We start from the raw sequence: 57,671 nt of genomic DNA, 5'->3' as shown, positions 1-57,671 counted from the left end.
CGTCTTCGCAGCCATTCGCTCCAGCTTTGCAATATCCGTTTCATATCGGCTACATAGTAGTAGCCAATCCATCCCCGGATGTAGACTTTCACTTTCTCCATGACTTGGCGGACATTCCTGCCCTGACTCCGGCTCGTTAGTTCTTTCAGCCTTTTCTTTGCTTTTGCGAGGGATTGCCCATGGACGCGAATGTACACGCCGCTTCTGTTCTTTCCCAAGGCAAAGCCAAGGAATTTGAAATGTTTCTGGGCTACTACGCTGACTACCTTGCTTTTCTGCGTATTCATCTGGAGTTTCAGTTTGTTCTCCAAGTACTTCCGGCACGACTCCAGAAGCCGTATCACTGCCCGTTTGCTTTTGGCCAGCACCACAATGTCATCTGCATAGCGGATGACATTGACCCCCCGGCTTTTCATCTCCTGATCGAATTCGTTCAGATAGATGTTGGCGAGCAGTGGCGACAGAGGACCTCCCTGGGGTGAACCCTCTTTCGTTTCGCGGCGTACCCCGTTTTCCATGACTCCGCTTCTCAGGTACTTTTTGATCAGGTCGGTTACGCGCTTGTCCTGGATTTGTTTGCGCAAAAGATTCATAAGCAGCTCATGGTTCAGCGTGTCGAAGTATTTCGAGAGGTCGATTTCTACCGCGTGTCCGTAGCCCTGCTGCGCATAGTCTTTCACCTTGCGGATGGCCTGCTGTGCGCTCCACCCTGGGCGGTAGCCGTAGCTTCCCTCTGAAAAGAGCCGCTCAAACAGCGGCTGTAACTGCTGGGCAATCGCCTGCTGAATCACTCGGTCCACGACCGTGGGTATACCGAGCTTCCGTACTCCACTCCATCTGGTTTGGGAATTCCCTTGCGCCGTACCGGGCTTGGCCTGTACCGGCCTTCCCGGATATTTTGCAAAAGTTCGTCTCTATGTTCCTGCAGCCATGGTAGCGCATCCTCTACGGTCATTCCGTCGATTCCCGGTGCTCCATGGTTGCTTTTGACCTGCTTGTAAGCTCTGTTCATATTGTCTCTGTCCAGAATCTGCTCCAGCAGGTCCGTTGCACCGCCTCTTTCTCTACGTTCCCGAATGCCGGCGCTCCGCACTCCCGCATGCTCTTTGCGTTCCACGCTATCCCTTTGCGGGCAGTCCTTTCGGTATTCTGCTTTCATTGCGCCGACTCCCTTCCTGTATGTATTCGAGACTTACGACTGTTCGGCCCTTCCCGAAAAAAAAACTTCCCGGTACTATGGCTTCTGCTGACTTCTCACAACAAGCTTTACTCCGTTTTTCGGATTTTTTTTAACCTACTTGACGTCTGTGAGATCTCCCCGGGTAAGAGCGATAACCTTCCCCTCATCTATCTGCCACATTTACATGATGGGATTCGGGCAGTATTGGACTTTGCTTTGTTAAGCAAGCTCGTCCGTCCCGCTATGCCTTGTATGTGATTTCTGTTCGTCAGACCGAGGGTTTGCCTCCGGCTTCCTTCAGATTCCGCCTCGCGGCGGACACCCTTGCCTTTGGCTAACAGTTCCTACTGCCAAGCCTGTAGCGGACTTTCACCGCCAAGTTATCGCCCATGCCGGGCGCACTTAAAAAAGCAGCGCATTCGAAGAGCTTCGAATGCGCTGCTTTATATACCGTCATCGCTTACGCGTTAACTTTTTCTTTTGCAACTGCTGCCAAGGAGTTGAACGCGTTGATGTCGTTCACTGCCAATTCAGCCAGCATTTTGCGGTTGATGTCTACACCAGCCAATTTCAAGCCGTGCATCATCTTGTTGTAGGACATGCCGTTCATGCGAGCTGCTGCATTGATACGAACGATCCACAATCTGCGGAAGTCGCGCTTCTTATTGCGGCGATCACGATATGCATAAAGCAAGGATTTCATCACTTGCTCATTCGCTGTTCTAAAAATACGGTGTTTAGAACCGAAGTAACCTTTTGCTAATTTCAATACTTTCTTATGACGACGACGTGTCGTAAATCCGCCTTTTACTCGTGCCATTTCTTGTTAACCTCCCAATCGAATTCATGTATCCGTAAAATTGCTTATTTCAAATTAGCTAATTGCTGCTTCATACGACGAACGTCGCCAGCTGCCATAACCGGGCTTGTTGCAAGAACGCGCTTCGTACGGTTTGATTTGTGGGAAAGCAAGTGGTTGCGGTACGCTTTGTAGCGGCGAACCTTACCTGTACCTGTAATTTTGAAGCGGCCTTTCAAGCTGCTGTGCGTTTTCATTTTAGGCATAATCATTTCCTCCTCAAGTTCGGTAATTCCATCCGCCGCCTATACCCTGCGCGGCGGGCATCGCTTAGTTGCTGGTGGTGTTCGGCGCCAGTATCATAATCATACTGCGGCCTTCCAACTTCGCTGCACGCTCTACATTACAAAGCTCTTTCGCTTCCTCCAGAACACGATCCAATACCTTCTTGCCGATGGCAGAATGCGCGATCTCACGTCCACGGAAACGAACGGAGCATTTTACTTTATCGCCTTCACGCAAAAACTTCAAGACGTTACGCAGTTTCGTCTGAAAATCATGCTCGTCGATATTCGCACGGAACCATACTTCCTTGATGTCCACCGTTTTCTGGTTCTTGCGTGCTTCTTTCTCTTTCTTCTGTGTCTCGTAACGGAACTTACCGTAGTCCATAATACGACATACAGGCGGTTTCGCCTGCGGAGCCACGTTAACCAAGTCCAAGTTCGCGTCAAACGCCATTTGCAGCGCCTCGCGGAACGGTTTAATACCAATCTGCTCGCCTTCTGCACCGACTAAACGAACTTCCTTCGCACGAATTTCCTCGTTAATCATATGATCCTTGCTAATGGTGTGCCACCTCCATATTCGAATTCCCTATCTGCTTATGTTGAGCAAAAGAGGGATGTAAGCTCCGAAAAGAGCCCACATCCCTCACATAGACATTAATCATTCATGTGAAACACTGCCATGCAGTAATAGTCTAGGAACCAGCCAACCTACGTCAGTCAGGTGAGAAGCGGGCGCTTCTTCTTTTTAAAAATCAATATGCAATTAACATACCCAAGTAATATATCACGGCATTGAAACAATGTCAAGAAAATAATTAAATGTGCCTTGATGCCTCAACATTCCTCACACCTGCTTGCCCTGCATCTCTTCGAGACGCACGACGCGCGTATGTTCCGTGTGGCTCCACACTTTGTTGTTCTGTGTAAAAAATGCATAGAACGTAATCGGCCACCAGGAGAGCAAATACAGTGGGAATGTAATTAGCGATGCGTATATGCGCCAAGACTTCACGCCTTCCAAGATGAGCGCCAGAACAAAGGCCGCGCACGACAGCACGAGTGATACAACAGGCACCCACGCCGGCAAGTACTGGAAGAAGGTTGCAACGTTCGGCCCATCAAAGAAGGCCGCGTCCGCCCACATAAACGCTGTCATCAGGAACGTCACCAATACGGTATACACGGTAATCGTGTAGAGTGCCATGTCGAACTTAGCCATATTTCGTTCCTTGATACTCCGCCACAAGAGCGGAAAGAAGTAACGGCGCGCCACCGTAAAGTGGCCTTGCATCCAACGCAGTCGCTGACGAGCGGAAGCTTTGAAGGTCAATGGCTTCTCATCGAATACGCGCGCGTTGTAATTAAGCACCGGATTGACTCCATTCATAACGCAGCGAGCGGTAAATTCCAAGTCCTCTACCAAGCTCGTCGCGCCCCAGCCCATTTCTTTCAGCAGGTTGCTTTCAAAGCACATTCCCGTGCCGCCCAAGAAATTGGCCATGTTCAAGTTTTTGCGGGACAACTGCCACAAACGGTTGCAATACCAGTAGGTAACGCCATATGCGGCTGTAATCCAGGAATCCTCTGGATTCTTCGTATCGATATATCCTTGAATAACGCGTGCCCCGGAACAGAGATCGTTGTTCATTTCCCGCAGGAAATCAGTGCTGACCAGGTTGTCCGCATCCAACATAACGATCCCATCGTATTGGCGCGGCATTTCCCACAGGTTCTTCAGCATCCATTCAATCGCATAGCCTTTCCCGCGCTGATGTGGATTATGACGTTCACAAGCGTATACGCCGTGCTCCCTTACGATGTCAGCCGTGCTGTCGGAACAGTTATCACAAATGACGAAAACGTCGTACATCTCTCTCGGGTAATCCAACGTCTTCAGATTTTCGACTAACGCTCCAATGACCGCTTCCTCGTTATGTGCAGCCACGATGACCGCAAACGATTTCTGCGGGTCATATACTTTACGTTCTTTCTTGCGGTAGATGCCGAACAGCGACAAGGTAAACTGGTACACCCCAATCGCGGCCAATAGCACCTGCAGGCCGATAAATAAATTATCCACCATGTTTGGTGTCCCCCTTTTAATAACCCTTGATTTGTTGCTTTGAACTGCGAGCATGCATTTTATATATGTGAGCATGCTCATCTATCTATATTTGTTTACCCCGCTGAAGACGGTCGATAACGATTTTCTAATGTTTGCCTTGGTTTGTCAAAACCTTTTATTGGCTTTCAATCGCCAATTGCTACATTATCGCTTGAGTTCGATAGCGAAGTCGCGGTCGCTCGTGCTTTCCCGCGGGGTTTGTTTTATTTTCATCCAAATACTAAAAAATTATGGCTTTGGACCCCCTTTTCGTCAAAAGTCGATGTTCTTGTTGAACCATGACGTATAGATAATGCAGTTTCATCCGTTAGAGTCTAGCTTACCCTATACTGTTACAACGCAGCACTTACGCAAAAGGTTGCAAATCCAATACTTAATTTTTTTTAATAAAAGACTGGTCTGTATATATCTACCATCTGTTAACCATTTATTCCATGATTGAAACGCTTGATGCGCTTTACCCGCTAATGGAGTTAAAACACCTCCATAACAGCATTTCCAAAGATGCGAATCGGTAGAACTTCTAATACAAATCAAAGTGTATGACTAGAAGCGATAAGAGGAATGCGCCTGGTCTGCGCGTAATGGACGCCTACGAGTCCGAGTAGCTCACGGACAAGAGTCGGCCGAAACCGGTCCAATTGCTTGTGGATGAAATGTGGATTGAAATGTGGATTGGAAAGGGCTAACCCACATCCGGGGTAGGAAGCAAAAGGAACGCTTCCCGTTCGCAAGACGTCCGGTTCCAAGCGAATGTGCGGCTGTGACTCCGGAGCGATAATCTTGAGAGCGGTGCGCTCCCCCGGATCAGTGAAAGATTCGAAGTAATCGGCCAATCGTTTGAGCGTTCATGCCACTCCGTCCATTTCAGGCCAGTACATGTCGGTAAATAACGCAATCCGCGTCATACAACCTCCCTGAACGATTTTGAGCCATATAATACTTAGGATAGAATAGGAATATATAATTGAAATCAGCCGTATTAAAAAATATGATGAAGATGCCGGCGACTTCCGCAGGGCTTCAGAGAAAATTCACAAATTCATCATCTTCTGTTAATGTTACGTTGTTACGATTAAATCATAATCTACCGCATAACGGAGGGAACGACTATGACCCGTGTTATCGCGTGGCTTGGGCATCGTGAGCGTCAATTGTTCTTTTGGATAAATCAACGACTGCACCATCGCACCATGAATATTTTCCTGTATACGATGACTCATCTCGGCGGGGCTACCTTCACCATTGCGTTTACCATTCTGCTCGCTCTGTTAGCGCCTGCTCCATGGGCACGGGTCGGCTGGCAGTGCTTGGTCGCATTAGCCCTGAGTCACATACCGGTCGCTTTGATTAAAAAATGGTACCCGCGCGTACGGCCCCATTTGGCGTTGCCGGATATTCGTACCTTCCGCAAGCCGCTTGTGGACCATTCATTCCCGTCTGGGCATACGACCGCCATATTTTCTGTCATCATACCGCTTATTATCGCGAACCCGACATTAGCTTGGGCACTGCTTCCGGTTGCGGCTATCGTGGCGTTATCCCGCATGTATCTGGGGCTTCATTACCCTTCCGACTGCTTGGCGGGAGCCTTGATTGGGACAGGGGCCGCCATCAGCACCGTAACGCTGTGGACCTGAGAAACAAGTTGACACCGGCAGGCAGTAATGTGAGTATTGATGGATAACGTTTCAATAGAAACTTCATAAATTTTCATAAAAAAGTAAAAGGGTGACTACCATGCAACAAGCTGTGACATTGACGCTTCCTTCGGGTCCGTTCACACCCGGTTCCGACATGGAAGGCAAAAAGCGCATATTGTTGTTGTCGGAACGATTCGGGGCAGGTCACACCCAGGCTGCCCATGCTTTGGCTGTCAGCCTGAGAAAGCTGTCGCCGCAGCATGTGCAGACGCGCGTGATGGAATTAGGCAGCTTCTTAAATCCGAAGACGGCTCCTCTTATTATAGAAGCTTACCGCAAGACGGTAATCGTTCAACCGAAGCTGGTCGGATTCATGTATAAAACACAATATCACAAATCATTAAATCGTCTGACAACAATGGCGCTGCATCGGGTATTTTACACGCATGCGATGTCAGTGATGCGTCAATTGAAGCCGGATATGATCGTATGCACGCATCCGATTCCGAGCGCAGTCATTTCGCGTCTGCGCCGACTCGGGCTGGACGTCCCGCTGTGCACGCTCATAACGGATTATGATGCGCATGCGGCTTGGGTCAGCCCAGCTGTGAACCGTTATTTCGTCTCCACCCCGGAAGTCCAATCGAAGCTGGAGACACACGGTGTGGACAGCAGCTGTATCCAAGTGACCGGAATTCCGGTTCACCCCAAGTTCTGGGAGACGCATGACCGCAATACAAAGGCAGATATCCGCGAACGGTTCGGGTTGAAGGACATGCCGACTGTTATGGTAATGGGTGGCGGCTGGGGGGTCATGGATCCGAGCCAGACGACTGAGATCTTGACCAGATGGCGCAAAGACGTGCAGTTCATCTTCTGTATCGGCAACAATGAGAAGCTGCACCGACGTCTGCTGCAAAATCCGCGCTTCCAGCACGAGAATATTCATGTAATCGGCTATACACAGGAAGTCGATCAACTGATGGACATCTCCGATCTGCTCGTTACGAAGCCGGGAGGCATGACATGCACCGAAGCGCTAGCGAAGGGCATTCCGATGCTGTTCTATCAGCCGCTTCCAGGACAAGAGGAAGAGAACTGTCATTATTTCACGGAAAAAGGGTATGGTGAGCCCATCGAATCGTCTCATTCGGTAACGAAGTGGATGAATATGCTCGTCCATCAATATGATGAAGTAGCAGCACGCCGCCGCGAACACGAACAGAATGTGGCACGCTATCATCCGAAAGCATGCGCAGAGACGATTCTCCGCATGCTGCAGCAGGAGCCGGAGCAGGCAAATCCTGCTTTCTCTTTTTTTGAAGAGTAACGGAACGACAATGGAAAATGGATATGACAAAGAACACGCGGGAGCTGTGCAACAAGTTGAAACGCAGGCCCTCGTGTTCTTTTGTTGATCCTGTATAGTATGATACCGGTCGCTTAGCTTACGACAAAGAAGTGCGATAGTCATGAAGAGTCTGGGTGCCGATGAGCACCTCGACCCGATGAATGTTCATGCCTTTGTTAACGAATTTTTGCTCATACTCTGTCATGACATGCTCTTCATTAATACCGTCGCGGTGCAGATTCAGACTGATGTTGCGCATTTGCAAGCCCATCTGTGCAAATGAATTGAGCGAGAATTCAAAGAGCGTCTCTGAGTCCGTCTTCAGATGAATTTCACCCTTCTCGTTCAGTGCACGCTTATATTTCTCAACAAAGCGCGCATGTGTCAAACGGCGGCGGGCATGGCGATTTTTCGGCCATGGATCGCTGAAATTCAAATAGACCCGCTCAATCTCATCTTCAGCGAACATCTTCTCTAAAAACTCAATATTCGCACGCACCAGCTTCAAATTCGAGCGGGGCTCCACACCTTGCTCTTCCCATAACGAGTACGCTTTCGCGCAAGCGCGCGCAATTAACTCATCATACATATCCACGCCGATAAAGTTCACTTCCGGGTTGTTCAAGCTCATCTGGCTGACGAACTGCCCTTTCCCCATGCCAAGCTCCACATAAATCGGTCGGTCATTTCCGAACAATTCGCTCCATTTGCCTTTATATGTCTCCGGCTCCAGCACGGCGAGCTGGGATTGTTGCTCCAGCAGTTCCATAACCCCTCTTTTGCCACGTAATCGCATGTGCTTTCCTCCAATGAATATGATCCAATCCCCTATTTTGAATGACAACTAGTAAAAAGTAAAGACTCTCGTTTTAAACAACCGTAAACTGAAAAAAGAATGCCAGCGTTGCCGCAGCATTCTTTCGTCATAATCGCGCATCGCTAATAGCGGATTCATGCAGCAATACGTGCATCCATCTGCTGTCGTCTATCTTCACAATCTGATCTGTCTGCGTACTATCGTTTAACACCCTTAATGTCGATTCACTCTGTACTATCGTTCCATACCATACTTGCGCAGAACGACCTCGTGCAGCTTGCGCATCGCCTCAGACTTAACCGAGGAATCCTCGTGGAATTTCTGCCCCGTCAGCGCCATTGCTTCCTTTACAGTCAACTCGATCGTAATCTTCTCTTCCCCTTGCGGAATGTGAAAGGCGGAGTTCATCATTCATCACCTCATTAATTAATGACAACGCGTGATTGGCTTGCCAATTAGCGAGAATGGTAGCTTTGACGTATGCTGAAAGCGTTTTATCACCTGCTTCAAATATAACATGAAATGCAAGGTGCTTCCAGCGGGTTTATTGGGACGTTCAACAATTAACACACCATACTAACAGCCGTATTCTTATAATGATGGTAGCGCATTCATTTGCGGCTGACATTCCATTACTTATTTGTGTTCTTACTGCTTGTCATGTTAATTGCCGTCGCGGCGCAGGATGTTCCTCATCGACTCCATCTTCTGCCAGCGAAGCGTAACCACCCACACCAGAACCTGCTGCGCAGAGCACAGAGCAATCGAGCAGTGAGCCGGTTACGATCAAAATTTTGTACCCTTGGGGAGAAGGGGCGTTTGAAGAACGTTATCGAGGCATTGAACAGTTGCTGCCCAACATCTCAAATTAGAACTGGTTGATTCCAGGCAGAGCTGGAGCCGCTGCAAGAATTGAATGCGCAGCAGGTTGTGCCGGACATTATTTTTGCCAACTGGGGACTGGATCCCTTAGTTGAACTGGATATGATTGAGCCCCTGGATGATTTAATCGCAAAGCATCAATACGATATCAATCAGCTTGATCCTTCGCTTGTCGCTTCCATCCGCGCCATGGATAAGGAAAAGGGAGAATTATGGGTGTCCCGATACAATACAGTCCGTACGGGATTTGCTATACCAAGGAAGTGTTCGACAATTCGGGATCGAATATCCTGCCGCTCAAATGACGTGGGACGAAGTAATCGAGTTGGCGAAGCAAATGACCGGGAACGAGACGGGATCCAGTATCGCGGCCTTGAAATGGGCCCTGGCCTAGCCTCGAGCGAAGTGACCGTGCCTCTGAGTCAGCTTGCTGTCAACTTGACCGATCCGGAAACAGGGAGGTGCTCATTACGCAAGAACCTGCCGTCACGAAATATTTGGAGCTGATGAAGCGCCTTTACAGCATACCGGGTATCTTCAATCCAGATCCGGCAGCCCGCAAAGATTATGAATTTCCAAAGAAAAATGTAGCGATGGTTATCTCATGGATCGAATTTCTTCGTTGGGGCGTAGGCGACCCCGAAGCCGCTGCAAATATGGAGGCGGCTCCGCTTCCGGTATGGCCGGATTTGCCAGAGGCGGCCCCTCCTGCTGGCAGCAACTTGCTTGTCATCAACAAATACAGCGGGCATAAGAACGATGCATTCAAAGTGTTAACTAAGTATTTGTCTAAAGAGCATCAAACGGAGCTGGCGAAAATTGGTGATGCGCCTCCTTTGTTCAACGACCCTGACGTCATCGGTCACTGAGTGCTGAAAGAGGAATCCGAAATAAAAATTAAAGAAGCACAGAACCAAAAGAAATGACCCGTGCATCCATGAACCGAAAGTGAGATAACGAGCCGACATTCGCGGCAGATGACAAGCAGCCCAATGCCGCTGCAGACTATAGGGCATTTAATATCCGTTGATGCAGCGCCCTGAGCACGTCCGTATCTTCGCTTTTACAGCGAGATCTGCTACAATGAAACCACAGTGTTCTTCACTCCTTCCTTGCAGTTGGAGCCAGATGAACCTGGAGCAGAACCTTAGATTGGAAGGGCTTGTGTGCCATTGAATGAACGAATGAACGAACAACCGCTTATCCCGGAACAATGGGGAGACAAGCGGTTCCATACATGGAATACCGAGATGCGGAACCACTTCGGAGAGAAAGTATTCAAGGTCATGCTGGATGCCGGCTTCACCTGCCCGAACCGGGACGGACGCATCGCCATCGGAGGCTGCACCTTCTGCAGCGCACGGGGGTCCGGCGATTTCGCAGGACGGCGCCGCGATGACTTGGTCACTCAGTTCAATACGATTCGCGACAAGCAGCACGAGAAATGGCCGAACGCCAAATATATCGGTTATTTCCAAGCGTATACGAATACGTATGCGCCGGTAGATACGCTGCGCGAATATTTCGAAGTTATATTGGAGCAGCCAGGTGTCGTCGGCTTATCCATTGCAACCCGTCCTGATTGCTTGCCAGACGATGTCGTCGAATATTTGGCCGAGCTGAATGAACGCACATATCTCTGGGTGGAGATGGGGCTGCAAACGATTCACGAATCGACGTCCCAGCTCATTAACCGGGCGCACGACACGGAATGTTACTTGCAGGCGGTGGAAAAGCTGCGCAAGCACAACATTCGCATCTGCACTCATATCATATACGGACTGCCGCAGGAATCGCATGAGATGATGCTGGAGACGGCTAAGGCGGTCGCACGCATGGACGTGCAGGGCATCAAGCTCCATCTGCTCCATCTGATGCGCAAGACGCCGATGGTCAAGCAATATGAAGCAGGATTGCTCCGCTTCCTTGACATGGACGAGTATGTGAAGCTAATCGTCGATTCACTTGAAATTCTTCCGCCGGAAATGATTGTGCACCGCGTCACAGGCGACGCGCCGCGCGACTTGATTATCGGTCCGATGTGGAGCTTGAAGAAATGGGAAGTGCTGAACGCGATTGACGCCGAGCTCAGACATCGCAATACATGGCAGGGCAAGTATTGGAGGGAGCCGTAGCATGGGCTTTCTCTCCGTACTGAGCTATGCGCAGCAGATCGTGAAGGAGCGCGTGCAGCCGGGAGACCGCGTCATTGACGCGACGATGGGCACGGGCGTAGACACCTTGTTCCTAGCCCGGCTCGTCGGGCCGCGCGGCGAAGTTGCGGCCTTTGACATTCAGGCGGAGGCGCTGGAACTGACGCGACAGCGCCTCCACTCCGCCTTGGGCGCGGACGGCAGCGCGCAGGCAAGCCTGCATCTGGCAAGCCATGCCGAGATGCGTGGCGCGCTGCCCCCTTCGTGGCACGGTGCGACGGCGGCCGTCATGTTCAACCTCGGCTATTTGCCGACGGTTGAAGCGGATAAGCGCATCATGACGGCACCGTCCACGACGCTCGCGGCGCTCGACTCCGCCTTGACGCTCCTGCGTCCGGGCGGGGTGCTCAGCGTCGTGCTGTACCCGGGCCACGAAGGGGGCGACCGTGAAGCGGACGCCGTGCGCGCCTGGGCGGAGAACCTGCCCGCTGCACTCGGGCAGGCGGTCGTGTACCGCATGCTGCAGCGCCCCGAAGCGCCTTATGTCATCGGCGTAGAGAAGCGCTCCACCTAAGTTGCTTTGCATGACGCCTGACCAACGATGAACTTCATCAAAAACCGTGAGATAACATATAGAGGAGATGAAGGATATGGCAGTGCGCAAAATCGAGCATACTGGAATTATGGTCCGTCATTTGGAGCCATCCATCCGCTTCTACGAGGACGTTATCGGCATGAAACTGAAGGATACGCTAGTACATACGAACGGCGTTATCCGTCTCGCATTTCTTTCTTTTCCGGGAGCGGATGAGAGCGAGTTGGAATTGGTTGAAGGCTACAGCGACCGTCTTCCCGAGGAAGGCAGAGTGCATCATCTGGCCTTCAGCGTCGATGACGTGGAAGCCGAGTTGACGCGTGTGAAGGCGCTCGGCCATGTCGAGCTTATTGATCAGGAACTCGTCACCTTGCCGAACGGCAGCCGCTATTTCTTCTTTAAAGGTCCGGACGGCGAGTGGCTTGAATTTTTCCAAACTACGAGAAACTAGACTACTAGACAACACGGGAGTGAGAGATCATGACAACACCATACCCACTGAAATTTCAACCTGAATTTAAAGAACGTGTCTGGGGCGGACGCGCGCTGACGCAGTTCGGCTTGGATCTGCCAGAAGGCCATATCGGCGAAGGCTGGATGATTGGCGATCATCCGAACGGCACGACGAAGGTCATGAACGGTGAGCTTGCAGAACTGGGCTTGGACCAAGTTCGCGAGCAATACGGCAAAGAGTGGTTTGGCACGAAGGGCTTCTCTGAGAAAAACGGACGCTTTCCACTGCTCATCAAGCTGTTGGACTGCAATGACGACTTGTCTGTCCAAGTGCATCCGACTGACGAATATGCAGGCCTGCCGCAAGGCGAGCTGGGCAAAACGGAAATGTGGTACGTGCTGGATGCGAAGCCAGACGCCAAAATTATTTACGGCTTGAAAGAGGACGTGGATCGCGAAGCGATGGCGAAAGCCATTGCAGAAGGCCGCATCATGGAAGCCCTGCAGGAAGTTCCCGTGCAAGCGGGCGATTCCTTCTATATTCCAGCCGGCACAGTGCATGCACTGTGTGCAGGTGTCGTCGTCGCCGAGATTCAGCAGAACTCCGACACGACGTATCGCCTGTATGATTACAATCGTCCGGGCTTGGATGGCAAACCGCGCGAGCTGCATATTGAGGACTCCCTGAACGTCATCGCTTACGAAGGCGCTGGCGCTACGCGTATGAAGACGGACTCTGCTACGCCGAATGAATGGCTGAATCTCGCGGAATCCCCTTATTTCCGTGTAGAAAAAGGGATCGTGAAGCAGCCTTGGTCCTTGTCTACGACACCGGAAAGCTTCGTTATCCTCGTCGTATGCGAAGGCACAGGCACACTCAAATGGGCGGATCAAGATTTGTCGTTCAAAGCAGGCGAATGCTTCCTGCTTCCAGCCAATCTTGGCGCATACACGCTAGAAGGCGACTGCACGGTGCTTCGTTCCGTCGCGCCTTAACGAATTGCACTACATGCATGAAATATCCGGCTCGCGATGTTCGTGAGCCGGTTTTTTATTTTTCATCCGCTTCCTCCTGTCTTCTCTCGCGTATTAACGTTCCTCCTTCTCTTTTCCATGCTCGCTTCGAGAACGAGCAACCGATATATTTCAGCATATATCTAAAAAACTGTTTCCTCGATCCATAGAAGCGTGTATTGTATGAAAAGGTACGCATAGCCAGAAGAAACTCATAAGCTGGATAAATGGAATCTCAATATAATAAGGGAGAGTATAGAAATGGACTTGGATTTTCTTTATTCCGTATCCGATGAATGGAAATACGGAGTATTATTTTTGTTTGCAGCTTTACCGTGGTTGGAAGTGTTTGTCGTCATTCCTCTAGGCATATTAATCGGCTTGTCGCCGGTTCCCGTTGCTTTGGCCGGATTTCTCGGAAATTTAATCCCGATACTGCTCATCGGACTGCTATTCAAAAAGTGGCAGGAGTGGAGACAAAAACGCGGGAAATCAACAGAACCGTCTCCGAAATGGGCGAAGGCACAGACCATTTGGGATCGCTACGGCGTCCCCGGATTGGCACTGCTCGCTCCTATCCTCATCGGTACAGATATTGCCACTATACTCGCGCTGTCATTCGGTTCTCCACGCAGATGGGTCATTGCATGGATGATCATAAGCTTAGCCGTCTGGTCGATTGTGCTGACCGCTGGCACCGTGTATGGCTTTGATTTCATTACATATTTGACCGCCTGAAGCTAGGCGGTCTTTTTCAGGGTTTGTCCCTTTTCCCCATCCCTTGGATTATGTCCCATGAAGCAGGGTCGTCGGAATCATCGACTCTTCATATTTATTATTTACAGTTCGACATTACTTCGCTTGCGATTGAGCTTAATTGATATAATCCGGTATGTGTACGTTGTCGATTAGAAGAATACCATCATACTGCGCATGCGGCACAAATCTTTCCGGCGCAACCCCCCATCTATATATAAAACGAGGTTCGAACATCCAGGAGTTGCCTCGCTCATTCTGACGGTAGCGCAGGTCCATGAACGTATACGGCTGCTTAGCAGCGGATAGAATATCCTCCACTGATCCCGATTCCGGCGTCCCGCCGCTTGCTTAATCTCGCACGAGCTTGGCCCTGCGGGCCGCATTCGCTGCGGACTGGCGGTCATGAACGCCTAGCTTCGCATACAGGCTGGACACGTAATTGCGTACGGTACCCTCCGACAAATATAACTTTGCCGCGATTTCCCGATACTTCATTCCTTCCGCCAAATAATGCAGCACCTCGCGTTCCCGTTCTGTAAGACCAAACGGATCTTCGGTGGAGGCCTCTATAGCTGCGGTTATTTCTGCTCCTTCCGTCTGACCCCGCTTTATCTGTTCGGTCATGGCCAGCGCCAACGACTGCGGCACAAATGTGCTGCCACGGGATACAAGGCGAATCATCGCAAATAACTCCTGTGGATGAATAGACTTGAGCAAGTAGCCTTCCGCTCCGGCTTCGATGGCCTGCACCGCATGCTCCATCTCATCGATCGTAGTCAGCATAATCAGCTTGATATGCGGCCAGCGCTCCTTTATTTCCCGTGCCGCAGCAATGCCGTCCATCTCAGGCATACGAATGTCCATCAGAACAACATGCGGTTCTGCTTCCGCCCCGGCTATGCGTTCAATGGCTTCACGACCGTTGGCAGCCGTCCCTGAAACAATTAGCCCCTGCTCCCTTTCTGCCAAAAAATTCAAACTTTCTCGTATTAGCTGCTCGTCATCTGCTATGAAAAATCGTATTGACGATTCAGATTCAGGCTGCTGCACAACGGGAAGACAACAACTCACCCATGTGCCTCCATCAGGATGCGACGCGATGTCCAGCGAGCCTCCGTATGCTTGCAGACGCTCTTGCATTGTCGTCAGCCCATAGCCAAATGTGAGTCCGTCATTCCCAACCCCATCATCCTCAATTGTCACACTTATTTTACTGGCGGCATACGTCATTTCCACCTTGATTTGTTCCGCTTGACCATGGCGCACAGCATTCGTAATCGCTTCTTGCACGCATCGCTCCAACGTCACACGATGAACAAATGGTATGAACTGAGGCGTTCCCCTCACATTGAGACGACTCTTGATTCCTGTCTGTTCGCTCATCCTGTTCAGCATGTTCCGCACATGCTCGGTCATATCTATCTCCGAATCCTCTACTAAGGCTATGCCATGTATATGATGACGCACCGCTGCAAAGCTGCTTCTGGCGTGCTGCAGCACACTGCGCAAGCGCTGCTTCGCTTGTTCCGGCTCAGTGTCCAGCAACGAATTTACCGTCTCCAGTCCCATAATGAGCGCTGCCTGCGAATGACCCAGAGCATCATGCAGCTCCCCCGCGACACGGGAGCGCTCCTCCTGCACCGTAAGTCTTTCCACTTGCTCCGCATATTGTTGAATCGTGAGGAATTGCCGTTCGTTCTCACGCAGCAGCTGCTGCAACCGCTGTTGGGTATGCAAGAAGACATTAAAGCCATATCCGATACCAAACAAAATGAGGTGGTTTATCATCTCATCCGGCACAGTAAACCAGGCAATCTTTCCGCTCCAAATTCCTAGTAACGGAAACAATGTAAAGATAGGAGCCGACCACCAAACCATCCTTTTGGATGAAAGAAATCCGGCTAACAGCGAAGGAACAACCATATTGTCTAGATACATCGGCATCGAGAAATGCATGATCACATTGATTCCGCCCGCACAAATTATTTCCGAGGCAATAAATAGGCGCGGACGTATGTATCCCGGTCTCCAAAACCATAAGGGAATTACACCGGACAAAATGAACAAACTGTAGGCTTGCCAAGCCGGAAGCGTTACAAAGCCGGGAGTGAATAGCATATACAAGATGCCGGAGACTATCCACAATCCATAAAGGCTCAGTAAAGCCCAGTCAATCCAATGCCATTGCCGTTCTTTCATGACCATTCCTCTTTCATTCGCAAAATGTGATATTCATATGATTGCAATTTCCGATGTTCCTCACTAGGTGTCTAATGTTCATTTTAATATGCTAATAGAGGTTGTTCAAAAAGTCACCCTTTGAACACGCGCTAATAAGGCGAAAAAAAGAAAAGCATGGAGGAATGCATCATGTTTTATAACTTATCAGATCGGTCAAAAGCTTACACCTATACGGCACTTGTGCTCGTCCTAGGACTCGGCTTCAGTTTCATTCCGAACATCAGTTCCTTTGCCTATATGTTGACGCCTACCATCGCCGCTATGCTTATGATGTTCATCGTGACGCGTGACGGCTGGAAGCGAGCAGGATGGGCAAGTCTTGGCTTGCACCGTCTCGGACTGCACATGTGGGCGGCAAGTCTAATCATACCAGTTGCCATCATTGTGCTCAGTTATGCTATTGCTTGGGCAGCTTCTTTGCTGACGTTGCATGTGCCAAATGACTTCCGAGGATATCCGTGGAGCGCATTTCCAATCGTAATTGTGATTACGTTCCTTATGAACGTATTGACCAATTCCTTAGGCGAAGAATTGGGCTGGCGGGGATATTGGCTTCCACTGCTTGCATCAGCCTGCGGAGAACGCCGGGCCCTGCTCATTAGCGGGTTCATTCACGGAGTGTGGCATGTGCCGATGATTCTCATCGCAGGCAGCTATCATGCGGAGCAGAATCCCTTGCTCGCCTGTGTATTCATTGTCGTCAGCACCTTGTGCCTCGGGCCATTTATCGGTTATGTGCGCCTGCGTACTTCAAGCGTATGGCCGGCTTCCATTCTGCATACGGCGCATAATTTGACTTGGATGATTATGGCTGTGATTACGACGCCAACATCTGATTCTGCCTATTATATTAGCGGAGACAACAGTGTAATCACCATGCTGTGTTATGTTGGATTAGCCGTATGGGTATTCCGTCGTCTTCCAATAGCTCCGCTTCGGCAAGCAGCAGCATCCTCAACGCAAAGACCGCCTCTATAGGGCGGTCAGCTTGCGATCAATCTGCTTATGCTTCGTGTGCCACGTTTCCCGCGGCACTCTCCCGAATGACCTTCAACAATCCAGGAAAGCGTGATTCCAAATCCATCGTCCGCAATGAGATAAACCGCTGAGTCCCCTCCAATCGTGTCCGAATGACCCCTGATTCCCGCAGCACTTTAAAGTGATGGGACAGGGTTGATTTTGGCAGCGCCAATTCAAATCCGCCGCAAGACAATTCCGATGCATCCATTAGCTGCAGCACTATGGTAAAGCGAATAGGCTCGCTTAATGCGTAGAAAATATGCTGCAATTCAATCTGTTCCGTTTCCGGATGGTATAAAGTTCTCATAGTAACATTGTACTTCAATCGTTGACATCATTCAATAGTTCGAATACACTCGAACTATTGAATTTAGGTGCGCGCCTTTTCAATTGCAACTCATTCAGATGCTCTTCAGGAGGACAAGCAACATGCAACTAAAATCAACGGACACACAACCACATGCTCGAATGATAATGGCATTGTTCTTCTTCACGATGTTTGTTATCGGCACGGACACGTTTATCGTCTCCCCTTTGCTGCCTACCTTAAGACAGGTATTACATATTTCGGCTGAGCAGTCGGGATGGCTCGTATCGGCCTATGCGCTCGGCTATGCGGGCTTCGCCCTAATTGCTGGTCCGTTATCCGACGGATTCAATCGCAAATCATGCCTTGTGGCCGGCATGATTGGATTCTCCCTCTTTACTGCAGGTTGCGGCCTGGCAGCTGATTTTTCCACCCTGCTTGCCTTGCGTGCACTCGCGGGAATCAGCGCAGCCATCACCTCTCCCCAAGTGTGGGCCTCTATTCCGCAGCTATTGCCTGCTCACCACGTCGTCAGAGCAATGAGCGCAGCCTCTGCAGGGCTAGCCGTCTCCCAATGCATGGGTGTACCGATCGGCAGTGTGCTGGCCGCAAGCAACTGGCGCTTCCCGTTCTTTGCGGTAGCCGGGGCAGCGCTAATCATCACAGTTCTTCTGGCTGTGAAGCTGCCAGCGATTCCGCCGCGACAGCGGAATGGGATATCCGTCACCGCGCTGGCGAAGCATTATCGATTCGTGCTGTCTGAGCGACGAACCGTTGCGGCGTTTCTCGGTTATTTCTTATATCAGCTCGGCACCTTTGCCACCTTCTCCTTCTTGGGAAATTGGCTGGCGGATGATTTCGCGCTATCCGTGCAACAGACAGGGCTGTTCATCCTCGTCTTCGGCATCGGCAATTTGGCCGGCAGCTTGATGACGGCGCCAGTCGAGCGCTGGTTGGGCACTCGCGCTACCGTAACGGCAGCTCTGCTCGGCATGATAAGCATGTATTTGCTCGTCATGTGGGGTGATCATATTGCTGTCGTCGGCTTCGCTTATATGATGATCGCTTGCATGGGAGGCATTCTGTTCCCGCTTCTGATGAACACGCTGCAGAAGCAGCAGCCTTCCGCAAGAGGAACGATTGCCGCGCTGGCGAACAGCTCTATGTATGGCGGAACGATGATCGGTTCTTCATTGGCCGGCCTGCTCTATGCCCGGGTAGCGGGTTTTCCCGCTATAGTTATCCTGACGATGCTTAGCTATACCGCTGCGTTAATCCTGTTTCACCATATATTAAAACCAATAACGATCATGTCAACTGTCACCTCTTCCGCCTCGGCGTCGAACGTTGAGCGCTAACGTCCGGATTTTGTGAAACACTTCGCCCAGTCTTTCGTATAAAGTGAATAACTATACGAAAGGGCTAGGTGCGAGCCTGCTTCCTGTGCTTGCGTCAGGCTTATCGCTTCTCTTCCTATGGAGAATGCCAGTTGCTCTAGGACTTTATTGGACCGCGAATAAACTATATTTCATCTTGAAACGTCTGTTCTTTCATACGAGATGGGGCCGCCGTCTTCTATATAAAGATTTACCGCACTCTTAAAAATTGGAATTGAAGGGATACACGCAATTACATGAGTCCAACTCAGTAACCCTACCCTTATTGAGCTGGCGTCCCATGACGTCAGCTTCTTTTTTGTGATTACACATCAATAACGCCGGAAAGGGACACGAACAAATATGAAACAACGACTTCTGTATATTGAAGACGATCAAGAGATTGGTCAGTGGACAAGCGAATATTTGCACGAGAAGGGATACGAGGTGGTCTGGCTTACTTCTGGGGATCAGGCTTTAGATGCAGCAGAGAACAGCGATCTTGTTCTATTGGATGTGATGCTGCCTGGTCTTGACGGCTTCACGATCGGTCAGCGGCTCAAAAAAGAACACCCCCATACCCCCATCCTGATGCTGTCCGCACGCACGGCCATCGGCGATAAGCTGTACGGCTTGCAGTTCGCAGATGATTATGTAACCAAGCCGTTTCACCCTGACGAGCTGGCAGCGAGAATCGAGGTGCTGCTCCGGCGCTACGAGAAGCAGGAGGCGGCAATTACGGAACTGAAGCATTTGCACGTCTATCTCGGGGAAAATCGCATCGTGGATACGCGTACCAACGAAGAGCTTGTGCTGACAGGCAAACAGTATCATATTTTTACATACATGCTGCGCCACCGCAATCAGATTTTAACGAAGGAACAAATATATGAAGGCGTCTGGGGAGAGCCCTACATCGAGGGGGACAAGACGCTCATGGTTCATATCCGGCACTTGCGGGAAAAGATTGAATCCGATCCCAGCCACCCCGGCATCATCGAGACGATTCGCGGGATTGGCTACCGGTTGAAGCTATGAAGCCGCGCGTTCTTTTTCGCAAGTCGCTGTTAGTCCGCTACATGCTCATCGTCTTCGCCGCGCTCGTCATATGGCCGATTATATTTCCGCTGGCCTCCATCTTGTATCAGTTAACGACTGACTATACCAATGAGGCGAAGCTGAAGGAAAATATTTATGCAGGCGGCGATCGTCTTGAGAAACGGTGGCACGAAGAGGCAGCCGCCTTGAAGGATGCGAAGGAAGCGGCGATTGCGCAGAGGCTGCGCGAATTGAAGCGGGAATTTCCGAAAGCCGACCTATTCTGGGTCGATCAGACGGGACGAACGCGCCTCATGCTGCCCGAGCGGCCCGGCATCCCGCGGCAGTGGATCGCTGGTGACAGCATCGCCTTCATGAAGCAAAGCTTCAATGGCGATCCGTTCACCGCCGTCGCCTTTATCGGGCAACAGCCGGAGCAGGGCTTCATCGTTATCCAGGTTCCCCGTAAGCTGATGGTGTCCAACGCTTCATTTGACAGCGCGCACGTCTTCATCATCGTCATTGCCGTATTCGTGCTGTTCATCGCGTCCTCCTGGTGGTTCTTCTATCGGCTGCGAAGCCGGCTCGTCCATCTGGAAGAAGCGATGACATCGCCTGACGGGAGCGGGATACCGGCGCCTGTGGAAGTTAGGAGCTCCGATGAAATCGGTCAACTGGAGCACGCATTCAACCGCATGATTGGCGAATTGCAGCTAAGCCGGCAGCGGCAACGAGAAGAGGAAGAGCTGCGCAAGAAGCTCATCGCGAATCTATCGCACGATCTGCGCACGCCGCTGACGACGATACGCGGCCATGCCCATTCCCTGCAGCAGGAGCCGCTGTCCGACCGTGGCATGCAGTCTTTGGCGCTTATTGATACGAAAGTGGGCGACTTGGCCCAGCTTATCGACAATTTGCTCTCCTATACCCTCTTGTCCGCCAAAAAGTACGAGTTTCATCCGGAGCGGACCGATATTTTGCGTCTCGTTCGCGCTTCCGCGGCAGGATGGTTCCCTGTATGGGAGAAAGAGGGCTTCGAAGTGAATGTCGATTTGCCGGAGCATCCCCTTATATGGGAGGTGGACCCGCAATGGTTCGCCCGCATCTTGGACAATCTATTCCAAAATGTATTGCGCCACGCCGCTTCTGGCCGCTATATCGGCATACGCACGGAGATGCGCGCAGGACGCGAAGCGCTCGTCATCGAGGACCGCGGTCCGGGCATGGAAGCCGTCTCCCAAGGAAAGGGCGCGGGCATCGGCCTGACAATCGTGGCGCTCATGGTGCAGGAGATGCGGCTGCATTGGGAGGTCGCCAGCAATTCCGGAGGCACAATCACCCTCATGTATCCGAAAAATTAAACTGGAATTAACCTGCGAGTCCCGTTCATTTAACCTTCGGCAGTTAGCATATATACCGAGGTGATTCCAGTTGAGTGAGTTCATTATTCAGACTCAAGGATTAACGAAGCAATATGGCGCGCGCAAAGCAGTGAATCAAGTTACATTGAACATACGGTCCGGAGATATTTACGGCTTTCTCGGTCCGAATGGCGCGGGCAAGACGACGACGATTCGCATGCTGCTCGGTCTGATTCGCCCGAGCCAGGGCCGCATTCACATTTTCGGCAAAGACTTGCACAAGCACCGGATGTCGATCTTGAAAAAGGTCGGCTCCTTGGTCGAATACCCGTCTTACTATGGTCATTTGACAGGATACGAAAATTTGGAGGCGATTCGTCGAATTCTGGATGTGCCGAAGTCCCGCATCGATGAAGTATTGTCCATCGTCCGCTTGACGCAGGATGCGAAGCGCCCGGTGAAGGGATACTCCCTCGGCATGAAGCAGCGGCTCGGGATCGCTTGCGCCTTGCTGGGCCAGCCTGAGCTGCTCATTCTAGACGAGCCGACGAATGGACTGGACCCGTCCGGTATTTTGGAAATTCGCGAGCTGATTAAAAGCATGCCGCAGCAGCACGGCATTACGGTGCTCGTATCGAGCCACTTGTTGAGCGAAGTGGAGCAGATGGCGAATCGCGTCGGTATCATCCAGCACGGCGAGATGGTATTTCAAGACACGATCGACTCGCTGCACAATCGGGCGCAGCATCGCATTCAAATCGCGGTGTCGAACCCGGAGCAGGCATTCCGTACGCTTGCCTCCTCTGGCTGCAGCGCAGAATTCAACGAGGAATCGTTAATTCTCGATTACATACCGGACAACAAGGTAGCCGCCATTGTCGAGCTGCTCGTTCGCAACAACCATTCCGTCTACCGGGTGGAAGAGAAACGCCAATCGCTCGAAGAGATGTTCCTGGCTCTTACCGGGGAGGGGAGCAGACAATGATAGGCAAGGTGCTGTCGTCCGATTTTATGAAAATCCGCCGCACGTGGATTTGGCTGCTCATCTTCCTTGGTCCGTTCGGCGTCGTCAGTCTGCAAGCGATCAACTTCAGCCTGCGCTATGACTATTTGACGAAGTTGTATGCCGATGATCTGTGGGGCGGCTTGCTGAATAATGTTCAATACTTGGCTGCGCCGGCGCTTCTGTTCGGCATTACGCTCATTGCGTCGATGATCGCCGGACTGGAGCATCGGCTGAATTCATGGAAGCAGCTGTTGGCGCTGCCCGTATCGCGCTTTCACGTCTTTACCGCCAAATTCGCGCTCAACCTCATCCTTCTGCTTAGCGCCTGTGTGCTGCTTGCGGCCGGCTCTATCCTTCTCGGCGCCGGACTCGGATTCGGTTGGGATATTCCTTGGCAAAGACTGTTCATCATCAGCTTCTATCCATTGTTTGCCACCATGCCGGTATTGGCCCTGCAGCTATGGCTGTCCATCGTGATGCGCAATCAAGCCATCCCGCTTACCTGCGGAATCATGGGCACGATTTTGTCCCTGTATTCCATAAAAATGCCGGATTGGATGCCGCTGAAATGGCCGCATTTAGTAAACGCGGCGGACGTGCCCGAATATTCCGTTCTGGCCGGGTTGGCGGCAGGCGCCGTCATCTACACGGCAAGCCTCGTCCATTTTGCCAGAAGGGATGTGAATTAGCATGAAATCCTTTATGAATGTGTTCCATTCGGAAGGAATGAAGCTGCGCAAGTCAAATATCTGGCTCCTAATATTCGTCAGTCCACTGCTCGCGTCCTTGCTCGGCCTGCTTGAGATGAACAGGGATGCCGAGTTGAACGCTTGGCCGCTGCTGTGGACTATTATGGCCAGCATACACGCCCTTTTGTTCCTGCCGCTGCTGACAGGCGTATTCTCCGCCTTCGTATGCCGCTATGAACATAACGGCGGGGGCTGGAAGCAGCTCCTCGCCCTGCCTGTATCGCGCAGCGGGTTATATATGGCCAAGTTCCTCCACGTTGTGCTCTTGCTGGCGCTGGCTCAACTGCTGTTCACAGCAGGTATTATTGCCGTCGGCTTCCTGAAGGGATATGAGATGAATATTGTTCCGTGGGACGAGTTCGCTAGACGCGCATGCAGCGGTTGGTTCGCCACGCTTCCGCTTGCCGCGCTGCAGTTGTTCGTCTCCACGGCCTGGGCCAGCTTCGCGGCGCCGCTCGCGATCAACGTCATGCTGACGCTGCCGAACATGCTTGTCGTCAGCTCGGAGACGTACGGGCCGTGGTATCCCTGGTCCCAACCGGCTCGATCCATGCTGCTGATTAGCGATAATAACTACGGAGCTTTCAACATGCCGATGGAGACGCTGCTGTTCATCATTGCCGGCAGCTTCATCGCATTCCTGAGTGCGGGATTAATGTATTTCAGCCGAAAAGAAATATAAAGCAAAAACAGCGTCCCTCATGCCGGACGGCCAGGAGAAAACTCCTTGCCATTCAAGCATAGGGACGCTGCGTTGCGTTATTCATGCGTCATATCGGTGTTATATTGTCTTTAAGTCATCTGTAAGATAACGGCGATCCTCTTCGTTCTCAACATGCCGGGCAAGCTCTTCCGCCCTCGAAATATAACCTTCTACATCCTCCGCTTTATTCAGCAGACTGGAAGCTCTGGCCAGAGCTTCATAGGCGTAAGCCATATCAAATGCGCCTAGGTTATATTTCCGGCATATATCCACACACCGTCTCGCATGATACATCGCGGATTCAGCCATTCCAGCCGTCGAATATACGCGGGAAATTTGCCATTCTCCCCGTGCGAATTGAAGTTCATTTCCTGCTACCCCCCAATGATACCGGGAAGCATGAGCCGCATGAATCATCTGATCCGTCTCTTCCTGCGTGCGGGTCGTTTTCTCCAGCAGCTCCCATACGAGGTTGAACAGTTCTTTTGCGCTCTGCGTATGCGTGTCTGGATCGGATTGCGAACGATATTTCATCATCGCTGTCATCTATTCATTCTCCTCATGTCCACACTTTCCAAAGATGATGCCCTGCCATATCACATACCGGCAGAATCCATCTTCCTATGTCAGCGACTGTGGAGTGTCATCATTAGAAGGCGGAACCGTAGTTTCCTCTTTTTTCTTTTTCCCCGTAATAAGGCGCCATAGCCCGGCGATCGCAGCTACTACCACGATCCAGAACTTTTTGAACAAGCCCAAAATTAGCGCCAAAAATCCGACTTTTTTGGCAACGGCCAAACCCGCACCGCCAAGTACGAGTCCGGTAAGGCCGTATTCAGCCACCTTATCGGTAGATTTATCGAAATCCTCGTACCGTTTTCCTTCCTTCACCTTAAAGCTAGACAGTACCGTCTTCTCCATTTCGACACGGTCTGCCGCCAGATGATCGGGATCAGAAACCAGAACGATGGAAATATAACCTTCACGCGTCAAAATCCGTTCGTTGTAATTTACAATCTTCTCATTACTGGAGTTGTGCGCAAGCAGTGACCACGTTAGCCGCTTCGTCGTTGCGTTATAGGAAGGCTCGATATCCCAGCTATCCACGAATAGGTGTCGGCTCGGATCCAACTCCTCATTCGCAGCTTCGGTTCCGTTCTTGTAGCTCTGAAGCAGCTCATCTGCATCAATCTTATCTTTCTCATCGTCTTTGATATGACCGGAATTGGTATATTCAATGAATACGCCCCAAGTCGCATCTTCAGCTGCAGGGAACACAGCTCCAATTTCTTCGCCGGACGGCTTGCCGCCACTCTCCGTTTGGAACGTCTGTGCATCCTTGCCATTCAAAAAGATCATATTTTCTTGCAGCGTAAAGGACGCCAAACCCTCACCCATATCGATGGATTGACCCGTTCCTTCTACCCAATTCAATACCGGTTCTGCTCCCGCTTGCGAGATGCCCCCGAACAGGATTGCAACACTAGCAACGATCACAGTGCATCTTTGTAACCAACTTTTCAAGGTCTTTTCCTCCTAGAACATTTATCTCTTTTTTAACACCGATATACTATACAGGAATAATTACCAGAGATAAATGAGCTAAAAAGACCATGACTTTTTTCCTTATATTTTCTGTAGCCTCTCAGTATCGTTGCATTGCAGCCATCTAACCCGATATGGAAGATGAGTGAACCATCTGCGCCTTCATCAATATTACGTTCAAGACCCAGAGAACAGGCATTCGCAACGGCGCTGGTTAGGAAAACTCTCTGCAGCACTCTATCACGAATAGTCTATTTGTGTCACATTCCAGAAGAGATGTTTCCCCAAAAAAATTTGTATCTTTAGATCCTTACCTTATTCAATCAGACTTGGACTATTAAAATACGGAATATTAATGCGACAAACTTCGACATTATCTAGGGCTGTTCTTGCGGCATCTACTTACTTGAATTTGGAGTGCGGCACTTGAAAAACAAAACGGCTGCTATCAGCTAACTACCTTACTTGCCGGCTATAACGCGTTCTGGTATAGCGAACAGGAGTGGTGTCTCGTCATCCGTCTGTTGGTACAGCACGAAAAGGATCGTCGGTTCTTCCAGCTTCGCCCCCTGCTGTACGGACACAGCTTCCGCAACGGATGGTTCCAGATGCAGCCACTGGGCTGTATCGAACGGCAACCGTTCCACGACCGCGTGCTTAAGCAGCTCCTTCTCACTGAGACCAAGTGCGGCAAAGTCTTCTGAGATCCGGTCGGGATGATTCGCAGCCACGCGCAGCATATGCAGGGCTTCCTCTTTCCTCACCGCGACGTCCCACCATATTTTGCGCGGCTTGTATTTGTGGTTCATGAAGTAGTCCATCTTCATCAGACCATGCGCCACGTCAGACCGCTGTAAGCCATGGTCGGTCAGGAAGGAGCTCAGCCGCACGAACAAATCTTCCAGCTGATGGCCAATCTTCTGCCAGCCATTCGCTTCCCAATAATCCCCGAACGCCTGAAAGAAATCAAACGGAGATGCAAATTCACGCTGCATGAGATGCTCCATCGTGCGGTCCATGCGATGCGAGTTCCAGTACTTCTCGAGCACGTCCTCCAATCGCTTCAAGCGGACTACATCCTCGAACGGCAGCACCTCATTGCCAAGCATCTCATAGGGCGCATGATCCATATAGACATAGCCGTACTTGTCCGCCTCCAGACGCAATCCTGTTCCACGCAGCATTTTCAAGAAGCCCAGCTGCAGCTCTTCAGGCCGAAGCTCAAACACATCGTTGAACGTTTTGCGGAACGTGTCGTAATCCTCCAACGGCAAGCCTGCGATAAGGTCCAAGTGCTGGTCGATCTTGCCGCTCTCCTTCACCTTTGTCACCGTGCGCGTCAGCTTCGTGAAGTTCTGACGCCGCTTGACGAGCTCGTTCGTCGGATCGTTCGTCGATTGCACGCCGATTTCAAATCGGAAGATACCGGGAGGCGCGTTCTCCGCCAGGAAGTCGAGCACCTCTGGACGCATAATGTCCGCCGTAATCTCGAACTGGAATACGCATCCCCGATGGTTATCAATGAGGAATTGGAACATTTCCATCGCATACTCACGTTTAATGTTGAACGTCCGATCGACGAACTTAATCAGCTTGGCGCCGTTATCGATTAAATAGATCAAGTCTGCCTTAGTCCGTTCAATATCAAAATAACGCACACCCACCTCGATGCTCGACAGACAGAACTGACAGCTGAACGGGCAGCCGCGGCTCGTCTCGAAGTAGACGACACGTTTGCCCAGAGTCGGAATATCCTCCGCAAAACGGTGCGGTGAAGGAATGTTATTCAGGTCCAGCTTCGGACGGGGAGAGTTGATCATGACCTCTTCTCCCTTGCGGTACGCCAGTCCAAATACAAAGTGATATTTCTGTTCATCGCGAATTTCACGGAGCAGGTGAAGGAATGTCTCCTCCCCTTCGCCGATGACGATGAAGTTGACGTCAGGCAGCCGCTTCATCCAATAGTCAGTGTCATAGGACACCTCTGGTCCGCCCAGTACAATGCGCACGTCAGGTCGAACTTTTCTCAACATGCTGACCACTTGAATCGTTTCTTCGATGTTCCAAATGTAGCAGGAGAATCCGATAACATCTGCCTTCCGCTGATACAGATCCGAGACGATATTCATCGACGGATCTTTAATCGTATATTCGGCTAGTTCGACATCGAATTCATGCTCGCAACTCGCCTTTAAATAGCGGATGGCGAGCGAGGTGTGAATATATTTCGCGTTCAACGTAGTAAGTACAACTTTCATGGTAGCTCCTTTCTCATCTGCACAGCCGGGACATGCCCGCCGCTTACGCAATCGGCGTTCCGTTCGGGACTTCCTCGTCCGGTCGAAGCAGGACGACATCTCCGCTGTTCGGAACTCCGCCTAGGACGAGCACCTCGGAATCAAAGCCCGCAATGCGCCGCGGCGGAAAGTTCACGATCGCCACAACCTGCCGACCGACGAGCGTGTCTGGTGTGTAACGCTCTGTAATCTGCGCGCTTGAGCGCTTCTTGCCGAGCGGTCCGAAATCAATATATAGCTTAATCGCCGGTATGCGCGCCTTCTCGAACGGCTCGGCCTCTACGATCGTGCCAACGCGCACATCCAGCTTCATGAAATCCTCAATAGATGCAAGGGTAGTTATTTCGTTATCTTCCATCATATCCATTCCTCCTGATTATCAAGCTTGGCTGCCTCTTCATCCCGTTGCTGAAAAAACGCCAAAAACGGTGAGCCGAATTGCTTCAGCTTCGCTTCACCGACCCCTTTGATGCGCAGCATGTCTGCTTCCGTGGTCGGCTGCACCTCCGCCAATTCACGCAAGGTGCTATCGTTAAATACGATATACGGCGGGACACCTGCCTTCTGGGCCAGTTCACGCCGCAGCAGCCGCAGCTGTTCAAATACCGTTTCATCCACAGCTGACGCGGTCTTCGGCTTCAACGACTTAGCTACACGCTGCGTCACTTGCCGCTGTCCCTTAAGCACCTCTGCCGCAGGCGGAAGCAGACGGACGACAGGATATTGGCCCTCGCTCAGCTGCAAATAGCCTTCGGCAATGAGCACATAGATCAGATCGGCAATGGCCTTCTCCGTCAAGTGGCGCATTTCCCCATGCGTCGACAGCTTCTCGAAGCCGTATTGAATGACTTTCTTATTGCGCGAGCCTTTCAGCACGGAAGCGACCATCGATACGCCGAACCGCTCTCGCATGCGATAGATGCAAGAGAAGATCTTCTGCGCTTCCGTCGTAATGTCGATCGACTCGCGCTCGTCCTTGCAGCTGCCGCACGTGCCGCACGGCTCTTCCCCTTCTTCTCCGAAGTAACGCAGCATGTAGTTCTGCAAGCAGCCTGTCGTGTAACAATAGTCGATCATGGACTGCAGCTTCTTATATTCGTGCGTCTTCCGTTCCGGAGACGCTTCGCTCTGTTCAATGAAAAATTTCTGCGTCAAAATATCCTGCGGATGGAACAGCAGCACGCACTCGCTCTGCTCGCCATCCCGCCCTGCACGGCCCGCCTCCTGCACATACGCTTCCATATGCTTCGGCATGTTATAGTGCAGGACATAGCGCACGTTCGACTTGTCGATGCCCATGCCGAACGCATTCGTCGCCACGATGACGCGGACGTCGTCGTACAGGAATGCCTCCTGCATGCGCACCCGCTCCTCGTCGTCCAAGCCCGCATGATAGCGGCCGGCCGCGACGCCCGCACGACGGAGCATCTCGTGCAGATCTTCCACATCCTTGCGGGTCGAAGCGTATATGATGCCCGCTTGATGCTCGCGCCTGCGCACGTAATCCAGCGCGAACGCCTTGCGCTCTTCCCCGCGCAGCACGGTAAAGGTCAGGTTGTCCCGCTTGAAACCAGTGACGACTAGCTCCGAATCTCCGAGCTCCAGAAGCCGGGTCAAATCCTCGGTCACCTCGGGCGTGGCGGTCGCCGTGAACGCCGCCATCAACGGCCGCGGTCGCCCGGCTTCCTCCAGTTCTCTCATGAACGGGGCGATGGCCCGGTAGCTTGTGCGGAAGTCGTGCCCCCATTGCGAGACGCAGTGCGCTTCATCCACGGCCACGAACGAGATAGGGAGCGTCTTGGCTCGCTCTCGGAACCATTCGCTTTCGAGCCGTTCCGGGGCCACGTAGAGCAGCTTCAAGCGCCCGTTCTGCGCCTGGCGCAAAATGCCTCCCGCTTCCCCGAGCTCTAGTGTGCTGTTGATGAAGGCCGCTTCGACACCCAAGCTATGCAGCGCATCAACCTGATCCTTCATAAGCGAAATGAGAGGGGATACGACCAGTGTCACGCCCGGCAGGAGCAGTGCGGGAAGCTGATAGCAGATCGATTTCCCGCCTCCCGTCGGCATGATGCCCACCGTATTTTTTCCTTCTATAATATATTGTATAATCCGCTTCTGTCCCGCGCGGAAGTCATCGTAGCCGTACACCCGCTTCAACGTGCTTCGCGCTTGGTCCATCGATATCATTGCAATAACTCCTTTTTTATCCCATTTTAATACAAGATTGGCTATAATTAACAAACTAACGAACGACGTCTATAATCGAAATCACATTGACCCATTATATCATGGCCTTTGTGCGCACGGTATTGAATTCCCTTGTTCACGACGGGATTCCGTGCATCCGAACGGGCTTTTTGCTATAGTAAGAACATTCGATATGCGAGGCTAGAACTGGATGGAGAAGATTTTACCGTCGTCTGCTTCTCGTGAGCTTCGTTAGCGATGTAACAGGAGGTATGACATGAAGAAGAAAGCACATCATTCACATTCCAGCCACCATTCCGCGCCTAAACGGTATACGGTCACGGAACCGATGGAATTGCTGCCCTATTTATTGACTGTAATGTCCAATATGGGACGCAACTCTGTTAAATCCATATTGGCGCGCGGACAAGTCTCCGTTAATGACCGGGTGGTGACGAAATACAATTTCCCGCTTCAGCCTGGGCACACTATCACGATTTCCAAGGATAGAATATCCGATGAGCCCCCTTTCATTGGGCTTAACATTCTACACGAAGACGAAGACATTATCGTCATTCAAAAAGAAGCCGGATTGCTCTCGATCGCTTCAGCGCAAGAGCAAGAGCTGACAGCCTATCGGCAGCTGACGACGCACGTTCGCAAAGACAATCCCAAGCATCGGATCTTTGTCGTGCACCGGCTGGATCGGGATACATCCGGAGTCATGATGTTCGCGAAGAGTGAGAAGGTGCAGCAGAAGCTGCAGCAATCGTGGAAGGATATGGTGCAGGAGCGCTCCTACATCGCGCTGGTGGAGGGATTGGTCAAGAAGCCGGAGGGTACGATTTCCTCGTGGCTGAAAGAAAGCAAAACGTTAAAAATGTATTCGAGCCCCTATCCAAATGATGGCTTGCATGCCATCACTCATTATAAGACCGTGCAATCCAATCGGAACTTCTCCTTATTGGAGGTCCATCTGGAGACAGGACGGAAAAATCAAATCCGTGTCCATATGCAGGATATCGGACATCCCATTGTAGGGGATAAAAAGTACGGAGCGAAAACAAAGCCGATTGGCCGGCTCGGACTCCATGCGCGGGTATTGGCTTTTGTGCATCCGACCACAGGAACCAACATGCGATTCGAAACTAACATCCCCAAGGCGCTGCTAAGTCCATTCCGCAACGATTCGGCCGAATGAGGGACTAACCCAGACAGCACAGGTGGTGTGCTATAAGCTCAAGCTGAAATAAGGCTTGAGTTTTTTTGTGAATTCGGTTTCGCCATCCGTGCTTCAGATTGAGCGAAGCTGAGCCTTCGATGTGCCTTTGCTTCACTCTCCCACTGGTTCAGATTGAGCGAAGCCGCAGCCTTCGATGTACCCTTTGCTTCACTCTCCCACTGGTTCAGATTGAGCGAAGCCGCAGCCTTCGATGTGCCCTTTGATTCACTCTCCCACTGATTCAGATTGAGCGAAGCTGTAGCCTTCGATGTACCCTTTGATTCACTCTCCCATTGACTCAGATTGTGCACGGAACAGTTCAGGAGCTGAAGATAATGGCTTCGTGGATGAGTTATAGGGCAATTCATGTTCTTTTTTAGTTTATCCAAGCAGTTAAGAGCGATTGAACGTTATCAATTGATTGCCTCGATAGGATTCTCCTTTTCTGAATCAAGGGGTTAGTGAGCAAAAGGATGATTTCGTCCCCTCCTCTCTTAGTAGAAAGTATGGCCTCGAATGATTGTCGGAGCAATCCGAGGGTTGAGAGATTCACAGGCAAAAAGTCAGGGCTCACTGCATACGATCATCATACATGCTCGATGGTGACAAAACCTGCATCTGCATACGGTCTGCCCTTTGTCTCATCCTCCATTGGATTTTGTCCAATGGAACAGCAGATCAAGCCTCCTTACGGCAGGCTCCATTGGAAATGATCCAATGGTTTGGCACTCATTTCGCAGCAATTGCTAAGAAACAGCCAATTCCATTGGACTAAATACAATCTGCATACCGTTTACCCGCCTAATCGACACATTCCACTGTACGTTTTCCAACGGAGCTTGCATCAACCGCGGTAACAATCTCGGAAATGACCACGGAAAACAATGCAGCCCACCTTATACAGCAGCCAACTAACCCTCCTCATGCAGCACTCCTCGTCATAGCTTGTTTCAACCATCCCCCTTGCTAATCGTTGGAACGTGTCCTATCATTTTGCCCATAGAACGAAAGCCTTCTATAAGCCTGATGTTTCTAGTACAATATAGAATCAGATGCGCAATCAGTCTATGTCGGCAACGACCTGAGTATTTACAGAAAGATATAGAATGGGGAACAAGTCTTGAAAACTTTCAAAAAGGTATATATCGAAGTTACAAGCGTATGCAATCTGGCTTGCAGCTTCTGCCCGCAAACGGCTCGCAAGGCTAATTTCATTAAGCCGGACACCTTTAACAACATATTGGATCAGATTAAACCGCATACGAATCATATTTACCTTCACGTCAAAGGCGAGCCCCTCCTTCATCCCAAAATCGATGAGTTGCTGGATGCCAGCCATGCAAAAGGGTTCAAGGTCAATATTACGACGAATGGAACACTTATTCATAAAAATAGGCATAAGCTGCTGGGGAAACCGGCGCTGCGCCAAATGAACTTCTCGCTGCACAGCTTCGACGGACATGAGGGGTCGGAAAATCGAGAGGGATACTTGGCTGATATTCTTTCTTTTGTGCGGGAAGCGGCTGAGCATAATGTCATCATATCGTTCAGGTTATGGAATTTGGACCAAGACAATGCAACAAATTCGATAAAGAGCAGAAACCGGGAAACACTGGCCATTTTAGAAAAAGAATTTAATCTGGACTACAAAATAGAAGAAAAAGTGATGCCAGGCAGCGGAGTCAAAATCGCCGACAGAATCTATTTGAATCAGGACCATGAATTTCAATGGCCGAGCCTGCAAGCTCCGGAGGATGATGGCAAAGGCTTCTGTCATGCGCTTCGGAGTCAAGCGGCCGTGCTGGTCGACGGAACGGTCGTGCCCTGCTGTCTGGATGGCGAGGGCGTCATTAATTTAGGCAATATTAACAGCACTCCTTTCTCTGAAATTGTAGAAGGTGAAAGAGCGAATAATCTGTACTTTGGATTTTCCAGAAGAGAAGCTGTAGAGGAATTATGCAGGAAGTGCGGGTATCGGCAGAGATTCGGCACATGAAGCTTATCTCGATAACATACTAGACCGCTTCAAGGGCGGCCAGAGTTTATCTGCAATAAAAAAGGCGTGCGAATTTACGAAATTTGACACGTCTTTTTTGTTTGTTGCTTATTCCATCCATTTCGTTTCCGTTTATATCATTATCAGCCTTTTCAAAACATAGGTTAACCGTTCTGCCATTCGAACGAGTGCGATGGAGCACGTTCGCATTCACTGTATATACATCACCAGGCAGCAATGTTTCCGTTCGATCTTCAAAATTTATCAATAATTCTCCCTCGACCACCAGAAAGAGCTCGTCACAATTTTCATGCTTATGCCAGTGAAAATCACCATCAATGACGGCAGCACGAACCACGTGATCATTGACTTCACCAACTACAAAATTCGCATATTGATTGATGTCCTTGGTCATTTCAAAAATGTTAACCTTTTCCGTTTTCAATCAACTCACCTCTGGTGTGTTTGTATATCCCCAACAAAAAATTATACCACGGAAAGATATCATTTCCAGTTTGAAAATAAATATTGAAAATTTTATTGACAAGCAAATCTTTCATGTGTATTATTTTCACTACAAAACTTCATATTTTACCTTATCAAGAGTGACTGAGGGAATAGGCCCTATGACGTCCGGCAACCTTACCAGTAGAGTAAACGGTGCTAAATCCTACGGAATGTATCACATTCTGAGAGATAAGTTGGTTAATTGCCAGTTCAACCTCTTTCTCTTATGAAAGAGGTTTTTTTGTATCATGAGTGTCTAGCAACAGGAATAGCGGGGTGAGAGCGATGATAGAAATTAGAAATCTAATAAAGGAGTACAGAAGCAAATCATCTACAGTAGTTGGCGTGAACAACGTTTCCTTAACGATAAACAAAGGAGAAATCTACGGTATTATCGGACGAAGCGGAGCAGGAAAAAGTTCGCTCCTGCGCTGCATCAACTTGTTGGAGGAGCCTACTTCGGGCAACATCTTCGTCGATGGAGTGGACCTGACAGCTTTAAAGGGCGAAGGCTTACGCCAAGCCCGGTTAAAGATCGGGATGATTTTTCAGCATTTCCACCTGATTCGCTCCAAGACGGTGTATGAGAACATCGCCTTTGCACTGAAGGCCAATCATAAATCAAAAGAAGAAATCGACACTCGCGTCACGGATCTGCTGGAGATGGTCGGCCTGTCCGACAAACGCAATGTGTATCCGGCCCAGCTGAGCGGCGGACAAAAACAGCGGGTAGGCATCGCCAGAGCATTGGCGAACGATCCGCATGTGCTGTTGTGTGATGAAGCGACGTCCGCTCTTGATCCCGAGACGACACAAGCGATTTTGGAGCTGTTGAAAAAAATCAATCGCGAGCTGAAGCTTACCATTGTGCTCATTACCCATGAGATGGAAGTGGTGAAAGATATATGTGATCGGATGGCCGTGATGCAAGACGGAAATGTGGTGGAGGAAGGAGCTGTCTATGATATTTTTTCCGAGCCTAAGCATCCGATGACCCAATCGTTCATTAGCAGCCTGTTCCAATTTAACCTTCCTGAACGCTTGCTCCAGCATTGCCAAGGAACGATTGTCAAAATTCACTTTGTTGCGCCGCAGGCAGAAGAAGCGATCATCACCGATGTTCTGCAGGCCTATCAGGTTAAAGGCAACATCCTGCATGGGAAAATTGAATATATCCGTGACAATCCTCTCGGTATTCTCATCTTGGAGCTCATCGGAGACGCTGTGGAAGTACAGCGGGCTATCGATTATATAAGAGAGCGTACATATCGACTGGAGGTGATCTACCATGCTGACGGATTCTCTAATCCAACTATTGCCTGACCTGAACAAAGCTTTCTTTCAGACGTTGTATATGGTAGGAATTTCGCTTTCTGCCGCCTTAATTCTGGGTCTTCCTATTGGAATTCTCTTATTTGTAACCGACAAGGGTCTGTTTCTGGAACACACGCCGACGAAAAATATATTGGGCTTTATCGTCAACATAATCCGGTCGGTCCCATTTATTATTTTGCTTGTCACCTTGCTGCCAGTAACGAAATTCATTACAGGCACCACCATCGGCCCAACGGCCGCCTCGGTATCTCTATCGGTCGCCTCGATCCCGTTTTTTGCCCGGCTGGTGGAGACGGCCTTGCGCGAGATCGACAAGGGGGTCATTGAAGCAGCTGTCTCAATTGGAGCTACGCCGTGGATGATTATAAAGGATGTGCTGCTCCCCGAGGCGAAGCCTGGCATTATTCAAGGCGTGAACATTACCGCGATCAGCCTAGTTGCCTATTCGGCGATGGCAGGCACCGTTGGCGGAGGCGGGATTGGCGACTTAGCCATTCGTTTCGGCTATTACCGCTACGATAATACCGTGATGTTCACAACGGTGGTCATCTTGGTTTGCCTAGTGCAACTGATTCAATACGGCGGAGATTACATCGCTAAGAAAGTGGATAAGCGTTAAATTAAGTGAGTGCGTGTTCGTTCACTTTTCAGCACCGAGAAGGTTGCAAGAACTCGAAGAAGAAGGCGCGGAGTGTAGGCAAGACTACATGAGCACCGGACTTCGAGAGTGAATGCAAGATTCGATGCCGAATTCCATCTTTAGGATAGCTTCGTGATCAAAAGGGAGCTTTTTACCTATTATATTACACATCATATGGAGGATTTTAACATGAAAAAAGCTGCAATCCTACTCTCTCTCATCCTGGCGATTGGTGTGCTTGCCGGATGCGGCAACAGCACGTCAACCACAACCAGCGACAAAGGCTCGAACCAAGAAGAAAGCAAAGCTTTGAAAATCGGAGCCACTGCTGGACCTTACAGTGATATGGTTACTAAAGCAATCAAGCCGATTATGGAGAAAAAAGGGTATACGGTCGAGGTAATCGAATTCGGTGATTACGTCCAGCCGAACCTAGCGTTGTCCAATGGTGATTTGAACGCAAACTTATTCCAGCATAAAATTTACATGGAAAATTTCGCAAAAGAAAATAAGCTGCAATTGTCTGAGCTCATCTCCGTTCCGACCGCACCGATGGGCATCTATTCATCGAAATTCAAATCGTTGGATGAAGTTGCAGCTGGAAGCACCGTCGCAGTTGCCAACGATCCGACGAATCTTGCACGCACATTAGGACTGCTGCAAGATGCAGGACTCCTTACCATTAAAGATGACATCGATCCGTTGCGGGTATCGGAGAAAGACGTGAAAGATAATCCGAAGCAACTCGTGCTCCAGCCGATAGAAGCAGGGCAGCTGCCGCGCGCGGCGGATAGCGTCGACCTGTCGCTCGTTCCCGGCAACTTCGCGCTGGCTGCCAAAATGAATCTGTTGGATGCTCTGAAGCTCGAAAATATGCCGGATGACTATCGCAACCGCTTGGTCGTAAATACAGCAGAGCTGGACAAGCAATTCGCGAAGGATTTGAAGGAAGCTGTAGAATCAGCTGAATTTGAACAAATTATCGATGAACAGTTCAAAGGCTTCGGCAAGCCTGAATGGATGCTGAAAAGGAAGTGACATCGATGGAACAACGAGTAATCGTCAGAGGAGCGCCTGCGCTCTATTACTGTGAAACAGGTATACTGGATAAGCTGGATTGTTTGCTGCAGCCCTACACTTACAAGCGAGTGCTCGTCGTGCATGGCGATCGCTCCTTGAAGGCAGCGAAGCCTTTTTTCCCTAAGCTGACCAAGCTTACCCTATTATATCTTCGTTACAATGGAGAGTGTACATTAGAGGAAGCCCGAAGAATTGCCCGTTATGCGCAGGCAGAGCAAGCCGATGTCATTCTCGGCGTCGGTGGCGGCAAGGTCATGGATGTGGTCAAAGCTGCCGGGAATGAGGCGCAGCTGGACACGATTCTGGTGCCAACGCTTGCCTCGAACTGTGCGGCGTGGACACCGTTAAGCGTATTCTATAATGAGCACGGACAATTCACGAACTATACTATATTTCCAAAAAGCACGCTGATGGTACTGGTCGAACCGAGAATTGCGCTGCAAGCTCCAGTCGCCTACCTTAGGGCTGGAATTGCCGATACATTGGCCAAATGGTATGAAGCCGATGTACTGATTCGGAAGCTGGAACATCCATCCATCGCCATTCAGATCGCCCACCACTCTGCCCGTCTATGTCAGTCCACTCTCTTGGAGCATGGGCGGCAAAGCATTCAAGACGCCGAGACGAAGCAATTGTCGGCAGCATTCGTGCAGGTGGTTGAAACGATTATAATGACTGGCGGAATGGTTGGAGGATTCGGCGACCATCTGGGACGCATCGCGGGAGCTCACTCGGTTCACAATGGACTTACCGTCGCTCCAGAAACGCATGTTCTGCTGCACGGCGATAAAGTAGCCTACGGCATTCTCGTACAGTTGGTATTGGAAGACAACCTGCCAGAAGTACAACGGTTGCTCCCCTTCTATCTCGGTATGAATCTCCCTTATCGTTTAACCGATCTGGGGCTGTCCAGTCAGGATACTGCAACATTGAAAAACATCGCTAGCGGCACGACGCATCCGAATGAGTCGATACACTTTATGAAGTCAGGAATTACAGCAGACGATGTGTATCAAGCGATTGTAACGCTGGAACACGCAATATCGGAGTCATAAGAGGATATATTTATCCAGCTGAGTATATACCTCGCAGAAATAACGGGGGCGGGATTACATCCTATGCCCCTTTTTCATGGCTGCACCCCATCAACTCGCTTTCCATCTATCCCATCTTCCTTGCCTTTTTCCGCAGGAAAATTTGTATTTTCCATTTTCTTTTAGCTACACATTCCATCAGCAATAGACAAAAATCCGTCAGTAATAGACAAAATCACACCTTTTTTATAACCATTGGTTAATTTTAACTATAGATTTCACTACGATTCGAGTAGAATGTTTTTAATAGACTGCCGTGAATATAAATATGATGAATATGGAGAAAAAATAGGATGGGAGGAGAACATGAGTCTTCGGTCACAGATTTTAAGATCATTATGTATCAGTATTTTTTCATTAATTATGGTCATTCTCGTTGTCTTGTTCCCGCGGGATCTGGATATCGGGATGGAACATTACAGGGTGACGGCCGAGTATAACTTCAGTTGGGGCAAATACGGCGACAATCTAAAGGGATTGGTCAATGGGCTGCTAGAGAATGGAAGTCTGGGCTTGAACAGATACGGCGAAACCGTCGAATCCGCCGTCTTGATTGCCATGTCCAAGAGCTTCGCTGTCATTATAACCGCGTTGGTGTTAAGCTTCGGTCTGGGCGTTATGAAAGGTATGATGGACTATAGGTTGTCCAGAACTAGATTTAATTTTTTGGGCAATTGGACGACATGGTTATTTCAATCGTTGCCTGACTTTTTGGTCTTGCTGTTAATACAGTGGTTTGTCATTCGCTATGTCCCGTTCATTCGCTTTTTTTCCTCGGAAGGATGGTACTCTTTTATTTTGCCATCTGTGCTGGTCTCCATTTACCCGACTATGTATATTGCAAGAATTACGAGCGCGTCCATCGCGGAACAGGAAGGAAAATTGTATATTCAAGTGGCTAAAGCGAAGGGGTTGACCCAACGCCTCATTTTTTACAAACACATGTTTTATAATAGCTTTGGGACGATATTAACACATCTGTCTTCCTTATTCGTATATATATTGTCCAATCTATTAATGGTCGAGTATTTCATGAGTTATCCGGGAGCGGCATATCGTTTGTTCAAAGCGATCGATTATAGTCCATCATTCGGCACTGGGTTCGATTACGATCCGGGCATGATTATAGGAATCTCATTTTGCTTCATGATCCTTGTGCTTATCGTCCAGCTGATAAGCCAATTTTCAAGAAGACATTTTGAGCCAAGATAAAGGGGGCTGCGAATTGAAGAAGTGCAACATTACGTTGTGGATCGGCGGATTCATGCTCGCGTTCCTTGTCTTTGTCATGTTTTTCGGACCCGATCTGCCATTTGTAGATAAAGAGCTGCAGGAAGTGAAGCATAGATGGAGCGAACAGAAGAAGCTTCTGCTGCCACCGTATGCGCCATCGAGCATCAATCCGTTGGGAAGTGACAGGAACGGCGTAGACAATCTAAGCAAGCTTATCGTTGGCACGAAAGAGACGATTCTAATCGTATTTTCTGTCGCTTTTTTGCGATATTTAATCGCGATTCCATTGGGGCTGCTCGCCCGCAAAAAAAAGGGCGTGGCCCATTTTATCGTAAACAGCTTAAATCAACTGTTTTCTTTCATGCCGTCCGTGTTTTCAGCCATCCTGCTGCTGAGCATTCCATTCATACAATACGCGAACAATCGGCTTCTATGGGTCATTTTCTTTTTGGCGATCATCGAGACCGGCCGCGTCGCTCATTTGGTGCAGGAGCAAACTAATAAAATAACGCGCGAGCCTTTTTTTGAAGCTGGAGTAGGATTGGGCTTAAGCTCATGGCGGTTATCCAAAAGCTACTATTTTCCAGCGTTGCTTCCAGAAATCGTCGTCAATTTCTGCTTGGACTTAGGTAAAGTGATGCTGCTGATCGGACAACTAGGTGTTCTAAGCATATTCCTGACCCATGACTGGGCTGAGGTCGATTACTTCACGATGAAGTTTTTGAGCACAAGCCTCAATTGGGTGTCACTGCTCGCGGAGCATCGGGCTGAAATCTATGTCAGCAAATTCTCTTTTATTTTCTATCCAGCGCTCTCCGTGGCCTTCTCCATATTAACCTTCAACATATTGGGCGAAGGTTTGAGGCGACATTTTAATAGACGCATGAATGTTTATTTATAGAAAAGAAAGCTGAACTCCTTCCCCAATAGCATGCAGAAGAGAGGGATAGCTTAATCAAGCTGCATTGAATGGAGGATATTTGTTCGATTATTCGAGCAGGTATCCTCTATTTTTATTGAGGCAGCTGCAGAAAATGGTTGTATGCAGAAACAGGCATCATTTTCAGTTTTTTTGACTTGTCTCTAACGTGTCTATATATCGGCTGCCTGTTGACACTTCTATCGAACGAGGTAAGATCTATATGAACCAGTTATATTCTAGCAAGTGTCTCAGCCCATTATTTACTGCTGCTGAATACCACGATTTGCAACCCACATGAATACCTGCAGCAGATTCGCTTCCAACCGAGCGGCCTGGAACTAATGCGTGTCTGGAATGTTGGATGAATCAGTTAGAGGAGGGAAACTCTTGACAGAGCGATGGAACACAAGAATAAGCTGGATTAGCGCCATGTTGGCGGCGATGCTGACCGTCTTGGCATTTGGCAATCCCGCGGGCGCGGCAGATACGGCCGGCGCAGCGCCTGGCGGAATACCGCCGGCAGGATCGATTGTCTTCAAAAACAAAATATTTGCCGAGCCGGTAGACTTGGGCGTTCCCGTCTTCACCGTTGCGATTAACGATGCGGTCGCAGGCATCGAGGATGGACGGCCAACGATGTATTCCACGGCGCAAGGCGATACGTCCGTGTTCAATGTGGTGGATATTCAAAGCAACAAGCTGCTGCGCTCCTTTCGACTAGAGGGCGTTCATACGTCCTGGCGCCATACAATTGCCCCGGACGGAACCGTCTATATTGCAGCCATTATGTCCGGCAGCACTAGAGGAGAATTGTGGAGCTATTCCCCCCGGACGAAGACCGTAAGCAGCTTGGGAGAGCCGCTTCCAGGCGAAAAATCAATCTGGTCCATGGTAACCGACGAGGATGGCAACGTATACGGAGGCACGTTCCAGCAAGGGAAGGTATTTAAGTATGATCCCATTGCAAAGAAGTACCATGATTACGGCCGCATGATGAAGGACCAGGAATACGTCCGCTCAATGGCTTATGACAGCGGTTACATTTTTGCAGGCATCGGCTCCACGGGAGCCATCGTCAAGCTGAACGTTCAGACCGGAGAGAAGCAGGTGATTTCCGGCCAAGTGGCAGAGCTCCTCGGCGTGGCTCCGGCAGACGTTCCGTTTGCGTATGACATGGCGATCGTGGATCGGTATTTGCTCGTGAAATTCGGCGATCCGCTCATGACCTTGTTGTTCTATGATATGGACAAAAGCGAATGGCTGCCGCACAAAGTCGGGAAAAACATTGGCGGCGTGCAAGGAGCGGGCGTGTTCTCGTTTAACCAGCTTGCAGCGAAGGATGGCAAAGTGTATGTCCCCGCCAACGGGGTCATTACAGAGATAGACTTGACTACGTTCGAGGCGCGCATGACCGCCATGAAGTATGGCACGTCCTTCCGCGGAGCCGCCTGGGTAGCGTTCAAGGATGATCCCGATTTCCCCGGCATTTCATTCGTTACGATGCTGCGTGACGGCAAGACGGCCATCTTCAATCTCGACACGGAGAAGAGCAAATATCTTCCTTCCGTCGTCAAGGGATCATCCAATCCGCTGCACAATATGGAAAACGGTCCAGACGGGAACATATATATGAGCGGATATCCCGGCGGAATCGGAGTGAGGTTCGACCCGCGAACCGACGCATTCACCACCTTCGGCTTAGGACAGGCGGAAGGCATGGTTGCCTATGGCCAAGATATATATTTTGGCATATATCCGGGAGGCCACATTCAGAACTTAGATACGGCCAAGCCGGTTCCACAAGCGCACACCGTGTTCCAAATCGGCTCTGAGCAAGATCGCCCTTACATTATGCGGGCAACGAATGACTTCATCATGATGGGGACAATTCCCGATTACGGCAAATTAGGCGGCGCATTGACTCTATATTATCCGGATACGGGAAAGAAGGAAGTATACCGGAATGTCGTCCGCAACCAGAGCATCAACGGCTTGGCATACAAGGACGGGAAAATATTCGGCTCGACCACCGTCTTTGGCGGCCTGGGGATTGCCGCGACTGAAAAAACGGCCAAAATGTTCGTGTGGGATGTCGAGAAAAAAGAAAAAATAACGGAATTCACACTGGACATCCCCGATCTAGATCGGCCTGTCATGATTAGCGGCTTGTCCATTGGCCCAGACGGCAATGTATGGGGCGGGGTCGACGGAATCTTGTTCAAGCTGGACCCGGATACGTATCGCATCCTAGACTATAAAAATATATACCCGCATGTTAAAAATTACGGCTTCTGGCGCCCCTACCACCCGCATTGGGGGCAAGACGGATTGTTATACATGGATTTAGCGGATCGCATCACCGTTATCGACCCGTACACGTGGGAATTTGTAACGTTATCCGAGGCTAACGGCAGCACATTCAAAGAAATTGCCTTTATGACGCTGGCCAAGGACGGGCAAGGCAACGAGCATATTTATTACATTGATCAAGCCAACTTGATCAAAATCCCAATTTCCAATGCAGGAGAAGATCCTAGACCCGCGATCGAAATGGAGCTGCTCGCCAAAGAGATCGGAAATCCGTTGCAGGAGCATAATCGGCATCTTGATTTGAATGGCGACGGGGTCATAGACATCCGTGACTTGGGTCTCCTTGAATTAAAGTTGGAGTAATGAACGATACATGAATCGGGGTGGTTTCAAGCGCAGCCTTGCTGCTTGAACCACCCCCTTCTCAGAATTATTAACCTGCATTTTTCTACTCGCTTATCAGAATCGGCCTGCCTGCAGCAGCCGATTCTAAAGCGGCGCAGGTCACGAGATGCGTGCGGAATGCATCGGCATAATCGGATAAAACGCGCGATGCATCTCCAGTGCGAACGGCGTGAATGAACGCCGCACTCTCAAGCGCATACGGATCGGAACCGTTCGGCCATTCGGTTGTCTGCCCTGTCTCGCTCATGCGGAGCCGCTCTGGACTCCAGTCCAGCATGCCTTCTTCCGTATAGAAGGTCAGGCCTACGCGACTCACCCCAGTAGGCAGCAGGCAAGTGTTAGAAATGTTGGCGATGAAGCCGCTGCGCAATCTGAGCGACACGGTGCCCACGTCGGCCACCTCTACCCCCAGCTCCTCTCTCCGCTGCATCCGTTGACCATACAGCGCCTGCACTTCCTCCACCTCACCGGCGCAATAACGCAGCAAATCGACGAGATGAGTCGTCTGTTCGATGAATTGGCCACCCGAACCCGCTTGCTTCCGCCACCACGCGACTTGAGGCATGCTGCCCATCCATTGGCCGACGGCCATGCCCGCGCTCTGCCGGGCCAACGCTTCCTTCAAACGGAGCGATGTCTCCATGTAACGGAAATGATAGCCGACAGAGGTTATAAGGGAACTGGACTGTATCCCTGATAAAATGTCACGTGGCACCTCCGTGCCGATGCCAAGCGGCTTCTCCACCAGAAATGGAATTTTCCGCTGTAAAAGTTGTCGTTCCACTTCCCCATGTGCCAAGGGCGGAACACAAATATAGACCGCATCCAACCGCTCTCCATCCAACATATCGGACAATTGTCCATATCCCGATGCGCTGTAGCCAGAGGCCATTTGCTGCGCTTTCTCTGTGCTTGTCCCGCAAATGGCTATCACCTGCACGCCTTCCATGCCTGACAATATTCCAGCATGTACTTTACTGAACCACCCCGTACCAATAATACCGATGCGCATGGTCTTCACCCCTCTGCTCATATAGGCCATCCCCCGCTAGCTACCGGGAATCCAATCCCCGGACGATAGGAATTTGGCTGTGTCATACTGCTCTCCCTGTCCCCTACCGTGCCTGCCTATATTGTAATCGATCCTTGGCCCGTTCCATAGATTAGCAGGGCATTATAAACCTTTACATATCCCCCTCCTGCAATTAACAGCCTCATAACAATTGGAAATTACAATACGATAGAGTATGGCATTTTTTTAGCTTCATTCCATTTCATATAGGAGGTAAAGGAAATGATTCGATTGAGGAACAAGTACATAACCCGGAAATGGATAGGCTTGACGCTGGCATTCATTATGCTCGTCACGTCCCTGATTCCGCCGGGGCTCCTGCAGCGGACAGAAGCAGCGGGTGCTCCACATGTGGTATTCAGTCAGGTATATGTGGCGGGCGGCAATAGCGGGGCCATTTACAACACGAAATTTTTCGAGCTCTACAACCCGACAGACAAGGACGTGGATTTGAGCGGATGGTCCCTTCAATACGCCGCCAAAAATTCCATATTTTCCGCCAAGCCCGGCGCTTCCAACAATAAAACGTTATCTGGCACCATTAAGGCGCATGGCTATTACTTGATTACCGGCGGGAGCGGTACAAATGGCATTCCGCTGCCTGTATCCGCCGATGATACGTCCTCCGTCAATCCGGGGCAAGCCAGCGGGAAGCTCGCGCTGGTCAACAGGCAAGATACGATTAGCGGAAAAGACGATCCGAGTGTCGTCGATTTTTTCACTTGGAGCGACAGCAACAGCAATCTGCCGAACGAATATTGGGGCAGCCCCATCATCGCGCCTTCTCCAGACAGCAACGAAGAACACATCGGCGTGGAAGCGTTTAAGAAAGGGACGTTGCTCCGCAAAACAAACGAAGGAAGCGATCCGCGGGGTGTCATCGGGTTGGGCAACGGCTGGTTCACAAAAAATACCGGGGCGGATTTTGTCATTCACACGATAGCCGATCCTGGCAACAGCATATACATCCGTCATTCCGGCACCGCACCGGAGCCGGCCTTGATAACGCCCGCACCGAACGCTGGGCTCATTCGGCTGGAGAGCAACTACTCCACCGTTACCCAATCCGTCTATACAGCCGTATATGGCCAGTCTGAAGCGGTGCCGCACGACTCTCTCGTCAAGATTTATGTAATGGACGGCGGATTGTATTCGGAGGCGGCTTCAGGAGAGGCGGAGTCTGACGGTTCCTTTGCTATCTCATTCGATAATCCGAGCGAGAAGAATACAGCCTATGTGTCCGCTACCCTTGCTGGCCGCGAAGAGAGCCGCATGGTCCGGGTCGATGCTGACGGTCACGATCCTTCTTATCGCATGATCCCGCTGTCCGATCTGCGGGTGAACAGCAGCAGCGGCATCCCGATTAACCAAGGTTCCCGAGTGACCGTAGAGGGCATCGTGACCGTTGACAATCAGCTATTCGGTGAGGGAAACAGCAACTTCTTCATTGAGGATGGCACAGGCGGCGTAAAAGTGTTGGACGGGATCGCGCACGGATTAGGCATCAAGCGCGGCGATAGGCTTCGCATCACCGGGATGGTCGATTTTGCCGATGGGATGACGCTTCTCGTCCCCCATTCCGTCACATACATCAAGCAGGAGCCGCTTCCGGAGCCGGTCGTGCTTACCATCGCCGATCTGAACCGCTATGCTGCTGCAGAGCCATATGAAGGACGACTCGTGACCATTCGCGGAACGGTATCTCAGCTGTCGCCTTCCGCGTCAGACACGAACGTCACGATTACCGACGAGAACGGGCAAGCGATGAACGTCAAGCTATACGGTACAGGCATCGATGCCGTACGGAAGCTGTTGCTGCAGCAATCATACTGGTTCACGGGCATCGTCGGACAACACAAGACGTATGCTCCTTTCGATTCGGGATATGAATTATATCCGCGCGAGAAGGCTGACATCACCGGCTCTCTTCAGCTGGAACATACTCCTGTCACAGAAGGATATGCCGGCCTGGATCTTCGGTTTGCGGCCACATCATTCCATGCGGAGTCCGTTATACTCTACTACCGCCAGGCAGGCAGCTCCGATTTCGCGGCCCTTCCGATGACAATTAATGACGGCTCCCATTATGAAGCCGTCATTCACGCTGCCGATGTACCTGGAGCCGTATTGGAATATTACATCAAAGCTACCGCAGGCACACAGACGCAACAAGCCGGCACAGATGACGCTCCGATTAAGCTTATGCTCGTGGAAGATCAGGAAGGTCCGGAGTTTTCTGAAGAATTGCCTGCCGACCATTCTCAGACGGAGAACAGACGTCCGGAAATTTCCGTACACATTTTCGATCCAAGCGGAATAGATGCGGGCTCGGTGCTGGCACAGCTTAATGGCGAGCCGCTAGCTCCTGCCTTCGATGCGCCTGCCGGAAGGGTCGTCATCAAGCTGAACAACGACTTGAAGACGGGCAGCTACAAAATAGAAGTGACAGCCAAAGATGCGAAGGGAAATGCAGGCAAGCATGCGTGGACGTTCCGCGTGTTGCCGACGTTTGAAGGCGGGAACCATTACCGGGGCTCGTCGCACAATCATACCGGCATTTCGCATGATGCGAAAGGAACACCGGAACAAGCGATTGCCGCTGCCAAGAAGCATCGCTATGACTGGTTCGCCTTTACAGATCATTCCCATGACATCGACGTCGGCAGCCGCGAGGCCAAGGACAGCATCGATCGCCAAGGCATGCCGGAACGGACCGGCAGCGCGGATCAAGCTGCCTCCGCATGGCAGAAGCTGAAGCAAGTCTCTGAAGACAGTACACAAGATGAGGAATTTGTTGCCTTCCGTTCCTATGAGATGACCTCCACGGTGTGGGGCCATTCCAATATTTTCGGAACAGAGAACTTTATCGATCGCATTCAAAATAACGGCATCTATCAAAATTTGAACCAATTCTACAAATGGGCCAAAACCTACGACGCTCTCATCGGTCAATTCAATCATCCGAACTGGGGCGGAAGCACCCCGCCATTTAACGCATTCGTTCCGTACGACCAAGATGTGGATAAACTGTTCACGATGTTTGAAGTGGGCAACGGTTCTGGACAATATACCTATTCCAATATTGAAAATCTGTATTATAAGACATTGGATTTAGGATGGCATGTCGCACCGACGTTCGGGGAGGATCATCATAATGGGATGTGGGGCGAGACGATGCGGCGCACGATTGTCGTCGCCGAACAACTGACCCGGGAATCGCTGCTCGATTCGATGCGGAACCGGCGTGTTTATATGTCGGAGAACCCGAATTTTACGCTTGATGTCAAGGCCAACGGGTATTATATGGGATCAATTGTAGACAGTCAGTCACTTGCCTTCACCATTGCAGGCGGAACTTCCGCTCAACCCTACACCTATCTCCCGCCTGGCTTTACACCGGATGAACGTATTAAGACAGTCGAACTGATTACGAACGGCGGCCATGTCGCCGACTTCATTACACCGGAGACACAGCCCGACCTTTTTACGGATGAGAACAAACGCTTTTCATGGAATCCCGAGGTTGCCGTTCCCGGCGGACAGCAATGGTTCCTTGTTAAAGTTACGCAAATGGACGGCAATCGGGTATATGCTTCTCCGATCTGGACGAAAGAAGTCAAGGTGGATGTCAGGGTTCAGGATATTCAGGCAAGCGAAGGCAATATCATTGCAGGCAATCCGGCCGTATTGGAGGCGTTGATCAGCAATTTCGGCCAAGGCGAGCTTGAGCGCCTTCAAGTTCAATTTTATGCGGATGAGGTTGAGGAATCACATCTGATTGGCACAGCCGAAGTGACCTCCCTATCGCCGAAGAGCGTGTCTCGCGTTCAAGTGACATGGAGCAATCCGACGGGAGGCGACCGGAATATTATTGCCGTCATCGCCAATCCGCCAGCCGGCAATGCGCCAGAGAACAATCAGTTCGCACAGACTTTCCATGTGAAGGAGCCTCTCGGTCTTACCATTATGATTGACGCGGCACACGGCAATGAGAATTCGACGGGAGATTCCGGGAAATACAAGGACGAATTCAAGAAGCTGACCAAGCTGCTTCGCGCCGAAGGCTACCAAGTCATTGAGAATCACCAGCCTTTGACTCAACAAGCTTTGGAGCATGTATCTGTCCTGATCATTTCCCATCCACATAAGAACAAGCCGTTCATGGAGAGCGAGCAGGCGGCCGTCGCTGAATTCGTCAACAACGGAGGATCATTGATGCTTGCCAGCAAGAGCAACAACAGCACCGATCCGACTATGAATAACCCGCTGCTGGAACGACTCGGTTCGGTCATCCAGTTCAACGATGACGGCGTGTATGACGGCAGTGAGGACGGAAACTTCTGGTCGAATCCAGCAAGCAGCCTCTGGTCGGTTCGGGCCCACCCTGAACCAGTCGCTAACTATGTGACGGATTTTGTGCACAGAGTGGATTACTATAGCGGCGCAAGCTTGATGAGACTGGGCCAGCAGCCGTTGGCGGATTCAGACCCCGTCACCATCATTGCGCGAGGCAACGCAGCCAGCTACCAGTTCAATCTTGCCTCGAAAGGGACAGCATACAACACATCCGGTGAACAGGGCGGAACGGCCATCCCGCTTATTGCTTCGCAGGAAATCGGAGCGGGGCGCATCGTCGTCACCGGAATGAATCTGTTCAATGACAGACAACTGGATGATATAGGTGAAAAGAACGATAACGTCCGTCTGACGGCCAACCTGTTCAACTGGCTTGCCCACCGTGGCACGAAGGTCGTGCCGATTGGCGATGCGCGCACACAGCCGGAAGGAACAGACATTGTCGTGGAAGGAACAGTAACGACCGCCGCGGGCGTATTCTTTGACGCGTTCTATGTGCAAGACGGAACGGGCGGCATCATGGCCTTTAACGAGGTGCCGAAAGATTCGCTCCAGCTTGGAGATACGGTCCGCATCTACGGGCATGTCAAGGTGTTCGAGCAAAATGTGGAGATTATGTTCGACAATTTCGATAAGAATGTGCTTAAGCTGAACAAGGTTCCAGGGCAGCCATTAGAACCGAAACGAATTACTACAGGGGCTGCGAAGGATGAAGCGAATCAGGGAGTACTCGTCAAGCTGTCAGGTGTCGTGAAGCGGGTGTCCAGCATCCCTGATCATACGATTTATGTGGATGATGGCACGGGCGAAGCTCTGATCTTCATTGACGGATACATCGCCGAACAGAACGGTCAACCGCCTGCCCTTAAGCTAGGAGATACGCTCGAAGCCGTCGGCGTGACAGGCAAATTCTCTGGCGGCTACTGGGTGCGCGTCAGGGACACACGTGAGTTGATCAAAGGTAAATCTGAGCCAGATCAACCGGAGGGACCAGGCCGCGACAGACCGGGCGAGAGGCCAGACAGCGGCAGCGGATCGTCCGGCAGCAGCTCACAAGGAAACGGCACGAGCGGCAGCAAGGTTGCCGATCCGCTTCCGAAGCCCGCTCATCAGTTTATTGTTGCTGAAAAAGATATAACCGGTGCGTCGGCACACGGCATCCGCATTGCTCTGACCATGCCAGACGACATTACGGAATCATTATGCCCCTCGATACGGGAGACTTGCTGGCAAGCAAAAGTCTGGAACTCAGGTCTAAGTGGTGGACGGCCCGCTTCCCTGCGGAGGCGCTCCAAGCATTGTCCGGCATGGTTGCGAAGGATGAACGGGCAGACAGTCACCTCTCATGGAGGGTGAACCCGTTACCAGACTGGCTTAGCCTTGAAAACGCGAAATCCGCAAAGAGCGGACTCACCTTATCAGGTTCTGCCTACCAGTTACAGCTCATGATCGTCAAGAAGAATGGCGATTCCGTACCGGTTGAGAAGCTTGTTCAGCCTATCTCCGTAACCTGGAAGCTGGAGGGGAAGCCGAACCCGCGCCTGGTCGGAATCTATGCGATTCGTAATGATGGAACGCTGGAGTATCACGGTGGTTCTGCGGGGAATGGAGAGATTACAGGGGCATTCGACAAGCTTGGCAAATATGCCGTGTTGGAGTACAACAAGCGCTATACAGATGTGTCTCCTGCCCATTGGGCGCACAGCATCATCCAAGAAATGACGGCAAAGCAAATGTTACAAGGGACGGGACTAACGACCTTCGAGCCGAACCGTCCGGTGACCCGCGCCGAGTTTGTGGCACTGCTAGTAAAGGCTTTCCATCTAGGGAAGCCAGGCAAGGCAGAGTTTGCTGACGTCTCTGCCGGCAAATGGTATGCGGAGCCGATTGCAGTCGCTGTCCAAGCCGGGATCGCAACCGGCAAAGCGGACAACAGGTTCGCCCCCGACGAAGCCATTTCACGCCAAGAGATGGCGGCAATGCTCGTTCGGGCATACGAGGCAGCTGCTGGCATGCAAGCGCCGCGTTCGGGCGCCTTGACCTTCCGGGATCAGCTGGACATTTCTCCATGGGCAACTGAATATGTGACCGCGGCGCAGGCGCTGGGTCTCGTACAAGGCCGGGCGGAGAACCGCTTCGCTCCTACCGGGAACACGACACGGGCGGAGGCCGCCCAAGCGATTGCCAACGGATTGAAGCTGAATTAGTGATAATTTAGCATACAAAAACGCTTGGACAAATTCCCAAGCGTTTTTGGCTTATATTTATTTTTTTAACTTCCAGATTGCATTTTATAGTTCCTCAAAATCATACCATTTGTCTTCGTCATTCCGAAATTGTCATAATAAGGAACTAAGTCATCGTCACAACATAAATCAATCATATATATGTCACCAAGTTCTTTCAGCATCCGATTTACTAATTCCTTGCCTATACCTTTATTTTTGTATTCTGGTAAAACTTCAAGAAATGGAATGTAGGCAGATAGAATTCCATCACTTATCGCTGTAATAAATCCAACTACTTGATTCGTATTATCATCAATCGCAATAATCACTTTACTGCTTTTCTTTAACAGTATTAAGTGAGTTTGTGGATTTGGTGGATTAAGCCAATCCACAAAAAAGCCCTTTAACATATCAGAAGAAATACCATCGAGTGAGTTCTTGTATATCATAATATATCAGCTCCTAATTTATATTAACTTATTAGACAGATGATATATATCAATAGTAAAGCAACAAAAATATGACCTCCAAGCATTCTAAGAAATACTATAAGTTATTCTACTTAAATTTCAAAATCCCTTCTATATTGTAATTACTTTTAATACTTATTATTTTGATGGTGGGTCTTATTTCGTTATGAAACTAATGCGTTTCAAATATCTCTTTTAATGAAAAGTATGCTGATTTACGCAAGTTCTCTGTATCGTATCCTCTATGAAATCCCCAATCCAATAAATCGGTTTTTGCATCGTATCGTGAAGGTTTACCCTTAACTGTTCCACTTCTCCTTCGCTTACAGGATTATGAACAACAACGATGCCATCTTCTTTTGTAGCCAATCGTTGTAATTTAGCCAAGTTTTTGTCCCTCCATTACTTCTTCTAAACCCATTTTCCTTATCATTCTTTTATTGTTCCGTCTGGGACACGTATTTTGTGTGTCGCAGGTGCCGATCATAATTACTCCTTGTATGAGGGTCTAAACGGAGAAAAGGATATGCAAGTCGCACATCCCTTAAGAGAATACTTGGTTCCGCCCCTACTTCTTACACATTAATCCTAATTAGGGATTGCTTACGGTAACGTAAACACATTATTATAAATACAAGAACATGTGATACTATTGAACAGATAGGTCAAATTCTAAATTGAAATTACATTTGAGGTGAAAATATGATGGAAGATAATAAGCCGAACGCTGCAGAAACAGAAGAGGCGAAAAAAGTGAGTCTGGCAGACGCGGCAAAGCGGATGCTGCAACAGAAGAAACAAGCGCAAGGCCAAGCGAAAGGTCAGCAACAGCATCACGCGGCAGGCAATCAAATGATGAAGAGTCAACACACGAAGAAAATCAACAATCAGCGCAAACGTATGGGCGTATAGCTCAAACGCAAGAGCAGCAACGCTGTATAAGCGTGCTCGCATTGACAGCGCAGGCATGATACAGCAGAGAAAGAGGGGCAGATACTGCCCCTCTTTCTTATTCATGCAGCTTTATTCGAACAATTATTCTGCTATTTTGTTGGCGTCCGCGATGCCACTGTCTCTGTCCGAGATGATACCGCTTCCGCCGTCACGACAGCTGGGAACTCCTGCGCCGAGAGCGCTTCGGGTAATAGTTTGTCTAGCCGCCCGCGAATAAGGTATAGTGAATGTATCACGGCAAGCTCTATGAAGACCCTATAACAATTGAAAAAGGTGATGACATATGGCAACATTCGAACAACAGTTGGAACAATACGCTGAGCTCATCGTGAAGATAGGCGTAAACGTACAGCAAGGGCAACCCGTGTTCGTGACAGGATCGCTTGAAATGGCACCCCTCGTTCGCCTCGTGGCAAGCAAAGCGTACGGTGCAGGCTCAAGCAATGTCCATGTTGAATGGACGGACGATACGCTGACGCGCTTGAAGTTCGAAAAAGCGGCGGACGACGTGTTCACTCAGTTCCCGCAGTGGGAAGTCGAGAAGCGCAACGCATTTCTGGATAAAGGAGCAGCGTTCATCTCCATCGTATCCTCCAATCCAGATTTGCTGAAGGGCATCGATCCGCAGCGGATCGGCAACAATCAGAAGGCGTCGGGCAAAGCACTGGAGCGCTTCCGCCAATTCGTCCAATCGGATAAAGTAAGCTGGACGGTCGTCGCGGCTTCGACCCAAGCATGGGCAGCCAAAGTGTTCCCAGAGCTGAACGGCGAAGAAGGAATCGCGAAGCTGTGGGATGCGATTTTCGAATCTGTGCGTCTCAACACGCCTGATCCGGTGGAAGCTTGGAAAGAACACAACGCGACCTTACATAAAAAAGTGGATGTATTGAACGGCAAGCATTTTCATAAGCTGCACTATACAGCGCCAGGCACGGACTTGACGATCGAGCTGCCAGAGAAGCACCTGTGGGTAGGCGCAGGCAGCACGAACGAGCAGGATGTTCCATTCATGGCGAACATGCCGACCGAAGAAGTATTCACCGTACCGCACAAATCCGGCGTGAACGGCTATGTGTCAAGCACGAAGCCGCTCAGCTACGGCGGCAACCTCATCAATAACTTTAAAGTGACGTTCGAAAATGGGCGTATCGTGAAGGTCGAAGCAGAAGAGGGACAAGACATTTTGCAGCAGCTTGTTGACACCGACGAAGGTTCGCATTACTTGGGCGAAGTTGCGCTCGTGCCGCACGAATCTCCGATTTCGCAATCGAATGTCCTGTTCTACAATACGCTGTTCGATGAAAATGCATCGAATCACCTGGCGATCGGAAGCGGCTATGCCTTCAACGTGGAGGGCGGCAAGACGATGTCACAGGAAGAGCTCGCTGCGGCCGGCGTGAACATCAGCATCACGCACGTCGATTTCATGATTGGATCCGCGGAGATGGACATTGACGGCATTCATGAAGACGGTGCTGTCGAGCCAATCTTCCGCAAGGGCAATTGGGCGATTTAACGAGCCTACGATTTGAGGCTTTAACGGTTTGACGCAGTTTAGCGGCAGGAGCATGACGCTCCTGCCGCTTTCTATATTCTAATGACTTCTGATTGATCGCCAAATGAATTTAAACAGGACTAGTCCGGCATTCTGGTTTTATTCATTTATATCCATCCCGATGATGCCCACCGTATCCTTTGAAACACCTCTTTTGTCCACTCTCCCAATCCATCAGAAACCGTTTACTGACTTGAGGGGAGAGTGAAGCAAAGCATGGCGGCACATGAACAAGGTTCAGGGGGTGCAGCTCGATTGGAACTATGATATTAATGCTTGTCGTAATCATTCAAGCATGCGCATAATGGTAGAAAATAGATGGCATTTTAGAGGAAGGAGACTCCTTCATGCACATATGGCAGGATTTCAAGGTGTTTATGAGGATTAAGGGCGCGGGCTTTCTCCTGCTGACCCTCTTTCTGTACGGAATCGGAACAGGGATTCTGGCTCCGATGAACGCCATTTATTTAAAGGAGTCGATAGGACTCGGCAAAGGCGAGATTGCTTCGATTTTCGCCATATCACTCTTTTTGAACATGGTGCTTACGATCTCGGTCGGATTCATCAGTGACAGCATGAAGCGGAAGAAGACGATTCCGATCATCGCTTCCCTTATTTGCATGGCAGGTCTGCTCATCTATATGAATGCTGCAAGCTACATGCCCGCACTTATCGGGATGGCGTTGGCGACCGCACCCTCCGGCATGATTATGGGACAGCTGTTCGCGATGGCCCGCAATCATTTTACGCGCATGGCACCGGACGTCGTAGAGATCGCCCAGATTTGGCTGCGCGCAACGTACAGCGTCGGCTTCTTCACGGGTTTGCTGCTCGGAGCCAATTTGTATTTGCTGGCGACGTTCCAGGGCGTGCTGTGGGGTAATTTGGCGGGATATGCGGCCTTGTTCATCCTACTGCTGTTCTATAAAGAAATTACGGCAGAGGCATCTGCCAATAAGGCTATTAAGGGAGAACCGTTCTCCCTCATCATGCTGTTCGCCATCCTGCTGCTGTCCTGCGCCGATGCGATTCGCGGATTGTATTTGCCGCTCGTCGTTCACGAGCAGTTCGGGGATCCGCGCCTGATGTCTTACATTTGGAGTACGCAGGCCGTGTTCGAGCTCTTGTTCATGACGATGGCCGGCTACTGGGCCGCCAAATACGGCAGCAAGCCCGTTATCCTGCTCGGCAGCTCCTTTGCGCTGGTCACTTATTTGACCTACAGCGTCAGCGGGTCATTGACCATATTTTTCCTTGTGCAGCCGTTGTACTCGTTCTTCGTGTCCGTGCTGTATGGCGTTGGCATGGGCTATGTGCAGCGCATGTTCATCCACAAGGCGGGCTTCGGCGCCAGTCTGTACGTATTCATTTCCCAGACGGCTTCTCTCATCGGCTACTTCCTGCCGTTGTTAATTGAAGGGGTAACGCCGCGCATCTTCTGGATTCCTGCGGCCTTGATTGTCGCTTCGATTGGGCTAATGACGAAGGTATTGTATACCGATCGGCATCAGCGGCAGCAAGCTATCTCTTCATAATGTGTCCATACCGCGCGTAAGCCGACGATTCCACCGGGAACCGTCGGCCTTTTTCATACTGACGTTGTACATATTCCCTATCCTGCGATTCGTTGACGGACTGTATGCATCGTCGACTCTTTCAACTGCCCGCTCTCCAGCAGCAGTTGAGAGGATCGCTCTGCGTACTCTCCCTTTCGTTCCGCATCCTTCACCGAGGCAAGGTTAATCTCAATTGTCAAATAGGCGGATTGGGCCGCCGCCTCGAACAATATCGCCCCAATGCCCAAATCAGAAATGACGTTCTTGTTAGACGTCTCCGCGATTGCGGCTGCAATGCGCATCCCGTCTCTGCATACCCGGAGCAGCCGGAGCGGAACTTCGATGGCCGCATAGGTCGCTTCGCGCAGCGCTTGTCTGCGGTTCGCCTGCTCTTCCTCGGTCCCCTTGGGCAGCCGTAGCGCCTCCATGTACTGCCCGAAAGTGCGAATGTCGTCGGCAAGCAGCTCCTCGCATAGCGCAGACAGACTGTTCATCTCGTTCAGCGTAAGCTCAATTTGTTCCCGAATGCCTGCGAATTTCTCGCCCTGCGACAGATTGCCCACCATCGAGGTCATCGCTGCGCCGAGCGCCGCTACGAGCGCGGCCACGCTTCCTCCACCCGGTGTCGGATCGGCGCTGCCCGCCCGCTCCAGAAAGCTCCGTATCGAACTGTCCCACGTTATGGCCTGATTCATTGCTTCGCCGCCTTCTGCTTCATCTTCGCATAATAAGCGGAGGCGAGATCCCCCTCGACGAGAATCGTGGCAATGCAAGGAAGATGTCCCTGTGACGCGTACTCCTCCACTCTCTTCCGGATATCGTTGTACACGGCATCCGCGGCTTCTTTTGCTTTCATGACCATTCCCATCGTATAACCTCCTGTGGCATAGCGATTGCAATAATGTGAAATGTGAAAAACAAAAAAAGCATTTGCCGAAGCTCAACAAGCGAGTCTTCAACAAACACTTTTACCCAGGCGAACGGTACATTCCGACTGTATGCTCCCTTGTGGTTGCTCCCACTATTTTCGCCAGTTACATACAGCATTCAATTTCTTTTATCCTACCAAATCGGAATAAAAAAGAAAACCTTTTTTGCTTTTACAAAATAAATTCCTGCGCCCCGTCACATCTAACCTGTCGTGAATACCATGGAACAGCGAAGCACATTCATCTAGAAGAGGGTGTTATCGAATGCCTATTGTAGGTCAGGCTATAATAGTTAGTAGCAGTAACGTATATGTTGCGAATGACCGGGATACAGCCATTGCTTTGGCCGTAAGCGGAGCGCCAGGCAATAAAGCCACGGTTATCCCCCGCTATACTCTTTGGCCCCAATTAATTAAATATTCGAATGACAACGGGCCTTTCCCCACTATAAATTCCCGATACATTTGGGATTCAACTACATCCGATGGTCAAAGCAGAGGATTTGCCGCAAGAAGCGGCGGCATCGGCAACCCTAATCCGCTCACAATTAACGTAAATTTATGCGTCTTTTCCGACAATGCCCATGTGGCCCGGGTTGATGTTTATAATTTTAGTCCACCGACCCCTGTGTTGGTGCAGACGTTAACTCCTCCAGTGCTCTTGGATGGAAATATGGATCCTATTGTCGGCCTAAGCGAAACGCCGCCTTACAATTGGCAAGGCATAAGAGTGTACAAAAACAGCAGCAGCAATCCGCTTCCTCCCGGAGCGATATATGTCGTGGTAGTATCGTTTACAGCGGTCAATTATATTCTTAATCCGCTTGGAAGTGAAAATCCTGCAGGATTATCGTTCATCGCCAATGTCGATTTCATTTCATGATCAGCTATCTTTCCCTTCATTCCACTGCGAATGAACATGGCTGGTAGGACAACACAATACCTACCGTATCGCGGGGAGATGCCTTGTAACGCTCGTAGGCTGCAGCGGCTTCAGCCACTGGCATTTCGGCTGAGATGAGCGGCGCGACCTGGATTCGCTTCTCGGCGAGCAGGCGCACATATTCGCCCACATTCCTGCCTTCGGTCCAGCGCACATACCCTTTCGGGTAATCGATGCCGTCTACTTCATACTCGCGCTTGTATCTGCCCGGTCCGCCGGCGCGGGAGATTAAGATTTGCGCTTCCTTGGAGAACATCAGCTCCCGGTTGAATTCCATTTCCAAGTCTCCGACAATGACCACTTTGCCGCGATCCCGAATCCAAGTGAGCGCCTGATCGATCATCCCCGCCGCATTCCGTCCTGTACACAAGAAGACGGTATCCACCCCTTCTCCGCCGGTGGCGTCTTGAATGGCAGCATCGATCCCTTCCAGCGTCGAATGCACGTCGTCGACTCCACATTCGCGCAACACCTCGCAGCGTTCGGGCAGCAGATCATAGCCTAACATATGATAGGACGCAGCGTTCCCAATTTGACACATCATCTGTCCCAATATGCCCAGTCCGACTACGACCGCCTGCTCGCCGAACTGGAGATTGGCCTGCCGCAGCGCGTGAATCGCAATCGCGCCCAGGCCAGCAAAGGCAGCCTCCCGAATATCCATTCCATCGGGAATGGGCGCGAGCAAATGCTTCGGCACCGCCAACAAGCCGGCATGCCGCACGAACGGAGCGCCGTAGCACGCGACGCACTGTCCCGCCTGCACATGAGTGACGCCCGCTCCCACTTCCCGCACAATGCCGGCGGCACTGTAGCCCAGCGGGATCGGGCGGTCCGTTTTTTTCTCCGACATCATCATTTCCGTACCCGGGCTGATGGCTGAGTATTCCGTATCAACCAAGACGAAGTTCTGCTTCACATTCGGCTCGGGGAGGGTAACCGTCTTGATTTTCCCATCCAATGCTACAACCGAT

General features: G+C 50.5%; 53 protein-coding genes, 2 pseudogenes and 2 riboswitches (2 of these 57 cut by a window edge). Of the genes and pseudogenes, 31 read left to right on the top strand and 24 right to left on the bottom strand.

The features are described 5' to 3' along the window. The 6 genes from ltrA to M3650_RS07980 form a co-directional block, all read right to left on the bottom strand. Nucleotides 1-800, bottom strand: the 5' portion of a protein-coding gene (gene ltrA / locus M3650_RS08005; protein WP_251573667.1) for a group II intron reverse transcriptase/maturase. Its footprint begins 241 nt before the window's first position; 800 of the gene's 1,041 nt are visible here — the first part of the coding sequence; it begins with the start codon at nucleotides 798-800; the stop codon falls past the left edge of the window. Next, nucleotides 788-1,159, bottom strand: coding sequence for a hypothetical protein (locus M3650_RS08000; RefSeq protein WP_251573666.1), 372 nt, complete (start codon nucleotides 1,157-1,159; stop codon nucleotides 788-790). Before M3650_RS08000 ends, ltrA begins: the two co-directional genes overlap by 13 nt. A 481-nt stretch (nucleotides 1,160-1,640) precedes the next feature. After that, nucleotides 1,641-2,000: a 50S ribosomal protein L20 gene (gene rplT, locus M3650_RS07995; protein ID WP_251573665.1), complete on the bottom strand. Its 360-nt coding sequence runs from the start codon at nucleotides 1,998-2,000 to the stop codon at nucleotides 1,641-1,643. Nucleotides 2,001-2,044: 44 nt separating this feature from the next. After that, a complete protein-coding gene (gene rpmI / locus M3650_RS07990; protein WP_005548700.1) occupies nucleotides 2,045-2,245 on the bottom strand; it encodes a 50S ribosomal protein L35 in 201 nt (66 codons plus the stop codon). Between the two features lie 64 nt (nucleotides 2,246-2,309). Further along, nucleotides 2,310-2,813: a translation initiation factor IF-3 gene (gene infC / locus M3650_RS07985; RefSeq protein WP_019421621.1), complete on the bottom strand. Its 504-nt coding sequence runs from the start codon at nucleotides 2,811-2,813 to the stop codon at nucleotides 2,310-2,312. A gap of 300 nt (nucleotides 2,814-3,113) precedes the next feature. Continuing rightward, on the bottom strand, nucleotides 3,114-4,352 hold the full coding sequence (locus tag M3650_RS07980) for a glycosyltransferase family 2 protein (RefSeq protein WP_251573664.1): 1,239 nt from the start codon (nucleotides 4,350-4,352) through the stop codon (nucleotides 3,114-3,116). A gap of 1,154 nt (nucleotides 4,353-5,506) precedes the next feature. On the opposite strand from M3650_RS07980, the gene M3650_RS07975 reads away from it, so the two are divergent. Continuing rightward, entirely contained in the window at nucleotides 5,507-6,034 is a 528-nt protein-coding gene (locus M3650_RS07975; RefSeq protein WP_019421619.1) for a phosphatase PAP2 family protein, read from the top strand. Between the two features lie 157 nt (nucleotides 6,035-6,191). Then, on the top strand, nucleotides 6,192-7,367 hold the full coding sequence (locus tag M3650_RS07970) for a UDP-N-acetylglucosamine--LPS N-acetylglucosamine transferase (RefSeq protein ID WP_036704317.1): 1,176 nt from the start codon (nucleotides 6,192-6,194) through the stop codon (nucleotides 7,365-7,367). Between the two features lie 118 nt (nucleotides 7,368-7,485). Here the strand turns inward: M3650_RS07970 and trmB are convergent, their stop codons facing one another. Both trmB and M3650_RS07960 read right to left on the bottom strand, forming a co-directional pair. After that, nucleotides 7,486-8,184 carry a tRNA (guanosine(46)-N7)-methyltransferase TrmB gene (gene trmB, locus M3650_RS07965; RefSeq protein WP_251573663.1) on the bottom strand — a complete coding sequence of 233 codons (699 nt, stop codon included), beginning with the start codon at nucleotides 8,182-8,184 and terminating at the stop codon, nucleotides 7,486-7,488. A 255-nt stretch (nucleotides 8,185-8,439) separates the two neighbouring features. Next, nucleotides 8,440-8,616 (bottom strand): hypothetical protein, encoded by a 177-nt coding sequence (locus M3650_RS07960; protein ID WP_251573662.1) that lies wholly within the window; start codon nucleotides 8,614-8,616, stop codon nucleotides 8,440-8,442. Between the two features lie 501 nt (nucleotides 8,617-9,117). Here M3650_RS07960 and M3650_RS07955 point away from each other — a divergent pair. From M3650_RS07955 to M3650_RS07925, 7 genes are all read left to right on the top strand, one after another. After that, a complete protein-coding gene (locus M3650_RS07955) occupies nucleotides 9,118-9,594 on the top strand; it encodes a hypothetical protein (protein ID WP_251573661.1) in 477 nt (158 codons plus the stop codon). Continuing rightward, complete coding sequence (locus M3650_RS07950) at nucleotides 9,549-9,956, top strand: type 2 periplasmic-binding domain-containing protein (RefSeq protein ID WP_251573660.1); 408 nt, start codon at nucleotides 9,549-9,551, stop codon at nucleotides 9,954-9,956. Before M3650_RS07955 ends, M3650_RS07950 begins: the two co-directional genes overlap by 46 nt. A 315-nt stretch (nucleotides 9,957-10,271) precedes the next feature. Continuing rightward, entirely contained in the window at nucleotides 10,272-11,222 is a 951-nt protein-coding gene (gene mnmL, locus M3650_RS07945; protein ID WP_251573691.1) for a tRNA modification radical SAM protein MnmL/YtqA, read from the top strand. 1 nt (nucleotide 11,223) lies between these two features. Next, the gene (gene mnmM, locus M3650_RS07940) at nucleotides 11,224-11,814 is read left to right on the top strand and encodes a tRNA 5-(aminomethyl)-2-thiouridylate-methyltransferase MnmM (protein ID WP_251573659.1); all 591 of its coding nucleotides are present in this window, start codon (nucleotides 11,224-11,226) and stop codon (nucleotides 11,812-11,814) included. Nucleotides 11,815-11,890: 76 nt separating this feature from the next. Next, nucleotides 11,891-12,286, top strand: a complete 396-nt coding sequence (locus M3650_RS07935) for a VOC family protein (protein ID WP_251573658.1) — start codon at nucleotides 11,891-11,893, stop codon at nucleotides 12,284-12,286. A 29-nt stretch (nucleotides 12,287-12,315) separates the two neighbouring features. Continuing rightward, complete coding sequence (locus M3650_RS07930; RefSeq protein ID WP_251573657.1) at nucleotides 12,316-13,284, top strand: type I phosphomannose isomerase catalytic subunit; 969 nt, start codon at nucleotides 12,316-12,318, stop codon at nucleotides 13,282-13,284. A 279-nt stretch (nucleotides 13,285-13,563) separates the two neighbouring features. After that, nucleotides 13,564-14,040 (top strand): small multi-drug export protein, encoded by a 477-nt coding sequence (locus M3650_RS07925; RefSeq protein ID WP_251573656.1) that lies wholly within the window; start codon nucleotides 13,564-13,566, stop codon nucleotides 14,038-14,040. A 135-nt stretch (nucleotides 14,041-14,175) separates the two neighbouring features. On the opposite strand, the pseudogene M3650_RS07920 reads toward M3650_RS07925, so the two are convergent. Together M3650_RS07920 and M3650_RS07915 are read right to left on the bottom strand one after the other, a co-directional pair. Then, nucleotides 14,176-14,385 (bottom strand): annotated as a pseudogene (locus M3650_RS07920) (erythromycin esterase family protein); the annotation flags it as partial. 24 nt (nucleotides 14,386-14,409) lie between these two features. Next, the gene (locus M3650_RS07915) at nucleotides 14,410-16,260 is read right to left on the bottom strand and encodes a helix-turn-helix transcriptional regulator (protein WP_251573654.1); all 1,851 of its coding nucleotides are present in this window, start codon (nucleotides 16,258-16,260) and stop codon (nucleotides 14,410-14,412) included. Between the two features lie 171 nt (nucleotides 16,261-16,431). Here M3650_RS07915 and M3650_RS07910 point away from each other — a divergent pair, with 171 nt between their 5' ends. Then, nucleotides 16,432-17,280, top strand: coding sequence for a CPBP family intramembrane glutamic endopeptidase (locus M3650_RS07910; protein ID WP_251573653.1), 849 nt, complete (start codon nucleotides 16,432-16,434; stop codon nucleotides 17,278-17,280). A 25-nt stretch (nucleotides 17,281-17,305) separates the two neighbouring features. Here M3650_RS07910 and M3650_RS07905 read toward each other — a convergent pair whose 3' ends face one another. Further along, nucleotides 17,306-17,629, bottom strand: a complete 324-nt coding sequence (locus M3650_RS07905; protein WP_251573652.1) for an ArsR/SmtB family transcription factor — start codon at nucleotides 17,627-17,629, stop codon at nucleotides 17,306-17,308. Nucleotides 17,630-17,751: 122 nt separating this feature from the next. On the opposite strand from M3650_RS07905, the gene M3650_RS07900 reads away from it, so the two are divergent. The 6 genes from M3650_RS07900 (at nucleotide 17,752) to M3650_RS07875 (ending at nucleotide 23,841) form a co-directional block, all read left to right on the top strand. After that, the gene (locus M3650_RS07900; RefSeq protein ID WP_251573651.1) at nucleotides 17,752-18,987 is read left to right on the top strand and encodes an MFS transporter; all 1,236 of its coding nucleotides are present in this window, start codon (nucleotides 17,752-17,754) and stop codon (nucleotides 18,985-18,987) included. Nucleotides 18,988-19,368: 381 nt separating this feature from the next. Next, nucleotides 19,369-20,043, top strand: coding sequence for a response regulator transcription factor (locus M3650_RS07895; protein ID WP_251573650.1), 675 nt, complete (start codon nucleotides 19,369-19,371; stop codon nucleotides 20,041-20,043). Beyond that, complete coding sequence (locus M3650_RS07890) at nucleotides 20,040-21,404, top strand: sensor histidine kinase (protein ID WP_251573649.1); 1,365 nt, start codon at nucleotides 20,040-20,042, stop codon at nucleotides 21,402-21,404. The genes M3650_RS07895 and M3650_RS07890 overlap by 4 nt, the downstream gene beginning before the upstream one ends. 70 nt (nucleotides 21,405-21,474) lie before the next feature. After that, on the top strand, nucleotides 21,475-22,389 hold the full coding sequence (locus M3650_RS07885) for an ABC transporter ATP-binding protein (protein WP_251573648.1): 915 nt from the start codon (nucleotides 21,475-21,477) through the stop codon (nucleotides 22,387-22,389). Next, a complete protein-coding gene (locus tag M3650_RS07880) occupies nucleotides 22,386-23,099 on the top strand; it encodes an ABC transporter permease (protein WP_251573647.1) in 714 nt (237 codons plus the stop codon). Before M3650_RS07885 ends, M3650_RS07880 begins: the two co-directional genes overlap by 4 nt. A gap of 1 nt (nucleotide 23,100) precedes the next feature. Beyond that, a complete protein-coding gene (locus tag M3650_RS07875; protein ID WP_251573646.1) occupies nucleotides 23,101-23,841 on the top strand; it encodes an ABC transporter permease in 741 nt (246 codons plus the stop codon). A gap of 99 nt (nucleotides 23,842-23,940) precedes the next feature. Here M3650_RS07875 and M3650_RS07870 read toward each other — a convergent pair whose 3' ends face one another. The 5 genes from M3650_RS07870 to recQ form a co-directional block, all read right to left on the bottom strand. After that, a complete protein-coding gene (locus M3650_RS07870; protein ID WP_019421572.1) occupies nucleotides 23,941-24,408 on the bottom strand; it encodes a hypothetical protein in 468 nt (155 codons plus the stop codon). A gap of 75 nt (nucleotides 24,409-24,483) precedes the next feature. Beyond that, the gene (locus M3650_RS07865; RefSeq protein WP_251573645.1) at nucleotides 24,484-25,386 is read right to left on the bottom strand and encodes a DUF2167 domain-containing protein; all 903 of its coding nucleotides are present in this window, start codon (nucleotides 25,384-25,386) and stop codon (nucleotides 24,484-24,486) included. Nucleotides 25,387-25,868: 482 nt separating this feature from the next. Further along, nucleotides 25,869-27,665 (bottom strand): B12-binding domain-containing radical SAM protein, encoded by a 1,797-nt coding sequence (locus M3650_RS07860; protein WP_251573644.1) that lies wholly within the window; start codon nucleotides 27,663-27,665, stop codon nucleotides 25,869-25,871. 43 nt (nucleotides 27,666-27,708) lie between these two features. Continuing rightward, complete coding sequence (gene csaA, locus M3650_RS07855; protein ID WP_251573643.1) at nucleotides 27,709-28,065, bottom strand: chaperone CsaA; 357 nt, start codon at nucleotides 28,063-28,065, stop codon at nucleotides 27,709-27,711. After that, nucleotides 28,062-29,891: a DNA helicase RecQ gene (recQ, locus tag M3650_RS07850; RefSeq protein ID WP_251573642.1), complete on the bottom strand. Its 1,830-nt coding sequence runs from the start codon at nucleotides 29,889-29,891 to the stop codon at nucleotides 28,062-28,064. The genes csaA and recQ overlap by 4 nt, the downstream gene beginning before the upstream one ends. A 277-nt stretch (nucleotides 29,892-30,168) precedes the next feature. Here recQ and M3650_RS07845 point away from each other — a divergent pair, with 277 nt between their 5' ends. Continuing rightward, the gene (locus tag M3650_RS07845; protein ID WP_251573641.1) at nucleotides 30,169-31,092 is read left to right on the top strand and encodes an RluA family pseudouridine synthase; all 924 of its coding nucleotides are present in this window, start codon (nucleotides 30,169-30,171) and stop codon (nucleotides 31,090-31,092) included. A gap of 38 nt (nucleotides 31,093-31,130) precedes the next feature. Here the strand turns inward: M3650_RS07845 and M3650_RS07840 are convergent, their stop codons facing one another. Continuing rightward, on the bottom strand, nucleotides 31,131-31,424 hold the full coding sequence (locus tag M3650_RS07840; RefSeq protein ID WP_251573640.1) for a hypothetical protein: 294 nt from the start codon (nucleotides 31,422-31,424) through the stop codon (nucleotides 31,131-31,133). Between the two features lie 809 nt (nucleotides 31,425-32,233). Between M3650_RS07840 and M3650_RS07835 the strand changes: the two genes are divergently transcribed. Next, nucleotides 32,234-33,109, top strand: a complete 876-nt coding sequence (locus tag M3650_RS07835; RefSeq protein ID WP_251573639.1) for a radical SAM/SPASM domain-containing protein — start codon at nucleotides 32,234-32,236, stop codon at nucleotides 33,107-33,109. 136 nt (nucleotides 33,110-33,245) lie between these two features. Here M3650_RS07835 and M3650_RS07830 read toward each other — a convergent pair. Then, nucleotides 33,246-33,524: pseudogene (locus M3650_RS07830) on the bottom strand (cupin domain-containing protein); the annotation flags it as partial. Nucleotides 33,525-33,702: 178 nt separating this feature from the next. Beyond that, a riboswitch (SAM riboswitch) is annotated at nucleotides 33,703-33,812 on the top strand. 89 nt (nucleotides 33,813-33,901) lie between these two features. Between M3650_RS07830 and M3650_RS07825 the strand changes: the two are divergent. From M3650_RS07825 to M3650_RS07795, 7 genes are all read left to right on the top strand, one after another. After that, nucleotides 33,902-34,939 (top strand): methionine ABC transporter ATP-binding protein, encoded by a 1,038-nt coding sequence (locus tag M3650_RS07825; RefSeq protein ID WP_251573638.1) that lies wholly within the window; start codon nucleotides 33,902-33,904, stop codon nucleotides 34,937-34,939. Continuing rightward, a complete protein-coding gene (locus tag M3650_RS07820; RefSeq protein WP_019419545.1) occupies nucleotides 34,905-35,570 on the top strand; it encodes a methionine ABC transporter permease in 666 nt (221 codons plus the stop codon). The genes M3650_RS07825 and M3650_RS07820 overlap by 35 nt, the downstream gene beginning before the upstream one ends. 210 nt (nucleotides 35,571-35,780) lie before the next feature. Further along, a complete protein-coding gene (locus M3650_RS07815; RefSeq protein ID WP_251573637.1) occupies nucleotides 35,781-36,629 on the top strand; it encodes a MetQ/NlpA family ABC transporter substrate-binding protein in 849 nt (282 codons plus the stop codon). A gap of 5 nt (nucleotides 36,630-36,634) precedes the next feature. Further along, nucleotides 36,635-37,726, top strand: a complete 1,092-nt coding sequence (locus M3650_RS07810; RefSeq protein WP_251573636.1) for an iron-containing alcohol dehydrogenase family protein — start codon at nucleotides 36,635-36,637, stop codon at nucleotides 37,724-37,726. A gap of 402 nt (nucleotides 37,727-38,128) precedes the next feature. Then, nucleotides 38,129-38,977, top strand: coding sequence for an ABC transporter permease subunit (locus M3650_RS07805; protein WP_251573635.1), 849 nt, complete (start codon nucleotides 38,129-38,131; stop codon nucleotides 38,975-38,977). Nucleotides 38,978-38,990: 13 nt separating this feature from the next. Next, entirely contained in the window at nucleotides 38,991-39,899 is a 909-nt protein-coding gene (locus M3650_RS07800; protein WP_251573634.1) for an ABC transporter permease, read from the top strand. A 408-nt stretch (nucleotides 39,900-40,307) separates the two neighbouring features. Continuing rightward, complete coding sequence (locus M3650_RS07795; RefSeq protein WP_251573633.1) at nucleotides 40,308-42,593, top strand: NHL repeat-containing protein; 2,286 nt, start codon at nucleotides 40,308-40,310, stop codon at nucleotides 42,591-42,593. Between the two features lie 85 nt (nucleotides 42,594-42,678). Here the strand turns inward: M3650_RS07795 and M3650_RS07790 are convergent, their stop codons facing one another. Beyond that, nucleotides 42,679-43,668: a Gfo/Idh/MocA family protein gene (locus M3650_RS07790; RefSeq protein WP_251573632.1), complete on the bottom strand. Its 990-nt coding sequence runs from the start codon at nucleotides 43,666-43,668 to the stop codon at nucleotides 42,679-42,681. Between the two features lie 261 nt (nucleotides 43,669-43,929). Here M3650_RS07790 and M3650_RS07785 point away from each other — a divergent pair, with 261 nt between their 5' ends. Continuing rightward, a complete protein-coding gene (locus tag M3650_RS07785; RefSeq protein ID WP_251573631.1) occupies nucleotides 43,930-49,419 on the top strand; it encodes a DUF4350 domain-containing protein in 5,490 nt (1,829 codons plus the stop codon). Further along, nucleotides 49,371-50,270: an S-layer homology domain-containing protein gene (locus M3650_RS07780; RefSeq protein ID WP_251573690.1), complete on the top strand. Its 900-nt coding sequence runs from the start codon at nucleotides 49,371-49,373 to the stop codon at nucleotides 50,268-50,270. The genes M3650_RS07785 and M3650_RS07780 overlap by 49 nt, the downstream gene beginning before the upstream one ends. Before the next feature lie 65 nt (nucleotides 50,271-50,335). On the opposite strand, the gene M3650_RS07775 is transcribed toward M3650_RS07780, so the two are convergent. Together M3650_RS07775 and M3650_RS07770 are read right to left on the bottom strand one after the other, a co-directional pair. Continuing rightward, complete coding sequence (locus M3650_RS07775) at nucleotides 50,336-50,740, bottom strand: GNAT family N-acetyltransferase (protein WP_251573630.1); 405 nt, start codon at nucleotides 50,738-50,740, stop codon at nucleotides 50,336-50,338. A 216-nt stretch (nucleotides 50,741-50,956) separates the two neighbouring features. Then, the gene (locus tag M3650_RS07770; protein ID WP_251573629.1) at nucleotides 50,957-51,148 is read right to left on the bottom strand and encodes a hypothetical protein; all 192 of its coding nucleotides are present in this window, start codon (nucleotides 51,146-51,148) and stop codon (nucleotides 50,957-50,959) included. Between the two features lie 318 nt (nucleotides 51,149-51,466). Between M3650_RS07770 and M3650_RS07765 the strand changes: the two genes are divergently transcribed. The 3 genes from M3650_RS07765 (at nucleotide 51,467) to M3650_RS07755 (ending at nucleotide 54,805) form a co-directional block, all read left to right on the top strand. Next, nucleotides 51,467-51,673: a hypothetical protein gene (locus M3650_RS07765; RefSeq protein WP_251573628.1), complete on the top strand. Its 207-nt coding sequence runs from the start codon at nucleotides 51,467-51,469 to the stop codon at nucleotides 51,671-51,673. 325 nt (nucleotides 51,674-51,998) lie between these two features. After that, nucleotides 51,999-53,231: an aminopeptidase gene (locus tag M3650_RS07760; RefSeq protein ID WP_251573627.1), complete on the top strand. Its 1,233-nt coding sequence runs from the start codon at nucleotides 51,999-52,001 to the stop codon at nucleotides 53,229-53,231. A gap of 386 nt (nucleotides 53,232-53,617) precedes the next feature. Then, complete coding sequence (locus M3650_RS07755) at nucleotides 53,618-54,805, top strand: MFS transporter (RefSeq protein WP_251573626.1); 1,188 nt, start codon at nucleotides 53,618-53,620, stop codon at nucleotides 54,803-54,805. Nucleotides 54,806-54,882: 77 nt separating this feature from the next. On the opposite strand, the gene M3650_RS07750 is transcribed toward M3650_RS07755, so the two are convergent. Both M3650_RS07750 and M3650_RS07745 read right to left on the bottom strand, forming a co-directional pair. Beyond that, the gene (locus M3650_RS07750; RefSeq protein WP_251573625.1) at nucleotides 54,883-55,521 is read right to left on the bottom strand and encodes a cyclodeaminase/cyclohydrolase family protein; all 639 of its coding nucleotides are present in this window, start codon (nucleotides 55,519-55,521) and stop codon (nucleotides 54,883-54,885) included. Beyond that, nucleotides 55,518-55,694, bottom strand: coding sequence for a tetrahydrofolate dehydrogenase/cyclohydrolase catalytic domain-containing protein (locus M3650_RS07745; RefSeq protein WP_251573624.1), 177 nt, complete (start codon nucleotides 55,692-55,694; stop codon nucleotides 55,518-55,520). Before M3650_RS07745 ends, M3650_RS07750 begins: the two co-directional genes overlap by 4 nt. A 95-nt stretch (nucleotides 55,695-55,789) precedes the next feature. Next, nucleotides 55,790-55,874: riboswitch (ZMP/ZTP riboswitch) on the bottom strand. Between the two features lie 145 nt (nucleotides 55,875-56,019). Here M3650_RS07745 and M3650_RS07740 point away from each other — a divergent pair. Then, nucleotides 56,020-56,637 (top strand): hypothetical protein, encoded by a 618-nt coding sequence (locus M3650_RS07740; RefSeq protein WP_251573623.1) that lies wholly within the window; start codon nucleotides 56,020-56,022, stop codon nucleotides 56,635-56,637. Between the two features lie 16 nt (nucleotides 56,638-56,653). Here the strand turns inward: M3650_RS07740 and M3650_RS07735 are convergent, their stop codons facing one another. Next, nucleotides 56,654-57,671: the 3' portion of a zinc-dependent alcohol dehydrogenase gene (locus tag M3650_RS07735; protein ID WP_251573622.1), read on the bottom strand. Its footprint extends 5 nt past the window's final position; 1,018 of the gene's 1,023 nt are visible here — the last part of the coding sequence; its start codon lies beyond the right edge, outside the window — the gene reads right to left on this strand; its stop codon occupies nucleotides 56,654-56,656.

Origin of the sequence: Paenibacillus sp. MER TA 81-3 (assembly GCF_023713585.1) — a bacterium.
GTDB classification, from domain to species: domain Bacteria; phylum Bacillota; class Bacilli; order Paenibacillales; family Paenibacillaceae; genus Paenibacillus_B; species Paenibacillus_B profundus.
Note: the sequence above shows the minus strand (reverse complement) of the source record. Positions and strands in the feature narration are given on the sequence as shown.

Bases quoted from the DNA above. Each gene is read 5' to 3' on its own strand.
- M3650_RS08000 (WP_251573666.1), bottom strand. From the start codon at position 1,159: ATGAAAGCAGAATACCGAAAGGACTGCCCGCAAAGGGATAGCGTGGAA.
- rplT (WP_251573665.1), bottom strand. From the start codon at position 2,000: ATGGCACGAGTAAAAGGCGGATTTACGACACGTCGTCGTCATAAGAAA.
- rpmI (WP_005548700.1), bottom strand. From the start codon at position 2,245: ATGCCTAAAATGAAAACGCACAGCAGCTTGAAAGGCCGCTTCAAAATT.
- infC (WP_019421621.1), bottom strand. From the start codon at position 2,813: ATGATTAACGAGGAAATTCGTGCGAAGGAAGTTCGTTTAGTCGGTGCA.
- M3650_RS07980 (WP_251573664.1), bottom strand. From the start codon at position 4,352: ATGGTGGATAATTTATTTATCGGCCTGCAGGTGCTATTGGCCGCGATT.
- M3650_RS07975 (WP_019421619.1), top strand. From the start codon at position 5,507: ATGACCCGTGTTATCGCGTGGCTTGGGCATCGTGAGCGTCAATTGTTC.
- M3650_RS07970 (WP_036704317.1), top strand. From the start codon at position 6,192: ATGGAAGGCAAAAAGCGCATATTGTTGTTGTCGGAACGATTCGGGGCA.
- trmB (WP_251573663.1), bottom strand. From the start codon at position 8,184: ATGCGATTACGTGGCAAAAGAGGGGTTATGGAACTGCTGGAGCAACAA.
- M3650_RS07960 (WP_251573662.1), bottom strand. From the start codon at position 8,616: ATGATGAACTCCGCCTTTCACATTCCGCAAGGGGAAGAGAAGATTACG.
- mnmL (WP_251573691.1), top strand. From the start codon at position 10,272: ATGAACGAACAACCGCTTATCCCGGAACAATGGGGAGACAAGCGGTTC.
- mnmM (WP_251573659.1), top strand. From the start codon at position 11,224: ATGGGCTTTCTCTCCGTACTGAGCTATGCGCAGCAGATCGTGAAGGAG.
- M3650_RS07935 (WP_251573658.1), top strand. From the start codon at position 11,891: ATGGCAGTGCGCAAAATCGAGCATACTGGAATTATGGTCCGTCATTTG.
- M3650_RS07930 (WP_251573657.1), top strand. From the start codon at position 12,316: ATGACAACACCATACCCACTGAAATTTCAACCTGAATTTAAAGAACGT.
- M3650_RS07925 (WP_251573656.1), top strand. From the start codon at position 13,564: ATGGACTTGGATTTTCTTTATTCCGTATCCGATGAATGGAAATACGGA.
- M3650_RS07915 (WP_251573654.1), bottom strand. From the start codon at position 16,260: ATGAAAGAACGGCAATGGCATTGGATTGACTGGGCTTTACTGAGCCTT.
- M3650_RS07910 (WP_251573653.1), top strand. From the start codon at position 16,432: ATGTTTTATAACTTATCAGATCGGTCAAAAGCTTACACCTATACGGCA.
- M3650_RS07905 (WP_251573652.1), bottom strand. From the start codon at position 17,629: ATGAGAACTTTATACCATCCGGAAACGGAACAGATTGAATTGCAGCAT.
- M3650_RS07900 (WP_251573651.1), top strand. From the start codon at position 17,752: ATGCAACTAAAATCAACGGACACACAACCACATGCTCGAATGATAATG.
- M3650_RS07895 (WP_251573650.1), top strand. From the start codon at position 19,369: ATGAAACAACGACTTCTGTATATTGAAGACGATCAAGAGATTGGTCAG.
- M3650_RS07890 (WP_251573649.1), top strand. From the start codon at position 20,040: ATGAAGCCGCGCGTTCTTTTTCGCAAGTCGCTGTTAGTCCGCTACATG.
- M3650_RS07880 (WP_251573647.1), top strand. From the start codon at position 22,386: ATGATAGGCAAGGTGCTGTCGTCCGATTTTATGAAAATCCGCCGCACG.
- M3650_RS07875 (WP_251573646.1), top strand. From the start codon at position 23,101: ATGAAATCCTTTATGAATGTGTTCCATTCGGAAGGAATGAAGCTGCGC.
- M3650_RS07870 (WP_019421572.1), bottom strand. From the start codon at position 24,408: ATGACAGCGATGATGAAATATCGTTCGCAATCCGATCCAGACACGCAT.
- M3650_RS07860 (WP_251573644.1), bottom strand. From the start codon at position 27,665: ATGAAAGTTGTACTTACTACGTTGAACGCGAAATATATTCACACCTCG.
- csaA (WP_251573643.1), bottom strand. From the start codon at position 28,065: ATGATGGAAGATAACGAAATAACTACCCTTGCATCTATTGAGGATTTC.
- recQ (WP_251573642.1), bottom strand. From the start codon at position 29,891: ATGATATCGATGGACCAAGCGCGAAGCACGTTGAAGCGGGTGTACGGC.
- M3650_RS07845 (WP_251573641.1), top strand. From the start codon at position 30,169: ATGAAGAAGAAAGCACATCATTCACATTCCAGCCACCATTCCGCGCCT.
- M3650_RS07825 (WP_251573638.1), top strand. From the start codon at position 33,902: ATGATAGAAATTAGAAATCTAATAAAGGAGTACAGAAGCAAATCATCT.
- M3650_RS07820 (WP_019419545.1), top strand. From the start codon at position 34,905: ATGCTGACGGATTCTCTAATCCAACTATTGCCTGACCTGAACAAAGCT.
- M3650_RS07815 (WP_251573637.1), top strand. From the start codon at position 35,781: ATGAAAAAAGCTGCAATCCTACTCTCTCTCATCCTGGCGATTGGTGTG.
- M3650_RS07810 (WP_251573636.1), top strand. From the start codon at position 36,635: ATGGAACAACGAGTAATCGTCAGAGGAGCGCCTGCGCTCTATTACTGT.
- M3650_RS07805 (WP_251573635.1), top strand. From the start codon at position 38,129: ATGGTCATTCTCGTTGTCTTGTTCCCGCGGGATCTGGATATCGGGATG.
- M3650_RS07790 (WP_251573632.1), bottom strand. From the start codon at position 43,668: ATGAGCAGAGGGGTGAAGACCATGCGCATCGGTATTATTGGTACGGGG.
- M3650_RS07785 (WP_251573631.1), top strand. From the start codon at position 43,930: ATGATTCGATTGAGGAACAAGTACATAACCCGGAAATGGATAGGCTTG.
- M3650_RS07780 (WP_251573690.1), top strand. From the start codon at position 49,371: ATGGTTGCGAAGGATGAACGGGCAGACAGTCACCTCTCATGGAGGGTG.
- M3650_RS07775 (WP_251573630.1), bottom strand. From the start codon at position 50,740: ATGATATACAAGAACTCACTCGATGGTATTTCTTCTGATATGTTAAAG.
- M3650_RS07765 (WP_251573628.1), top strand. From the start codon at position 51,467: ATGGAAGATAATAAGCCGAACGCTGCAGAAACAGAAGAGGCGAAAAAA.
- M3650_RS07760 (WP_251573627.1), top strand. From the start codon at position 51,999: ATGGCAACATTCGAACAACAGTTGGAACAATACGCTGAGCTCATCGTG.
- M3650_RS07755 (WP_251573626.1), top strand. From the start codon at position 53,618: ATGCACATATGGCAGGATTTCAAGGTGTTTATGAGGATTAAGGGCGCG.
- M3650_RS07750 (WP_251573625.1), bottom strand. From the start codon at position 55,521: ATGAATCAGGCCATAACGTGGGACAGTTCGATACGGAGCTTTCTGGAG.
- M3650_RS07745 (WP_251573624.1), bottom strand. From the start codon at position 55,694: ATGGGAATGGTCATGAAAGCAAAAGAAGCCGCGGATGCCGTGTACAAC.
- M3650_RS07740 (WP_251573623.1), top strand. From the start codon at position 56,020: ATGCCTATTGTAGGTCAGGCTATAATAGTTAGTAGCAGTAACGTATAT.